We start from the raw sequence: 44,290 nt of genomic DNA, 5'->3' as shown, positions 1-44,290 counted from the left end.
AGCAAACGACGCGCGCCGCCCGCCCGCGTCGCCACCGCAATCGATAGCGCGCCCTTGATGGGCCGCACGCGGCCATCGAGCGACAGCTCGCCGACAATCACCGTATCATCCAGGCTTTCGCACTTGAGGTCGCCGTTGGCCCCGAGAATGCCGACGGCGATGGGCAGGTCAAAGCCAGAGCCTTCCTTCTTGATGTCGGCGGGCGCGAGGTTAACCGTGACGCGGTGAATGGGGAAGAAAAGGCCGCAGTTGTTGATGGCGGCGCGGATGCGCTCGCGGCTCTCGCGCACCGCCGCATCGGGCAAGCCGACCATCGTGAAGGATGGCGCAAGGCTATCGCCCGCCTTTGGCGACAGGTCAACTTCAACGTCCATCACATAGGCATCAATGCCATAGACGGCGGCGCTCAAAGTTTTAAATAGCATCGTTCGCCTCCCTGCGTTGCCCAGACGGCAAGCCCGGTTGATGATGTGGGGAAGCGATTCGGAGCGTTGAGTTACGATTAACCGCCGGTCATCCGGGAAGCATCACTGTTTTTATATTTTCTATCACCCGGCGGCGGATTCATTCTACATCAGTTATTCAAACAGGGCATGAAAAAGTTTAGCGAACTCGTCGAGCGATAACGTCTCGGCGCGGCGCATGGGCTCGATGCCGGCGCGCGCCAGCACCGCGTCGATCTCTTCGTTAATGCCGAGCGCCAGGCGAGCGGCCTTCAGGTTATTGGCGATGGTCTTGCGCCGCTGCGCAAACGCTGCGCGCACCAGCGCGAAAAATCCCGCGCGGTCTGCCACATCAACCGCGGGCTGCTGGCGAACCAGCAGGCGCAAGATGGCCGATTGCACTTTCGGGCGCGGGCGGAAGGCGGCAGGCGACACTTCAAACAGCTTTGTCGCCAGGCAATGATACTGCACCAGCACCGACAGGTAGCCATACTCGCGGCTGCCGGGCGGGCTGGCGATGCGCTCAACGACTTCGCTTTGCAGCATCAGCGTCATGTCAAAGAGGCGGCGGCCTGTGGCCATTAGCCGCTCGATGATTGGCGTCGAAATGTAATAAGGCAGATTCGCAACCACGCGGGCACGCGGCTCGCCTGTCATGCCGGTGGCGTTGCGCCAGGCGGTGCCTGCCCTATCGAGTACCTCGTTCCAGTCAACCGCGAGCGCGTCGGCTTCGATGATCGTCACGCGGTCGCCGGCAAAACGGCTTTGCAGTTCTTCGATCAGCCGCCGATCAATCTCGATGGCCACCAGGTAACCTCCGGCTTCGGCGAGCAGCGCAGTGAGCGCGCCGGTGCCGGGGCCGATTTCGAGGATCAAGTCATGCGGCTCGGGCGCGACGCGATCCACGATGCGGCGCGCAACCTGAGGGTCGGCGAGGAAGTTCTGACCGAGACTTTTCTTTGGAGTAATCAATCTATCAATTCGCTGCGAGCGGCTATTGAGCCTTGAAACTCGAAGAAGTCTTCGTTCAATTGCCGGGCTTCATCTTCGCACAGCCCGACCTCGACCTCGATCCCGGCGCGGCGCAGTTGTTCGAGGCCACGCCCGCGAACCCGCGGGTGCGGGTCGGCGACGGCAATCACCGCCCGCGCTACACCCGCCGCAATCAAGGCGTCCGTACAAGGCGGCGTGCGCCCCTGAAAACAGCAGGGCTCAAGGCTACAATAGAGCGTCGCGCCGCGCGCTTGCTCGCCTGCCTGCTCAAGCGCGTAGACTTCGGCGTGCTTCAAGTGCTCGTAGAGAAAATAGCCTTCGCCGACGACGCGGCCATCGCGAACCAGCACCGCGCCGACAGCCGGGTTCGGGCTGACCCGCCCCAGGCCACGCCGCGCCAGCTCAAGCGCGCGCTTCATGTATTTCATATCCGCTTCACTCATTCAATTCCAAAAGTGGCGCAAGCTGTTAGCTTGCGCGAGACATTGCGCAAGCTAACAGCTTGCGCCACTTTAAATCCTGTAGCGCGCTTTGGCGGGCACATCGTAGCCTTCGAGCTTCAGGTTATCTAGCTTAATCGACGTTGAAGCCGTGAACGCCAACCCGTGATCCTCGCCGCGCATGAGCTTCGGGTAACCGGCGGCGGCGATCATCGCCGCGTTGTCGGTCGTCAGAATCGGGCTCGGATAATAGACCGGCGCGTCAAAGCCCGCCGCTTTGAGCCGCTCCCGCAAGGCGCTATTGCAGGCGACGCCGCCGGCCAGAATGATCGTTCGCGGCTGATGACGCCGCACGGCCTCGCGAACGCGAGCGAGCAGCGAGCGGATCACCTTGTCCTGAAAGCTCGTCACCAGGTTGATGATGATCTCATTCGGCGCTTCGCCTTCGGGCAACGGCTCGATGCGCTGCTCGCGCACGTAACGCAGCACGGCGGTCTTCAGACCGCTGAAGCTGAAGTCGAGATTCATTGAATCCATGCGCGGGATCGTGAAGACCAGCTCAGCCGCGCTGGCGTCGCCCTGCCGCGCCAGCCGATCAATCACCGGCCCGCCCGGATAGCCGAGCCCCAGCAGCTTGGCCACTTTGTCATAAGCCTCGCCCGCCGCGTCATCGCGCGTCCGCCCGATGACAGCGTACTGCCCTTCTTCAGGAATCAGGAAGAGCGTCGTGTGGCCGCCCGACACCACCAGCGCCAGCGCCGGGTACTCGACCGGCGGGTTCTCGAAGACGACCGAATAGATGTGGCCTTCGATGTGATTGACGCCGACGATGGGCTTGCGCGCCACAAAGGCGAGCGACTTGGCGTAGCTGATGCCGACCAGCAGCGAGCCGATCAACCCCGGCCCCTGCGTCACGGCGATGCCGTCAATCTCCGCAAGCGTCACCTGCGCATCCGCGAGCGCCTGACTGACGACCGGGGCGATGCGGTTGAGGTGCTCGCGCGATGCCAGCTCAGGCACAACCCCGCCAAAGGGCGCGTGCGTTTGAATCTGCGAGGCGATGACGTTTGATAGAACCTTGCGCCCGTCTTCGATGACCGCCGCGGCGGTCTCGTCGCACGAGCTTTCAATGCCAAGTGTGAGCATGCACCTTTATTCTACAGTGACAAGAGTGAGGAGAGAAGTATTCAGGAGTCAGAAGTCAGAAGTCAGAATGAACAAGGAAGTCGGCTTACGCCGCCGCTTTTATTCTGACTTCTGACTCCTGACTTCTGACTCCCTTCCTCCCCTCCCTTGTCTCTTGTCCCTTCTGTCATTAATCTGGAGTCCATGAAAGCTGCCGTGATGCACGAGTTCAAACAACCGCTGGCTATCGAAACCGTCGAGCCGCCGACGCTCGCCGCCGACGAAGTGTTGATCCGTGTCGAAGCCTGTGGCGTCTGCCATTCCGATCTGCACATCGCCGAAGGCGACTGGCAACAGCTGCTGCGGCTCATCAAGAAGCCGCTCATCCCCGGCCACGAAGTCGTCGGGCGCGTCGAAGCCCGCGGCGATGCGGTGACCGAGCTTGAAGTCGGCGACCGCGCCGGCGTCGCCTGGGTCTACTGGACGTGCGGGGATTGCGATTTGTGCCGCGAAGGCCAGGAGAATCTTTGCCGCAATCAGATCATCACCGGCGCAATGGTAGACGGCGGCTACGCCGAATTCATCAAGGCGAAAGCCTCGCACGCCATCCGCGTGCCCGAGGCGCTCAATTCGGCAGAGGCGGCGCCGCTCTTCTGCGCCGGCGTCACGGTCTATCGCGCCGTCAAGCGCGCGCATATCTCTGAGGGCGAGCGGCTGGCGGTCTTCGGCATCGGGGGCCTCGGCCACCTGGCGGTGCAGATCGCCCGGCACTTTGGCGCTCAAATCATCGCCGTTGATGTCAGCGAAGAGAAGCTGGAGCTGGCCCGCGCGTTCGGGGCCGAGGTGACGATCAACGCGGCAGCCGAAGATGCGGTGAAGACTCTGCGCAAGCTCGGCGGCGTGCATGCGGCAGTAGTCACGTCGGGAGCAAAGGCCGCTTACGACGCGGCGTTTTATGCGGTGCGACCGGGCGGCAGGCTGGTGGTTGTCGGCATGCCTGCCGAGCCGCTGACGTTCCCGGCCATCATGATGCGCGAGATCACCATCACTTCGGCGGCGACCGGCACGCGCGAAGACCTCGCCGAAGTCCTGCAACTGGCGGCTGAAGGCAAGCTACGTTGTTTGATCGAAACCCGGCCGCTCGAAGCCATCAACGACATCTTTGACGCCATGCGCGCCGGCAAGATCGCGGGCCGCGTCGTGCTGACGTTTTAGCGCCGTTCAATGTGGCGCAAGCTGTTAGCTTGCGCGATGCGCCATCCGCAGATCACGCCGCGCAAGCTAACCGCCTTGCGCCACAGCCGAATGAAAACTATTGACTCTCGTCGCCCGCTCTCTTACCATCCCGACACGGTGAGTTCCCCAAACCGCTTGCTTGCCCCACTTTAGTAGTCGCGTCCGGTTCTGCCCCTGTGGTGTTGTGCGCCCCTGCTGAATCAACAAGCCGCAGCACATCAACGACCGGAGAGCGGTTTCGCCTCACACGCTCACCCGACCGGGGAATGTTTGCTGCCTGGGCACCCCGGAGCAAGCGATCATGGCTCGATTCAAACTCCACCTGACGATTCTTTCACTCTTCATTCTCGCATTGATTTTTGCGGGCCGGCTGCCGGCGCATTCCGATTCGTCCAAACCGCCAGCGCCGCGCCCGGTCTTCGATACGACCTACCGCAGCCGCGCCAGTATGCATAAAGTGATCGTCCAGGCCAACGACGCGGCGCTGCGCGATGCGATACTCGCTGCCGGCGGCGCGGTCGTTGAAGACTATGGCAGCTTTGCGCTGCTGAGCGCGCCCGAAGGCGCGGCTGAGGGCGTGGCGACGCAATCGCTCAACGGCTCGGCAGTGCGCGATGACATGAACGTGCTGATGCTGCGCGCCCATTCGTTCGACACCACGGCTGGCGACGAAGCCTACTCGGCCGCTTCGCTCGGCGCGCTTGAGCCGGCTGACGAGCAGCTCTACCTTGTGCAGATGGTCGGCCCGGTCAAGAAAGACTGGGTGCGCCAGCTTGCCGGCGAAGCCGAGATCGTCGCCTACGTTCCCAACAACGCCTACCTCGTGCGCGCCACCGCCGAGGCGTTCTCGCGCTTCAAGCAGATGCAGTCGGACAACCGCACCTTCGTGCAGTACGCCGGCTCGTATAAGCCCGAATATCGCATCGCGCCAGAGATCAACCTTGATGCCGATGCGCTGGTTGATGTCACCGTGCAGGTCGCCAACGGCGCGCGCGTCGGCAGAGACATCGAGGAGATCGCTGCCGCTTCGCAAGCGGTGATCGAGCCGCCGCAATCGGCGCTCAATTACACCAATCTGCGGCTACAGGTGAGCGCCCGGCGGCTGGCCGACATTGCCCGTAAGAGCAACGTCGTGTGGATCGAGCCGTGGGCAAAGCCCGAATTGCATGACGAAAAGCAGGGCATGATTGTCGCCGGCCTTTATAGCGGCAATAGCGTCAACCCTCACGGTTATCTGGCGTGGCTGGCCTCGAAAGGCATTACTTCCGCGCCCGACTTCAGCATTGATATTGCCGACACAGGCTTTGACAAAGGCAGCCTCGACCCCGCCGAGATGCACAAAGACTTTCTCGGCGCCGGCGGCGCGTCGCGCGTCGTCTATTCGCGCTATGCCGTGGGCGCAGACTTTACAGGGATAATCAACGACACGCTCGGACACGGGACGATCAACGCCGCAATCGCCGGCGGCTATAACGACCAGACCGGCGCGCCTTACGTGGACAACAACGGCTACAGCCTGGGGCTCGGCATACACCCCTTTGCCAAGCTCGGCATCTCGAAAATCTTCGACCCGGAATACCTGAACCCGTCGCTGACCTCGCTGGTAGACCAGATGTATGGAGCCGGCGCGCGCATCTCGAATAACAGTTGGGGCACCTACAACAACAGCTACACCATCGACAGCCAGAATTACGATGCGATGGTGCGCGACGCGCGCCGCTCAGACGCCGGCAACCAGGAGCTGACGATTATCTTCTCGTCGGGCAACAAAGGCGCGGGCGGCCATCTGACTTCGCCGGGCAATGCCAAGAACACCATCATGGTCGGGGCCAGCGAGAATCTGCGGCCGGGCATGGACGGCTGCGGCGTGGATTCAAGCGGCGGCGACGACATCAATTCGATCATCGATTTTTCGAGCGGCGGCCCGACAACCGACGGGCGCATCAAGCCCGACATCGTCGCGCCGGGCACGCACATTCAAGGGGCGCGCTCGCAGGATCGGAACTTCACCGCCGGCGGCGTCTGCGGGCCGGGCAACTACCCGACGGATCAAATCACTTACACATGGTCTTCGGGCACCAGCCATGCGGCGCCCGCCGTATCGGGCGCGGCGGCGCTGCTGCGCCAGTTCTTCCAGCAATCGGTCGGGCATCCGCCGAGCCCTGCGATGGTCAAAGCTTATTTGACCAACGCCGCCACGTACCTGACAGGCACGCGCGCCGGCGACACGCTGCCCAGTCCCAACCAGGGCTTCGGCCTGTTGAATCTTGGACGCGTGCTGGATCAGGTGCCGCGCCTGATGGTGGATCAGGATCAAGTGCTCGGCAACACCGGTCAGGTCTACACACTCAAAGGTCGCGTCGTTGATCCGACGAAACCGTTGCGCATTACGCTGGCGTGGACCGATGCGCCGGGATCGCCCGCGGCTAGCCCGACGGTCAATAATCTCGACTTGCAAGTTGATGTCGGCGGCAAGACCTATCTCGGCAATCACTTCAGCGGCGCTTTTTCGACTGAAGGCGGCAGCGCCGATTCCTTGAACAACCTCGAAGCCGTTTACGCGCCTGCCGGCGCATCGGGCGAATTCACCGTGCGCGTCGTCGCCGCCAACATCGCAGGCGACGGCATCCCCGGCAACAACGACAGCACCGATCAAGATTTCGCCCTCATCGTCTACAACGCGATTACTTCGGATGGCAGCGGTGGCGGCGGCGGCGGCGGCGGTGGTGGTGGTGGCGGTCCGGTGGATTCGCCGCCGACCGTCAACATCAAGTACCCGCTTGGCGGCGAACACATCACCGTCGGCAGCTTCCTGCGCGTGCTGTGGGATGCGTCGGACGACAAAGGCATTCAGAGCCAGCGCATCGAGTTTTCGGCTGACGGCTTGACCTACAACCTGCTCGGCGCGGTGGATGGCAAGGCGCGGCAATTCGACTGGCGCGTGCCGTCCATTCCGACGCCGCTGGCGCGCATCCGCGTCACGGCGGTTGACGGCGTCAATCTGCCGGTGTCGTCAATCAGCCCAGGGCCTTTCGAGATCGTCAACGGCCCGCCCGACAACGTGCCGCCGACGGTGCTGGTCGTTGCGCCGGACAAGCACACGGTTGTCGGCGGCGGCCAGGCGCTGACCATCCAGTGGCGCGAAACCGACAACGTCGGCGTCGTGCAGCGGCTGATCGAGCTGTCAACCGACAACGGCAGCTCCTGGACGCGCATCCTGGGAATCAGCGCGCCAAGCAGCGGCGTCGATCAGAAGTATGACTGGATTGTGCCGATTGACATGGCAACGCTCAAGGCGCAGGTGCGGGTGACGGTCTATGATGGCGCCGGCAACTCGGCGACCGCGGTGAGCGGCGGCAACTTCGACGTCTGGCCGCTACCGATCATCACCAGCGTCACCTATCATGACGAAACGCCGGCTTATCTTGAGGTCACCGGGCGAAACTTCAGAAATGATGAAACCGACATCATGGTGGACGGCAAGGCGCTCGGCAAGATTTTCTGGCAAGACCGCTACTACGAGGGCCAGGGCATGAGCCGCAAAGTCTTCAGCAAGGACAAGAAGCTCTTTAAGCGCATCCCGGCCAAAGCCGAGGTAGATATTGTCATCGCGCTGCCGAAGACCGGGCAGGAGTCGCCGGCCTTCACCTACAAGCGGCCAAAGACCTCGTAAGCGGACGATAGGCCGGTTAATACTAAAACGCGGATGGCCCGTTGCCATCCGCGTTTTTATTTTGTGAGACAGGGGGCTGACCTCAAACGCTTGCCGTGCAGCCGCAGAGCAACTCAAGCGCAACCTCGGATTGATGCACGGCGCTGCGGTCGCGCCGCGCGTGCAGGACTTCGAGCGTATAAGGGTTGAACACAATCACGTCCTTAACGCCTTGCCTGAGATAAAACTCTCGTCCGACCTCCAGGTCTTTGGCTTCAAATCCTCTGCTGATGACTTCGATGACGGCTTCGGGCACGAGGCGGATGGCTTCCTCTTCTTCTTCCGGCTCGCGGCAAAAGATCGATATATCAGGACGCTTCAACGAGCCGTCCGGGAAGCTGATGTAAACGTCGGCGGCATGAACACAGTCACACGGATTTTGCGAGCCTGCGGGTGACTTGCGAATGCTGGAGCGGATACGGTCAACCGCCTTTTGATGCTTGTAAAGCGGGCTGGGCTCCCAGATCGGAATGCCGCCGACGATCTCCAGCCTCAGACCAAGCTCATCTGCTCGCAAGAATCTTGAGTCCATCGCGGCTCCTTAGTTCAGACTTTGAATCAATCCCTTCACAGGCTAGGTGGATTTCGCCTTCATGCCTTTGCGGGCGCCGTCGTTGGCAACTTCGGCTTGCTCGATGGCGCGGCGCAAGGCGTCGCTCTCGCGTTCGTCTTTCTCCGAGGCGGTCAACGCCCGCAGCGTCTGCAAGTGGCGGTCGGTGGCTTCGCGCAGAATGTCGAGCGCCTTACCAAGCGCCTTGCTCTTGGGGTTGTGCTCGTAAGCGTCTTCGAGCTTGGCCATCCCCTCTTCGATGGCGCGGGCATAGTGTAGCAACAGCTCGGCCCGCGATAGCTTCGGCAGCTCGCCCCACTCTTTCTTCTCTTCTTCGGCTTTCTTTATTGCCTTCGGCTCAGTGGGCGGCGGCGCGGGGTTGAGCGCCGCGAGCCTGCGGTCAGCGATCCTCATAAAGACTTTGATGCGGTCGTCAGCCGCTTGCGCCTGGCGGACGTGGTCGTCTTCTTCTTCGGTCAGGTAATCGCCGGGCACCTGCCCGTCCCACCGGCGCAGGCCCGCCGTTGCCTTGCGGTCGTTGCGGCTGTCGAATGATGCCCGCCAGGCGGCCTGATAAAGCAGAGCGCCGCGCATTTCGAGCAACGGCGGACGCGACGCCTCATCGCGATTCTCGGTCTTCGGCGGCTTATCGGCGTCGGGGTCTTTCAAGACCTCGCCGCTGGCAATGGCAATGTTGAGCATCTGCACGCGGAAGCGCTTGGTGCGCTTGATGGCGGCTTCGGCAAACTGCACGCGCTCGACCGGGAACAGGCGCTCGACTGACTCCAACGTGCGCAGGTCTTTGTAAAGCGACTGCTCGACCTTTTTCGCGGCGCCGCGCTTGCCCTCTGTGAGCGACTCTGCCAGCTTCACGCATTCGGCCATCGCCTTCTGAAACACATCAAGCTCATGCTCGGCGCGGCGCGCATCATTGCTCTTGACCGCGGCGAGCGCCGCATCGATGTGCGCGTCGGCGATCTTCATGTAGGTCTCAATCGTTTTCTTAGGATTGTGCGCGTCGGCGAGCAGCAGCTTCTCCTGCGCCGTCAGCAGGTTTGCAAGCGGCGTCGGGTCAATCGGCAACGGCGGGTCGTCTTGTGCCCGAACGACTGGCGCGCAGCCGACCACCAGCCCCGCGAGCAAGCCCGCCGCGGCTCGCCTCAGCCAACGCCTTAGGCCAGCAGAGCGCCGGCCATCATCGCATCCGTGCTTCATAATCACTTCCCTTTGGCGGGTGATTTACACTTGCCGTCCTTGACCAGCCGGGCCAGCAGGCTCAAGCGCAGGTTCGCGTTATCAATCTCACTCTGATTCCGGGCTGCATCGGCACGTCGGGCAAATTCCTGATAAGCGCGTTGCGCCTGCGGACAATCGCCCAGCCGATCAAAAGCAATGCCGAGAAAGTAATAGCTCATCGCCACGTCGGGCTTCGCGCGAATTAGCCAGATGAACTCGCCCGTGGCCTGCGGATACTGCTTCAGCTCGAAGAGCGCCGTCGCCAAACTGGCATGCGCAGCATAGTTGTTGGCGTCGCGTTGCAAGGCCTCGGTGAGGATGGGCAGCGCCGGCTCGAACTGCTTCGAGCGCACCATCGCCGCGCCCAGTTGCACGCGGGCGTGGTTGTCTTTGGCGTCGAGCGCCAGCGCCCGGCGATAGTAATCTGCGGCTTCCGCCGGCTGCTCTTTAAACACCAGGTCGCCGGCCATCACCAGCAAGAGCGCATCGTTGGGGCGCAGCTTGATGAGACCGGCGATCTCTTTCATGGCCTCGGCGCTCTGGCCATTCTCGGCCATCAGGCGGGCAATCTCTGTGCGCAGCGCATAATCATTCGGGCGCGCGGTCAGCACCGCGCGATAGATTTGCAGCGCCGTCTGCGGCTGCCCTGTGCGCGCGTAGAGCGTCGCCAGCCGCAGCGCCGTCGCTTCCGACGGCTGGGTGCGATACGCGATGGCGTAATCGGCGATGGCTTTGGCGGCATCGCCGCGCGCTTCATAAATGCGAGCGCGGCCTTCGCGCGCCGTGGCGATGCTGGCATCCATCTCGATGGCCTTCGAGTAGTCGGCAAACGCGGCTTCGCTCTTGTCTGTGCGCTCCTCGGCAATGCCGAGCAGCGCGTAGATGAGCGCCGTCGCTTCACCTTGCTCGATGGCGGCGCGCAGGTGCTCGATGGCCTTCTGCGGCTCGTTGGTCTTAATCAGCGCGCTGGCATAGAGCAGGCGAACGCCGCTGAGCTTCGGGTCGAGCTCAAGCGCGCGAGCCAACACCGTCTTGGCTTCCTGAGTGGCGTCGCGATCCAGCAAGACCTGGCCCAGGGCGCGATAGGCGCGGGCGAAGCTCGGCTCCAGAGCGATGACTTTGCGCAGGTCGGCTTCGGCCTCTTTGTCACGGGCCAGAGCGATCAGGGCCGTGGCGCGTTGATAGTAAGGCTGATAAAGCGAAGGCGCGGCGTTGATGGCGTTGCTGTAATAGCGCACCGCCGCCGAATGGTCGCCGCGCTGCTGGGCGCTCTGCCCTTCTTCAAAGGCGGCAGCGGCGGCCTGCCGGTCTTCGTTGTGGCCGTTGGTCTGTGCGCGACAGACCGGCGCAGCGATGACCAGTAAAGTAAGCACGATGATGAAGCGGGAAAGGCACATACGGATGACAACCTCGAAAGCATCATAGCACCCGCTCATATCAAGGCAAAAGGCAAAAGGCAAAAGGCAAAAGTGGCAGAGCCGGATGAATAAGTAGCCTCAAGTTATCTATTTAATCTCCTGCCGACCTTTTGCCTTTTTACTTTTTATTTTTGCCTTCCCACCCTAGGTGGGCCGTTGACATCGCTCACCGCGCAGCCTAGCATTGCTTATTCGCCGCGGCTTCTGTTAATGCCGAATGACAGAGGCGGCGCACAAACCACCAGCCGGAGAGCAAGACATGGCAACCATTCGCCCCTTTCGCGCCGAACGCCCACAAAAAGACAAAGCCGCGGAAGTTTCCGCTGTCCCTTACGACGTGGTCAATACCGCGGAAGCGCGACAGCTTGCGGCTGACAACCCGCTCAGCTTCCTGCACGTCTCGCGGCCCGAAATCGATCTCCCCGATGGCACGGACGTTTACTCGGACGCGGTCTACGCCAAGGCGCGAGAGAATTACGACCGCCTGCGCCGCGCCGCGCCGCTCGAAGTCGAAGCGACGCCGAGCCTCTATGTCTACCGCCAGCAGATGGGCGGCCACGAACAGACGGGGCTCGCGGCTTGCTGTTCAATTGACGAATACGACACCGACATCATTCGCAAGCACGAACGAACCCGCAAAGATAAAGAAGACGACCGCACGCGCCACATGATTACCATTGGCGCGCAGACCGGCCCGGTCTTTCTCACCTATCGCGGGCGCGACGAGATCAACGCGATTATCGAGCGCGCCAAACAGGGCGACGCCATCGCCGACTTCACCGCTGCCGATGGTGTTAGCCATACCGTCTGGCGCGTCGCCGACACCGACGCGCAAGCATTGGTCGAAGCGTTCAACGCGGTGCCGCTGCTCTACATCGCCGACGGTCATCACCGCGCCGCCAGCGCCAGCCGGGCGCGCGCCGCTTTGCGCGACCAGAACGCGAATCACACGGGTAACGAAGAATACAATTACTTTCTCACGGTTCTCTTCCCTGCCGATCAGGTCCGTATCCTGTCCTACAACCGCGTGGTGAAAGATTTGAACGGCCAATCGAGCGCCAAATTCCTCAAAGCGCTCTCCAAGCAATTCAAACTCAGTGAAGAAGGGCCTGAGATGTGTATGCTGGCTGTCGATCCCCGCACGGGCCATAAATACAACGCCTTCGGGCGAACGGAAAAAGGGCTGATCCGCATGTACCTCGACGGCAAGTGGTACTTGCTCGGCATATCGAATGACTCCGGGCGGGCTGATGACCCGATTGCGTCGCTCGACGTGAGCATCCTGCAAGAGCGCGTGCTCGACCCGCTGCTCGGCATCAAGGACGTACGCACGGACAAGCGCATCGACTTCGTCGGCGGCGTGCGCGGCGCGGAGACGCTTGAGCAGGCCGTCAACGAGGGCCGCGCGGCGGTGGCCTTTGAGCTTTACCCGGTCGCCGTCGAAGAGTTGATCGCCATCTCTGACGCCAAAGAGATCATGCCGCCCAAGTCAACATGGTTCGAGCCAAAGCTGCGCGATGGCTTGCTTAGCCACCTGATCGGCTAAAGGTTCGTTATGAATGTCCTGGTTCTCAATTGCGGCAGCTCGACGGTCAAGTTCCAGCTCATCGCTACCGATCTTGACGAGATCAGCCGCAATGCCGACCGCAGGCTTGCGCGCGGCGGCGTCGAGCGCATCGGCGGCGAAGCCATCATCACTTTGAAAGTCGAAGGGCGCGCCCAGCAACGCTCGACCGCTGCCCTGCGCGACATGCGCGCCGCGGTTGATCACATCATCCGCTGGGCGTCATCTGAAGCCGCCGGCATCGAAGGCGTCCGCAGCGTCGCCGATATTCATGCCGTCGGCCACCGCGTCGTGCATGGCGGCGAACGCTTCACGCATTCTGTCCTCATCACCGACGAAGTGCTCGCCGGCATCGAGGAGATGATCGAGCTGGCGCCGCTGCACAACCCCGCCAACATCAAAGGCATTCAAGCCGCCCGCGACCTGTTCGGGCCGGGCCTGCCGCAGGTCGCCGTCTTCGACACGGCCTTTCATCAGACGCTACCCGAACGCGCTTACCTGTACGCGATCCCCTACCAGTTCTATCGCCGCTACAAGCTGCGCCGCTATGGCTTCCACGGCACCTCGCACCGTTACGTCGCCTATCGCTATCGCTTGCTGCGCAACATCAAGCGCGAAGAGACCAGCGTGATTACCCTGCACCTCGGCAACGGCTGCTCGGCGGCGGCGATCAAGAACGGCGATTCGATAGACACCTCGATGGGCATGACGCCGCTCGAAGGACTGGTGATGGGGACGCGCGCCGGCGACCTGGACCCGGCCATCATCGATTACCTGGCGGTCAAAGAAGGCTTATCGTTGCAACAGCTCGAAACCATGTTGAACAAGCAATCGGGGCTGATCGGCATATCAGGACTGACCAACGATATGCGCGAGCTGCTCGAAGAAGCGCGCGAGAACAACGACCGCCGGGCGCGGCTGGCGATTGAAATTTTCTGCTATCGAGCGCGCAAATACATTGGCAGCTACCTCGCGGCGATGGGCGGCGCGGACGCCATCGTCTTTACCGGCGGCATCGGCGAGAACGCGCCGGAGATTCGCGGGCTGATCTGCGATGGCTTGCAGTGGGCCGGGCTTGAGCTGGATGCCGAGCGCAACACGCAATGCGTAAGCGGCTGCGAAGGCTTGATCAGCACCGATGCGTCGCGGCTGGCGGCTTACACGATCCCGACCGACGAAGAGTTATTGATCGCGCGCGACACGGTGCGTTGCGTGCGCGGCGCGCCGCAACGGTATTAGAATGCGACTTCGCGCATTGGTCATCATCGAGGAGCGTTTAATGAAAATTCTGATCGCGGATAAATTCCCCGAAAGCGGCATCAACGAACTGCAAGCGGCAGGCTTCGAGGTCGCCTACGACGCCGAGCTAAAAGACGACTCGTTGACGCAAGCCGTCGCCTCGACAGGCGCGGACGTGCTGGTGGTGCGCGGCACCAAAGTTCCGGGCGCGACGCTTGAGGCGGGCCGCTTGAGCTTAGTCGTGCGCGCCGGCGCGGGCTATAACACGATTGACGTGAAGACGGCATCGGCGCGCGGCATCTATGTCGCCAACTGTCCCGGCAAGAATGCCGTTGCCGTCGCCGAGCTGGCCTTTGGCCTGATCCTGGCGCTCGACCGTCGCATCCCGGCCAACGCCGCTGACCTGCGCGCCGGCAAGTGGAACAAAAAGGAATATAGCAAAGCGCGCGGCCTGTTCGGACAGACGCTCGGCCTCATCGGGCTCGGGCAGATCGGCCAGGAGATGATTCCGCGCGCCCGCGCTTTCGGCATGCCGGTCGTCGCCTGGAGCCGCTCGCTCACCGCCGAGCGCGCCAGTGAGCTTGGCGTCGAGATGAAGTCATCGCCGCAAGAAGTGGCCGCGGCTTGCAACATCCTGAGCGTCCACGTGGCGCTCAAAGACGACACGCGCAACCTGATTAACGAAGAAGTGCTGGCGGCGCTCGCGCCCGGCTCCTACTTCGTCAACACCTCGCGCGCCGAAGTCATAGACCAGGCGGCGCTCGCCCGCGCCGTCACTGAGCGCGGACTGCGCGCCGGGTTGGATGTTTTCGCGGGCGAGCCAGGCGGCGGCACCGGCACTGTCGAAGACGACATCTTCAAGCTCGACGGCGTCATCGGCACGCACCACATCGGCGCGTCAACCGATCAAGCTCAACAGGCCATCGCCGACGAGACAGTGCGCATCATCCGCGAGTACAAAGACATGGGCCGCGCCCCGAACGTCGTCAACCTGGCGAAGAAGACGGCGGCGACGTATCTACTGGTCGTCCGCCACTTCGACCGCGTCGGGGTGCTCGCGGCAGTCTTCGACCAGTTGAAAGGCGCAGGCATCAACGTGCAGGAGACCGAAAACATCGTCTTTGAAGGCGCTGTCGCCGCCATCGCGCGCATCCACCTGGATCAAGCGCCTTCACCTGAAACGCTCGACGCCATGAAAGCGGCATCCGGCGACATCATCGAGTTGAGCTTGCTCAAGCTGTAGCTCTCAATACTGGAGGGATAATGACCGAACGAATCTATAACTTTTCCGCGGGCCCGGCGGTGCTGCCGCTGTCGGTGCTCGAACAAGTGCAGCGCGATATGGTGGCGCTGCCCGGCGTCGGCATGTCTATTGTCGAGATCAGTCACCGCTCGAAGGCGTTCGACGAAATCATTCAGGGCGCGCAAGCCGACATGCGCAAGCTCGCCGGCATCCCCGACAACTACCACATCCTGTTCTTGCAGGGCGGCGCGTCGTTGCAATTTTCGATGGTGCCGATGAACCTGCTGCCCGCTGGCGGCAAGGCCGATTATGTCGTCACCGGCTCGTGGTCGAAAAAAGCCATCAAGGAAGCGCAGCGCATCGGCACGGTCAACATCGCGGCGACAACCGAAGGCGACGGCTTCAAGCGCGTGCCGAAGCAAGAAGAGTTGAGGCTCGATCCCGAAGCCGCTTACGTTCACATCACCACCAACGAAACGATCCACGGCGTTGAATTCAAATATGATCCCGAAACCGGTGACGTGCCGATGGTGGCGGACGCTTCGTCGGACATCTTCAGCCACCCGCTGAACGTCAGCAAGTACGCGATGATCTATGCGGGCGCGCAAAAGAACCTCGCGCCGGCTGGCGTCACGCTCGTCATTATGCGAGATGACCTACTGGCGCGCAGCCCGGCCAGCCTGCACACGATGTTGAACTACAATACGCATGCCAAAGAAAACTCGCTCTACAACACGCCGCCGGTCTTTGCGATTTATGTCATGCGGCTGGTGCTCGCCTGGCTGCTCGAACAGGGCGGCCTCGAAGCCATCGGCAAGCAGAACAAAGAGAAGGCCGGCCTGTTGTACGACGCGATGGATGCGACCGAATTTTATCGCCCGCATGCGGCAGCGGATTGCCGCTCGCTGATGAATGTGACCTTCCGACTGCCGAGCGAAGAGTTGGAGAAGCAGTTTGTTGCCGAAGCCACAAAAGCCGGATTGAACGGCTTGAAGGGCCACCGCTCCGTGGGCGGCATCCGCGCCTCGATCTACAACGCCTTCCCGCGCCAGGGCGTCGAAGCGCTGGTTTCCTTCATGAAGGAATTCGAGCGCACGCACGGCTAAGGCCGTGACGCGGAGACGCGGGGACGCGGCGACGCGGCGAGGGAAAGACAGAGAGACTGACTGCTTGTCTTTCTTTCCCCGCGTCGCCGCGTCTCCGCGTCCCCGCGTCTTTTTCTTCTCGCCGTGTCGCCGTGTCGCTGTGTCGCCGCGTCACATTTTACTCGACGATGACGCGGTCGGTGGCGCTGCGTCCGAAGGTTTCCGGATGGTACATCTCTTCGGCCTTTGACGGCGGCACCACAAACGCGCCCGGCGTCGTCGCTCTCGCGACGTACGAATAGGTGTAGACGCCATCCCACAGCAGCGACGCGAAAGCTTCGACCCGCTCATCGCGCATGTTCTGGTGCTCGTACCAGACGCCCCACCACCAGGAGCGACGGGTTGATTCTTTCGGGTCTTGCGGAATACTGCCCGTCACCGCCAGCTCAGGGTTCATTGCCTCAAGCCCTGCCGGTATTGGATCAACCAGCGCCACGTGATAGCGGCGCGACACGGCTACCATCGTCAGCCGTACGCGCACTCGCGCGCCCGCTTTGATATGCCAGTTGCCATCGCTGTCGCGGCGCACGTCGTCGGCTTTGTCTATCGCTTCATAGACGCGCTCGACCGTGAAGCCATGCTCGGACGGCTCAAGCCTCAAGCTCGCCGGCGCGTACTGCATGCCGATGCGGTAATACAAGCGGCCCGCGCCGTCTTTGGCCAGCACGACATTCTGCGACGCCACGGTTTCCGCCAGGTAGCGCATCGGCACCGTGACGTTGAAGCGTTCCGTGGTGCGGCCTTTGAAATCATGCTCGCCGGCGTAACGGTCGCCGAGCCAGGCGCGCGCCGTGAAGTTCGGCGTCGTCTTCTCGTAAACCGCAAAGTACTTGTCGAGCGCCAGCAGCACGAACGAGTTCTCCTGCGTGTTCTCCCAGCGCCCCGCGACGCGATGGCCCAAGAGGCCGCGCACGAGCTTCGGAATCAAGTCGTTGGCCGGCTGGTCGCTGATCAGGGATTCAAGGATCACCGCGTCGGCGCGGCGGTCGGAATTCAGCAACAGGTAGTCGCTGTCCCTGTACGATGTCACGAAATGGGCTGTGGCAGCCTCTTCCGTGGCGCGGTTGTTCAGGTGGCGGCGAATCGCCGTGACTTCAGCGGTCGAGGCGGAGTCGCCGGTCAGCACCGATAGCAGCCAGCCGACGGCTTCGAGCGAAAGGCCATCCAAGCCCGCTTCGGCCATCAACCGCCGCGCCCGCGCCGTGTCGCGGTCGCCCATGCGATTGCGCACGTAGAGCGCGTAAGCGATCAGCGCGCGGCGCGCTTCGATGCCGTAGTAATCCGGGATGTGCTGCTCGACGTTGCGCAGGTAGTCGAGCGCGCGCTTCCGCATTTCTTCGGGAACGTCGAAGCCTTTCTCTTTGGCGCGCTGCAAGGCGTGGGCGACGTGAATGCTGATGTAGGGCCACGATTCCTCGCCGCGCCGCCAGAAGCCGAAACCGCCGTCGTCGTTCTGCAAGACGCGCAACCGCTTCACATCGCGGCTGACTGAATCAATCATCGCTTGCGGCGACGGCAAGCCTTGCGCCTTGAACGCCGCCAGCACGTCTTTCAACGCGGCAATCGCCATCACCCGCGACGACATCTGCTCGGCGCACTCGAACGGGTAACGCGTCAGGTACAGCACCGCGTCGGTCAGGGCTTGCAGCTCGGTTGATGACGTGGTGATCTCGATGCCGCCGAATTGCGTGACGGCGTCCGAAGGCGCTTTGACCGGCTGAAGGATTGCGCCCGCGTCGATCTCGCCGTAGGTGGCGAAGGCTTCGGTGGTCGCGGGCGTCCAGACCGGCAACGAGACTTCGGCGGCGTCGGCCCACTTGCCCGACGCGGCGGCGATCTGAAAGCGCGCCGTGCCTGCGCGCTCGGTGGTCGCCGGGAAACGCACTTCGACGCGGTCGTTGGCCGGCACGGTGACGCGGCGGCCCGCGCCGTCCGTGAGCGCGGCGTTAGTGGCGCGCACGCCGACGTTGACTTCCATCGGCGCGTCGGTCTGGTTTTGAATGACGACCGGCAGCTCGAACTTGTCGCCGAAGTTGAGGAAGCGCGGCGCTGAAGGTCGAGCCATGAGCGGCAAGCGCGCGGTGATGGTTGATTCGCCGCCGCCGAACTGACGGCCCCCGGCGACCGCTACCGCCATGATGCGATAGCGCGTCAGGTTGTCGGGCAGTTTGACTTTGACGCTGGCGCGGCCATCCGAATCGGTCGGCACCGCCGCGGCAAACGTCGCCAGCGCGTTGAAGTCTTCACGCGTCCGAATCGGCTCAGGCTCACTGCCCGAAGCTGATCCGCCGATGCCAGCCTTTTGGGCCTGCCTGGCCATCGGTGCGGCGGCGGGCATATTTGAGACCATCACGGATTCTGTCTGTACCAGCCCATCCGCTTGCAGGCGGTCAAAGCTCCGCCCATTGATCGGCAGGTTCTTCGTCTGAGCAATCAAGTCATCAGGATTGCCGAGCAGAACCTCACGGCGCAATTCATAATCGCTGGTGTCGGTGCCGCGCGGCGCGTAGAAGGTCGAGAGCGGGTCACCAATGCGATAGCCCGTCAGGCCAAGAATCGCTTCGTCAACCACAACCACGGCAAGCTCGCTCCCCGACACGGCGCGGCCCGCCGCATCTTTCACCGTCACGTCAACGACGGTTTCGCCGCCCGGCTCCAACGCCTTGTTGCGCGGCACGGCTTCGACCGCGAGCTTCCTGGCGAGCGGCGGCACGCTCAGGTTCAACGAGCCTTTTGCGAATGCCGGGCGCTTCGGCAGCTTGTCATTCGCCTTGCCAGCTTCGTCTGTGCGCGCCGATGCGCCGACCAGATCAACCTGCACCGTGACGTTCGGCGTGTAGCCCTCTTTGATCGGCACCTTGAGCGTCCTGGATGCGCTCTCCATCTTGAAGCGTTCGGTCGTCACGATGCCGGAACGGCGCAGCGTCATCACGCCTTCGGCCGGAGTGAATGGCGCTTGCACTAGAATCTCCGCCGTGTCGCCCGGCTGGTATTCTTTGCGGTCGGGAATCAGCCCGGCGTCTTCCTGCTCAAGATTGCGTTTGGGAACTACCTTGCCGCCCGCGACCCACAGCGTCAGCTCACTCTCGTTGCGCCGCTCGCGGTCGTCCATCACCGTCGCTGTGATGCGATAGGTGCCGCCCTCTTTCGTCTCGAAGCGACACTCGACCGGAGCCGTGGTTGATTTCACTTCGCATTCCTGCGGGTTCGCTTCCTTCTGCTTCCACTCGCCCTTTTCAAAAACCCAGTCGAGCAGCACTGCACGCATCTTGACCGAACGCCCGACAATCAATTTGCCGTCGAGGTCGCAGACGATGGACTGCACAATCAGCGGCTCGCCTTTCTGAACAAAGGTGCGCGGGCTGCGAATGCCGACATAGAGATCAGCCGGATGCACAAGCATGCTGGTCGTCGCCGTCCACTGCTGGCGATTGACATCCATGACGCTCGCTTCGGCGGTGACGGTCGAAGGGCGCGGCGGGTCTACGGAGAGAAAGTCAACGCGCAGTGAATGCTTGCCCGCGCCGTCCGTGCGGCCCGTGAAGGTCTCGACTTTTAGCTGCCGGTAGTCGGAATTGTTGATCCACCACGGAATCCATTTGCCGAAGGTGAAGTCATCGCGGTTGGGCGGCGTGAACTGCGCAGCATGCGCGATCACTTGCCAGGTGACTTCCGAATTGGCCAGGCCGCCGCCGGCGTAATACGCAGCGGTCGCCGTGACGTTGGCCGAGCCGCCGACAAAGTGCGGCCCTTCGCTGGCCTGCGCCGTCACCTCAAATTCGGGACGGCGAAACTCCTGCACCTGCACCTGGTGGTTGTAATTCAGATTGCTCAGCGCCACGCTGACGTCGCGCGCTTCGAGTTGCAGATTGGCATAGCCCAGGTTCATCGTCGCCGGCAGTTTCAGCACGGCATCGAAGCCGCCGAGCGCGTTGACCTGCGCCGCGCCTTTCATCACTTCATTGCCGCGCGAATCTTTCAGCGAATAGGTGACACTCTTCACATAACCGTCCAGGCCGTTGACGTCGCCATCAGTGCCTGTGCCGATGCGCCGCAGCCAGCCTTTGACGTGAACCTCTTCGCCGGGGCGATACATCTTGCGGTCGTCGAAGACAAACCACGAGAGCGCATCGGCTTCCGGGCGGCGAACCCAGGCGCTCTGCTCGCTCCACCAGTAAGCGTTTTCCGGCAGGAAAGCGACGTCTTTGTCCTTGCGCGCAATCAGCAGTTTCGAGCCACCGCCCTCGTTGTTCAGCGGCAGGCGCACCAGTCCGCTGGCATCCGTCGTCGTCGGCGATTCGCCGCGCAGGCCGCTCGTCTGCGCGACCGCAATCGTCAAGCGCGCGCCTTCAACCGGCTTGCCATCTTTCAATGAAGTGGCCCAGCCGACAAGCTCCTGTTTGTCAACGAACGCCGTCAGGCCGATCTGCGTTGCCGCCGCCCAGACGGCGATGCGCTGGCGGTCATAACGATTGCGCGGCGGTAGCGTGGATTCGATGATGGCGACGACGTGGCCGAAACGATTCTCAAGCGCGCGGCTCAAATCGATGCGAGTTTCAGCCATCTCGTCGGCTTCGGCTTTGACCGGCACGTTTTCATTGACGACGAGGCGACCGGGCGGCGTGGCGTTGGTATTGTCGTTCGTCGCTCGCAGGTATTGCAGGAACTGCGCCCAATTTTCGGGGCCGACGCGGTAGAGCCGCACGCGCAACGACGGCTGATTGATCGTGTAGATTGATAGTCGCGGCTGCGCCGACGGGTCGAGGACAAGGAATGTTTTATCCGGCCCCGCGAGCGCCGGCTCCGCCGCGCCGACGTTAAACGCCAGCGGCACGTCCGCGCCGAGCGTCTGCCCGAACTGATCGCGCACGGCGGCGGTGACAGTAACGTGATAGGTCGTGCGCCCGCGCTTGACGCCGGTGATCTGGAGCATGTTGCCATAGACGGCTGTCTTCATGCCGGCGATTTCGGGCGAAACGCGAATCTGTGATTGCTCAAAGGCCGCCGCATCGAGCGGGTTGCTGAACTGAATCTGCCATTGATCGAACGGCGTGCAGCGCTCTTGCCAGCCGCAACGCTGGTCGGTGACGCGCAACGGCCCATAGGTACGAAAGGTGAACGGTTGCGCGGCAGCGGTCGTGCGCGGGCCTTCGGCTGAAGGCGTGCCCGGCCCGACGCTCACATTGATGCCGGCGTCTGCCGGCAGCGGCAAACCGTCGCCGTTCACTGCTACGGCGCGGAATGCCAGCCAGCGCCCCTTCTCCGCCGCCTTCGCCAGACTGCTCACCATTTCATCGGCGGCCAGCTCATCGGCGGTGGCAAGCCGCAGGTTGATATCCTGGCGACTGCTGCGCAGGTGAATCGTCTTTAGCACGGCGGCGGGATCAATGCGCTGATCGAACTCGACGAACATCAGCGGGTCACGAACGGTCGGCCCGGCCTGCGGATAAAACTGCTTCACCTGCGGCGGCGGCGTGCTGAAGCGCCACGCGCGCGTTTCCGCCAGATTGGCTCCCGTAGCCGATTTCGTGCCTTTGACGACTTCGACCTGATAATCGGTCGCCATCGGCAAGTGGCCGTCGGTTTCAAACAACAAGGTCTTCGCGCCAACCCAGCGCCAGCGCCCCTGCGGCTGCGGCGTCAAGCGCACCGGCACGCCCTCGGCGACCGTGTCGGCGTGCGACGTGACCGCCACCATCGGCTGCGAGAAGGTGACGCTCAGTTGCGCCGCCAGCGGCACTTCGCCTTCGGGGGCATAGCGCAAGACTTCGAGCGGGCCGCTAACTGGCTGCGCCGTTGTATCGCGTGATGGCGCGGGTGGAAACTGGCCCTCAACGGTCTTGCCTGTGCGCGGCGGCGGCAACGATTTCTCCCTGAGCGCGAAATCCTGCTCGTCGCCGGCTTCCGCTCTGATCGCCGGCAAGCGCCGCAGCAGGCTTTCGGTTTCGTCGGCAGCAAGCCTTGTCGCTTCAGCGCGCGGGTTGGCGGCTTGCGATTCGACGACGGGTGAGCCTTCGCTCAATTTAATTTGTAAGCCTTGTTGCATGTTCGTCACCTGGGGGATAGGGCGCGGGCGGCGCGACACCTGGGCATTCGCCAGTTGCGCCAGCATCCCGGCAGTCTGCATGATGGTAAGGACCAGACAGAGAAATCGTTTGCAGCACATCGCTTTCGAACCTCGCTCGTTGAGAGTGGGACAGGTCAAAGCCTACAACCCGGTGGACGCAGAATCAATCGCGGAGCCGACATGAAGAGAACCGCGCCGGCGGTGACTTTTGCGGCCAATTCGCGCGCGCGAGTTTTTTGCATCCTACAAGTAATGGCTGACGTAATAGCCATTTCCGAAAAACGCACTTTATTGAATCAAGGAGAAATCTCAATGTCTCATCCGCGCAGGATTACTGCACTGGTTACCCAGGCGGCGCTGATCGCCGCTCTAGCCTTTGCACCCGCGCTCGCCAAGTCGAACGGCGGGCGTGACAATATAACCCCCGGTGAATTGAAAGAATGGCTGACCGTTCTCGCCTCGGACGAGTTCGAAGGACGCAACACCTTCAGCGAAGGGCTGGGGATGGCTGCCATGTACATCGCCGATCAGCTGAAAGCCTATGGCATCAAGCCCGGCGGCCCGAACGGCTCGTACTTCCAGCGCGTCGCCGTGCTCGGCGTCAAATCCGACAACAAATCGACCGTGACCGTCGAAGTCAACGGCCAGTCGCGCACTTTTAAGAACAAAGAAGGCATCAGCTTTCCGGCCTACGTCGGCGCGAAGCGCAGCTTCACCGGCGACCAGATCGAATTCCTCGGCTACGGCCTCAGCCTGCCCGACCGCAGCGACTACGCCGGCAAGAACGTCAAAGGCAAAGTGGTGGTCTATCTCGGCACACAGCCGCCCGCCGGCGTTGACGCGCGCGCGGCGTTTCGCGCCATGTTCGGTCGCGGGCGCAACGCCACCGATCAGGAAGGCGCCGTCGCCGCCATCGGCCCGGAAGTGAATCTACGCATGGCGATGGGCGGTCAGCAAGGCGGCGGCGCGGGCGCGGGCGGCGCGGGCGGCGCGCGCCCGAATGCGCCGCCCGAAGCCGATTTCACCACCGTGCAGCGCCTGGACACGCCGCAAGCGCCGAGCGTCGCGGCCAAAGACGAGTTCTTTGAGTTCCTCTTCAGCGGCTCGGACGTTAAGTACGCCGACCTGAAGCAGAAGGCCGATGCCAAAGAAGCGCTGCCGAGCTTCTCGCTCAAGAACGTGCGCATCACCTTCAACATCGATGCGGATTATCAAGTCGTGCGCACACAGTACACGCGCAACGTGGTCGGCATCATCGAAGGCACCGATCCGAAGTTGAAAGATACCTACGTCGCCTTTGGCGCGCACTATGATCACGTCGGCTATGCCGAGGGCGAAGTCGTCAACGGCAAGCGTCTGGGCGCGCGCGGCCGCGTCACCGAAGGCGCGGTCGAAGACCGCATCTGGAACGGCGCCGACGACGATGGCTCGGGGACGGTTTCGATTCTCGCCGTCGCCAAAGCCTTCGCGCAGGGGCCGAAGCCGAAGCGCTCGCTGCTCTTTGTCTGGCACGCCGGCGAAGAGCGTGGCCTCTACGGCTCGCGTTATTTTGCCGACTATCCGACTGTGCCGATGGAGAAGCTGGTCGCGCAGATCAACATCGATATGATCGGGCGCAACAACGGCGACAAGGAAGAAGAGAGCAACACGGTCTACCCGGTCGGCTCTGACCGCATCAGCACGGAGTTTCATAACCTCACGGTCGAAGCCAACAACGGGCTCACGACGCCGCTGAAGCTCAACTTCGAGATGAACGACCCGGCGGACCCCGAGCAGGTTTACTATCGCAGCGACCATTACAGCTATGCGGCGAAGGGCGTGCCGATCATCTTCCTGACGACGGGGATGCACCGTGACTATCACGCCAACACCGACAGCGCCGAAAAGATCAACTACGAGAAGATGGCGCGCATCGCACAGTACGCTTACGAGATCGGCCAGCGCACGGCCAACCTCGACCACGCGCCGGCGCGCGACAACCGCGGCCCGCGCGTCGGGCGCACGGTCGCCGGCAAGCTGGCGATGTAATGAAAACGATGAATGATGAATGATGAATGATGAGTTGCCGGTGGACAGGCGGTAGGCTTAAGCCTGCCGTAAGCCTACAACGTCATTGCAACAGGCTTGTCCACCTAATTCATCATTCATCGTTCATTATTTACTCGCTGCGGCCCAGCACATTGATGGCGAGGGGGATCGTACTGATTGCGCCGACCAGAAACAGCGTCCAGCCGACGGCTTTGCGCTGATCGTCGTTGAGTCTATCGGCAAGCAAGAGCGCAATCCCCGCGCCGAGTGCGCCGCGCGTGCCGGCGATTAAGCCGATCTCGGGCAGAGTCAACCTTCTTTCTTTCATAACCGCACCTCTAGCTTCATTCTACCCGCAAGCCATCGCGCGGGCGACCGTTCCTGGCAATCAAGTTGTTTGATTTGGGCTGCCGTTTGTGCTCAAATGTCAGCAATTCTCTATCAATGACGAAGCAAGGGAGCCGGGTCGCGGCAAAGGGAAAGGCGGCCCGGCTCTTCCATTTGTGCCAGTGTAAAATGCCGCCCGACCTCAGTTCAGAAACCAGCCGTTTTTGTCCTTTAGCCTATGCTCCTTCGAGAAGGCTAAGCACGTGTGCCAGTATCGCCTCGTCGGCCTTGAGACAGCCGTGCATGCCATCGATGCGCCGCGGCTCAGTCCCAATGATGGCGGCGCTAGCGACTTCCAGCCGCTTGCGGTACTGTTCGGGCGAAAAGCGATCTGCGGGCTGCGCCACCACCGCCAATGGCCATTCCTCGGCGGTGTTCTTCGGACTCAACTGTTGGTCTAGAAACAGCCGCAAGACTTCTGCCGGGTCGCCGCCGCCGGTCAGCGAGAAGCGCCGCTCGTAGAGTTCCAGCGACAGATGGTAAGTCTCCGAGCCTTTGAAGGTCTCTTCGAGCAGGCGGTGAAGTTCGCGGGAGACTTGTGACCAGCCTTCGCCGTGCTCGCCGAGATGCTCGCGCAACTGGATGAGCATGACGGCGAGCCATTCGCGCCGGTCGCTGGAAGTGTCGGCATTGAGGATGTCGCGGATGAGCAAGGGCCGCTCTTCATCGTTGAAGATGACTCGCCCTTGCGCGGAATCGTCATTTGATGTTGTCATGTAGCCGTCCTTTCGGCAGCGCGGGTGTAATTAGGCACACCAATCCTGACACGCCCGCGCGTGCAACTGGGCAAAGTGGGCCGTCACCGTTAATGGCGGCTCACTCGCAGATATTCATCTGGGTATTTGAGAGAACCAGTTCCGAATCAAGTTGTCGGGGCGCGGATGGGCGCACAGGTTAAAAGGCGCGCGGGGATGGGCGACGGCGGCGCAAGTGGCAGCCGGGCTGGGGTGAGCGGTTCGCTGAAGTTCAGCGGGCGCGGACGTTCCTCCGCTTCGTCCGGCGCATCTGGTGGTAGTGCAACAGCGATGATGGCTTTCGAGCTTTGCTGTTCGGCGATCTCCGCGGCAGTTTCTCTGTACTCCTTGATGGTTTGAGCAAGCGGCGAAACGAGGGCAGGGCGGATTGCTGCTTCCGCTTCTTGAATTCTTCCACATTCCGCGTATTCGACAGCAAGGCTGTTGAGAAGATCGAAGTACAGGCGCGGATTCACGCGCGCGAAGTGCCGGGCAATCGGGTAGAGAGATTCCAGTTGCTCGACGGCGCGGTGGTGATCCCCTTCAAGAGAGTGAATCAGCGCGACGCTGCGGCTGGCTTCAATTCGGGTGTAATGGTCAGCTTGCTCGATGCTTAGTGCGCGTACAAGATGCTGAAGCCTTGTACTTATGTCGCCTCTATACCCTTCAACAGCGCCGAGCGATAGGATTGCTCTAGCTCGATACCGCGCTGGAGCAAACTCTGCCGCCTGCTCAAGTAACCATTGTGCATGGTTGAAGTCGCCACTGCCTGATTTGAGCGCAGCCAGCCCACGATAATAAGCCCCGATGAACTTATACCGCTTCGTTAGTTCTAATAGCTGGCCTAATACCTGAAGCTCTTCGTCGCATCTCTGGGAATAGGCGACCTCGGCCATCGCGACCATGCGCTTGGCCAATAACTCATCTTGAAAGGAGTTTCTGATGTTAAGGAAAGTAAAGAAGTGGCTTGCAATGTCGGTGATGATTCTCTGTCTCTCAGGTGGCGCGCTTGCAGGGCATACTATGCCGGGAGGCCGAGGCGAGGAATGCACCTGTGGCTGCATCAGCTGTTTCTGCGATTCGGGTGAGTCGCCCATCTGCGGACGCACCAACAGCGCCGTCCAGGATGATCTCAATGGCGTGAGCGGCAACAAGTCGCCGGCGACGCCTGATTCATCCGGCGACGGCGGCATGCTGTTGTTCGGCTCGCTCGTCTTCATGGCGCTGGCTCGCTTCTTGTGGCGCTAAGAGTGCTGCTTGATGACCCATTTCACGCGCGAGGTACGAAGCGCGTGGAATCCCGATGACGAAGGCGTGACGACGGTAGTTTTAGCTACCACGTCGCGCTTTGTCAACGGGCGCGGGGAAGTCGAGAGTGGCGCTGGCCGCAAGCGGGTTCCGCAAATCTAAGGCTGGCGTCAGGTGTGTAGTGTCGTTTATTTTAGCCAGCAGCCGGAACCGCCTGTCGGCTCGATCTATTGCCGTGTGGCGCAATAGTTTTAGCTACGGCGTCCGGCGGTGTCAATGGTCAGAATGAAGCTAACACCGGCGGCGGGTGCGGACGCCGGCGCTTGTCAGGGCTTCGCTTTGTCTGCTTGAATAAAGTTGTGGGGCGCGGAAGGGAAAGTTAATGAGCAGCTCCAAAGCAACCCCGGCCACCGACGACTCACGCGTCCGGCGCATCTCGAAAAAAGACCAGATCATCTCGCTCTACACATCGGGCATCGGCGAGGTCGAAGACCTGGCGATGATTACAGGGGCGCGGCCCAGCTATGTCGCCAGCGTCCTGCAAGAGTCCGGGCTGATGACCGGCTACTTCGATCTCTACACCACCAGCGCCCATCCGATGAACGTCTACTCGAAGTTCTTCGCCGGGCGGCTGGGCTTCAAGGATGAAGAGACGGCGCGCGCCAGCGTCGAAGTCATTGACCGCCTCTATCGCCAGTTCGAGCTGGCCCGCGACCGCGCCGGCCAGCATCACGCGCTGGTCATGGCGCTGACCATGTTCGACCGCGCTCGCTGGACCAACAAGCCGACTGAAGCCGCCGTCTTTCGCGAATGGCTCATGGCGCGTTTGCACGAAGCCGAGTCACAGGACGCGGCTCCGCAAGCGGCTGAAATATGAGGCCCAATCTGCTATGCTTGAGTAGTAGATGAAGCAACTCGCGCCAGCCCGATTGATCGCCATACGTTCGCTGTTGATGACGGCGCTCTATGCCCACTTGCTTATCGCCGGCTTTGCTGCCGGGGGGCCGGCTCCGGTCATCAACTCATCCGCGCCGATTGGCTTCAACCGCCTCAAAGCGGCAACCACGCGCGATTGTCTAATCGCACCGAGGCCAGGCGTTACCCTGTCGTTGCGGCTGGGCTCGAATCGTTCGGATCATTTCATCGCGGCCCTTAGCCCGCCGCTCATCTGGGCATCGTTCGCGGAACAACCTGCGCCGTGTGCGAGGCGGTTGACCGCTAGAGCCGGCGGCTGTCTGTTGCCTACGGCCAGCCGCGCCCCGCCACCCTTGATCGCATAAGCCATCTCACCCACTCGGCGAGCCGCCCCTGTCCGGGGAAGGCTCGACAGGCTATCTTTCTGTTTATGCATCAAGGAGAATACATGGATTCTGAAGTCATTGTCGTTCTTGTCTTAATCGCTCTCGCGGTCGGTTTCATCATCTGGGTGCGACAGCACTCGCAGGCGCATGACGCGCAAACGCCGGGCGGCCAGCCGAATCAGGAAAGCCAGCCGACGGAAAAAAACTGAGCGCCGGACACAGGGGATGGGGAAGCGCGTTGGCCTCATCCCCCAACCATGACCTCGCCGGGCGCATCTCCGGTGAGTCTAAGCAAGAGGCTGAGCGGGACGATGAAAAAGTTAATCGGGGAATTTAAGAACGCGCTGTTGATCGGTGCGGGCGCGCTTTCCGCCGGGTTCGGCTTGAAAGGTTTCCTGCTCTCCAGCCAGTTCATTGACGGCGGGGTGACTGGCATCTCACTGCTTGTGGCGGACGTGCTGCACATGCCGCTGTCGGTTCTGATCCTGTTGATCAACCTGCCCTTCATCGCCATCGCCTATCGCCAGATTGGCTGGCGCTTCGCGGTCAAGAGCGCGCTGGCTATCGCCACGCTGGCGCTCTGTCTGGCCTTCATCAAGTACCCGGACGTGACCCCGGACAAGCTGTTGACGGCTGTATTCGGCGGCTTTTTTATCGGCGCGGGCATCGGCCTGACCATCCGCGGCGGCGCCGTGTTGGACGGCACAGAGGTGGCGGCGCTGCTGATCAGCAAGAGCAGTTCCCTGTTCAAGGTCGGCGATGTGATTCTGATACTCAACCTCTTCATCTTCCTGGCCGCCGCCTTCTTCCTCGGCGTCGAATCGGCGCTCTATTCCATCCTGACCTATGTCGCCGCCTCCAAGACCGTAGACTTTCTGGTCTACGGCATCGAGGAATTCCATGCGGTGACGATCATCTCTGAGCGGAGCGAGAGCATCCGCCAAGCCATCGTCGAAGGCTTGAATCGCGGCGTGACCGTCTATCAAGGGCGCGGCGGACGCACAGGCGTCAACCAGGAAATCCTGTTCTGCGTGGTCACGCGGCTTGAGGTTGGCCGCGTCAAGGGCATCGTCAAAGAACACGACGCGGCGGCGTTTCTCGTCGTCCATGCATTGGCCGATGCGGAAGGCGGCTTTGTCAAAAGACCGGCGCTGCATTGACTCTGCGATAGCGGGCCGCGCCGCAACCGCGGACCCGCTCTGCTATACTCGACCACATGAAGGCGGATGGGTTTGTCACTGCCGGCGGCAATAGCTCGCGGATGGGCCGCGACAAGGCATGGCTTGAGCTCGACGGCGTGACGATGATTGAGCGGGTGATTGCGGCGTTGCGGCCCGTGACCGCGAGCGTCACGGTCATCGCCAATCGCCCGGAGTATGCGCGACTCCGCCTGCCGGTCGTTGCCGACACGCATCCTGGCGTCGGTCCGCTCGAAGCCATACGGACCGCCCTGGCTCACTCCCGGCAGCCGCGTGTCGCACTGGTCGGCTGCGACCTGCCTTTTGTCACCTCCGATCTGTTCAGGTATCTGCTAGGGGTCGGCGGTGGCGCGCAGGCGGTCGTGCCGCTGGACGCAGCGGGGCAGGTCGAGCCGTTGTGCGCCGTCTATTCGACCGCCGCGCTCGCCCATGTGTCGGCGTTGATTGCCCAAGGCGAGCGCAAGGTGAGCCATCTGTTCGAGCGCATTCCGACCCGTTTTGTCGCCTTCGACGAGCTGCGCCGCCTCGAAGGGGCCGGGCTTTTTTTTGAAAACATTAACTCGCCGGCAGACTATCAAAGGGCGCTGCGACGCCTAAATCTGCCTCATTGAAGGCAAAAGGGCAAAAAAAAGCGGTTTCAGAAAGAAACTCTTGCTTTCACTGCGCCGAATTTCTTATACTGGCGGCTCATAGAAACTCCCCCTCAGACTAGATTGGTGATGAATTGATGATTGGATTGTGGCAAAGTCCGTAAATCGTCGCGCTTGCTGGAGCCCCCACAAAGCATGGTCTGAGAATGCATTATGCAACAGTAGAGGCTAAACATGACTCTGTTTTGTAGGCTCAGTCGAAAACATTATTGGTGTACGCCTCATCGCTCAGAGGACAAGCGGTTGGTGCAAGTCTGTTACGAGTGCGGCGCCGAGCGTCAGGCCCGCGAGCTGCACACCGAAAAACTGCCGGATGGTGTTCATCGCGCGATGGCGACGACGACGAATGACCTCACGCACACGGTTGCCCGGTCGGCGCGGGCAGAGAGACCGCAGCGCCCACCCATTGCCATCGGGCAGGCCGCATTAAGCCGGCTGACACTGGTTAAGTGATAGACGGCGGGGTGATGAATGATGAAGTAACCGGGAGGCTGGATTGTCTATAAGACAATGCTCAGCCGTTTCCTCCCCAGTTCATCATTCATCATTCCCTTTGGTCGGTTTCTTCAGGCCGAACTTTTCCAGGCGATATTGTAGGGTGCGGAACGACAGCCCCAGCAGCTTGGCGGCGCGGGTGATGTTCCAGTTGGTCTGCTCCATTGCCTGAGTGATCAAAGACTTTTCGACCTCATCAAACGAGATGCCTTCGGGCGGCAGCTTGAAGGTGAAGGCCCCGGCGCCGCTCGCCTCCTGGCGAATCTCCACCGGCATATCCTCAACGTCAATCGTATCGCCTTCGCATAACAGGATGGCGCGCTCAATGGCTGACTCGACCTGCCGCACATTGCCCGGCCAGGCATAGTTCATCATCAAGTTACGCGCCGCCGGCGTCAGGCCGCGAATCACCCGGTGCTCGGCGGCGCTGTGTTTGGCGATGAAGTAATCGATCAGCGGCGGCAAATCCGTGCGCCGGTTGCGCAACGGCGGGATGTTGATGGGGATAATGTTCAGGCGGTAATAGAGGTCTTCGCGGAACGTGCCCTCTTTGACCATCGCTTCAAGGTCGCGGTTGGTCGCGGCGATGACCCGCACGTCGACGCGCACGGGCCGCGTGCCGCCGACGCGCATGACCTCTTTCTCCTGCAAAGCCCGGAGCAGCTTGGCCTGCATGCTGATGTTGAGGTCGCCGATCTCGTCGAGAAAGAGCGTGCCTTTGTCAGCGACCTCGAACTGGCCTTTCTTCTGGGTGTGCGCCCCTGTGAACGAGCCCTTCTCGTGGCCGAATAGCTCGGATTCGAGCAGGTTCTCGTTGATGGCGGCGCAGTTGACGGCCTGAAAAATTTCGCCGGCGCGCGGGCTGGCCTTGTGGATGGCGCGGGCGACGCGCTCTTTGCCGACGCCCGATTCGCCGCGAATCAGCACGGTCGAAGACGACGCCGCGACCTTCAGGATCATCTTCTTGACGCGCTCGATCTCCTCGCTCTCGCCGATGATCTCGTCATCAATGCGATTCAAGCGCGACAGCGCGCTCTCGACCACTTTCAACAACTGCTCGCGGTCAATCGGCTTTTCGAGATAATCGTAAGCGCCGCTACGCAGCGCCTCCTTGACCGATTCGACCGACCCATGCGCCGTCATCATCACGACGAGCCGCGACGGGTCGTCACCGAGCAATTCTCTGAGCAGCGTCATCCCGTCCATGCCGGTCATCTTGTAATCCGTCAGCACGAGGTCGAAATTCTGCTCGCGCGCCAGCTTCAGCCCATGCTCGCCGCTCTGCCCCGTGGTCACCTGATAGCCATCGTCTTCGAGGATGACGGTATAGATTTCTCGCTGGTTGCGCTCGTCGTCTACAACCAGAATCTTGTTTCTTGGCATTCGCTATTCTCCCTTATTACTCTCTTCGGCTGCCGGCAGCGTGACGGTAAAGGTGGTGCCGCGATCCACCTGGCTGACGACGGCAATTTTCCCCTGATGCTCTTCGATGATCGTGCGGGTGACGGCCAGGCCGAGCCCGAAGCCCGACTGCTTGGTGGAAAAATAGGGCTCGAAGATTTTGCCGAGCGATTCTTCGCTGATGCCGACGCCGGTGTCGCTGATGCGCACCTCGACCTCGCCGTTCTGGCGGGCGACGCGCGCCGTCAGGTGGCCGCCCGTCGGCATCGCCTGCAAGGCATTGATGGCGAGGTTCGAGATAAAAGACTTCAAGCGCTCGCGGTCGCCGCGCACGCTGGCCGGGCCGCTCTGCTCGTCAATCGTCACCGACACGCCCTGGATGTCGGCTTGCTGGCGCAGCAAGGCCAGCGTTTCTTCGATCAGTTGTCGCAGGTCAACCGTCTCAATCGCGAAGCGCGCCGGCCGCCCGAAATTCAACAGGTCATTGACCAGACGCTTCAAGCGCTCGATCTCGTCTTTGATCGAAGAGAGCAGGTGCGTGAAACGCTCGCGCCGCGCCTCATCTTCCGGCGCGTAGCGTTTGTTGACGTGATCGATGGACAGGTTGATGACGTTGAGCGGGTTGCGAATCTCGTGCGCCACCGACTGGGTCAAGCGCCCGATGACCGCCGAGCGCTCGGATTGGTTCAGGCGCTCTTCAAGCTCGCGCTTCGATTTCAACCCGCTGATCATCTCGTTAAAAGTCGCGGCCAGTTGTCCGACTTCGTCATTGCGCTGCACCGGCACGCGAAAGTCGAGGTTGCCGGCGGCCACCACGCGCGCCGCGGCGGCCAGCTCCTGAATCGGGCGCGTGAAGCGCCAGCCGATCAACACGGCGATGCCGATGGCCAACAGCAACAGGCCGGCGGTCGTCATCAGCCGATAATTCGACAGCTCTTTATTCTTGTCGGAAAGCTTCTGCGAAGCGGCTTTGATCTGGTTAATCGTCGCCCGTTGCGACAGGACGATGACGATCCAGTGCAGCCCCTTGGTGGTCACTAGCGGCAGGTCGTAGGTCTTGGTCAGGCCGCCGTGAATATCAACCTCGCCCTCGACCGGGTCGCCCGGCGACTCCTTGGCGATGGCTTCGTTTGGCACCGCGATATACTCGTTGATCTTCTCGCGCAGCGTGCTGTCTTTGACCTTGCCTTCGCTGTCGGTGACCATGATGTGCTCGATGGCCTGCGGCATCTCGCCCGGCTTGATCGTCTGGTAGAGGTATTCTTCTTTATCGAGGTTCTGCTGCGCGAGGTTGACGGCTTGGTAAAAATCGCCGATCAGGTCGTTGACGGCGGCGGTGACTTGTTGATTCTGGCGCTCGATTTCGACATTGGCGCGCTTCGCCGCCCAGTTGTCGAGCAGGATGACCAGCGCGATAGTCAGTAACAAGAAAGACGCCAGCAGCAGGATCAGCCGCGCCCGAAAGCTCATCAGGAATCTTACTTTGTCACTCATAGGCGATGCCCTGTGGCTTGGATGCCCGAATGGCGGCACCCGTCAACTGCGCCCATCCTCTAGTCGAATCATAGCACACGGCGAAGGAAGGATTTAAGCAGCCCGCGCTCGCACTTGTCGGGGCGCGGCGCGAGCGTTTATAGTTGAGCCCTTCGGTTCGGCTTGTTGAATCCTATGACGAAAAAACTCAAACCCGCCATTCAGCGGCTGCTGGCGCTCTGTCTGTTCTTGCTTGCGGCCAACCCCGCGGCCTTCGCGCAAGCGAAGCCCATCACCGATCTAAAGCCGACCGTCATCCTGATCTCGATTGATGGTTTTCGCAGTGATTACCTGGAGAAATTCGCGCCGCCCAATTTGCGGCGGCTGGCGAAGGAAGGCGTGCGCGCCCGCTGGATGACGCCGTCGTTCCCGAGCAAGACCTTCCCCAACCACTATGCCATCGCCACAGGGCTCTACCCGCAGAATAACGGCATCGTCGAAAACAACATCTACGATCCGGCGACGCGCGTCACCTTCACGATGGACAACCGCCAGGAGGTGCGCAACAGCCGCTGGTGGCTGGGCGAGCCGATCTGGATCACCGCCGAAAGGCAAGGGCAGCACAGCGCGCCGCTCTTTTTTCCCGGCAGCGAAGCAGAAATCAATGGCTATCGCCCGACCTTCTGGAAGCCTTATGACGGCAAGATGCCGAACGAAGCGCGGGTTGATCTGGTGTTGTCATGGTTCGATCTGCCGGCGCGCGAGCGGCCGACGTTGATGACTTTATACTTCAGCGATGTCGATAGCGCCGGCCATGAGTTCAGCCCCGAAGCTCGTGAAACGAAACAAGCGGTCTTCAAGGTTGACCGCGCCATCGGCCACCTGATCGCCGGGCTCAAGGCGCGTGGAATTTTCGAGCGCGTCAACCTGTTGATCGTTTCGGATCACGGCATGGCGACCCAGCTACCCAATCAGATGATCGTCGTGGATAAGCTGTTCGACGCCAGCCTGGCGGAAAAGATTATCTGGACGGGAGAGATCGTCGGCATCTTTCCCAAGGCCGGCAAAGAAGAAGTGATCTACGACGCGCTGAAGGCCGGTTTGCCGCCGCAGGCCAGGGTTTATCACAAGCGCGAGGTGCCGGCGCGTTTCCACTATTCCGACAGCCCGCGCATCCCGCCCCTGCTGGTTTTGCCTGACGAAGGCTGGGTGTTGACCAGTCAACAACGCCTCGCCTCGATGAAGGAGAAGGGCGAGCCCTCACACGCGCGCGGCGGGCATGGATACGACAACCAGTTGCCGTCCATGCGCGCCCTCTTCATCGCGCATGGCGAAGCCATCAAGCGCGACAAAGTCATCCCGGCGTTTGAGAATGTCCAGGTCTACAACATTATGTGTGCCATCCTCGGACTGAAACCCGCGCCCAACGACGGCAATATGGATGCCGCCCGCGCGGTGCTGAACGACCGCCATAGCCCTGGCCGCTGAGCCATCACACCGAAGCTGTTGCATCTGGCACTGTGCTTGCAATTTTCACTGGTCTTGCTGGCAATGGGCTGAAATGTTGACTATTTTGTCCCGCTTTCAGACCAATCTGTAGCAAACGCGCGAGCAAGAAATCAACAGGGAGGAAGGGATTATGGCGACGAAAAAGCAAAGCAGTAAGCGAGAATTGATCGACACTGGCACTGATAAGCGCTACGTCCGACGCGATGAGAAAGGCCGGTTTGACGAGGTTGACAATGTGAGCCGCTCGCTCTCGCAAGATGTCAGGCAACACGCCAAGACCGAGTCAAAGCCCGGACAGGGAGACAAGGGCGACCGGCCTCGCAAAAGTAAATAAGACCGCGTGGCGTCACGTTTGAAGACGTGACGCCACGATTCCCTGCCCTTGCCAATTCCCGCCAAAGCTTCTACTTTAACGGCTATGCAAAAACGCATCGCCGCTCTCTTATCCCTGTTAGTTATGCTCTGTTCGTTTGCGCTGGTGCCGGCCCGCGTTTCGCCGGCGCGGCAGAACGGCCTCGGTGTCTTCGAGGGTCAGGGCGACATCGGCCACGTGCTAAAGCCCGGCCATGCCGTCTATGACGCGGCGAAGCAGGAATACACGATTACTGGCGGGGGCGCCAATATGTGGCTCGATAACGACGAGTTTCACATGGTGTGGAAGCGGATGAAGGGCGATTTCATTCTGACCTGCCGGGCGCGCTTCGAGGGCCGCGGCGTCGAGGCGCATCGCAAGCTAGGCTGGATCATCCGCGCCGGCATGGAATCGAATGCGCCGCATGTGAATGCCACGGTCCACGGCGACGGCCTGACCTCTTTGCAGTTCCGCCGCAGCAAGGGCGGTCCGACCGAAGAGATCAAGTCCGCTGCGCAAGCCGCCGACGTCATTCAGCTGGAGCGCAAAGGCGACGCCTACATCATGTCCGTGGCGCGCTTCGGCGAGCCGTTTGTGACCGCAGAGACAGTTAACCCGGCGCTCGGCGACGAGGTGATCGTCGGCCTCTACGTCTGCTCGCATAACAAGGATGTCGAAGAAACGGCAGTCTTCACGAACGTCCGCGTCACGGTTCCGGCGAGCGCCAGCTTTGTTCCGTACCGCGATTACATCGGCAGCGACCTGGAGATTCTCGACGTTCAGACGGGCGAGCGAAAAGTGATTTATCACACGCCCGACTCGATGCAAGCGCCGAACTGGACGCGCGACGGCAAGGCGTTGATCTTCAACCGCAATGGCCGCCTTTATCGCTTCGATCTGGCCGCGCAGACGCCGACTCTGATTAACACGGACTTCGCCACGCACAACAACAATGATCACGTCCTGTCGTTTGATGGCCGCCGCATCGGCATCAGCCATCACAGCGATAGCGATAACAGTAAATCGATCATCTACACGCTGCCTATCGCAGGCGGCAAGCCGAAGCGGGTTACGCCGCGGGGCCATTCATACCTGCACGGCTGGTCGCCGGACGGTAAGTATTTGATCTACACGGCGGAGCGCAATGGCGACTTCGACATCTACAAGATTCCCGCGGCGGGCGGCGAAGAAGTCAACCTCACACGCACCAGAGGGCTTGATGACGGCTCGGAGTTTTCACCCGACGGCAAGACCATCTACTTCAATTCAGCGCGCGGCGGTTCGATGCAACTCTGGCGCATGAAGCCTGACGGCAGCGGTCAGGAGCAAGTGACCGACGACGAGTACAACAACTGGTTCCCGCACCTCTCTCCCGACGGCAAGTGGATCGCCTTCCTCTCTTTCGGCAAAGACGTAGCGCCGACCGATCACCCATTTTATAAGCGCGTTTATCTGCGATTGATGCCCGTCAACGGCGGCAAGCCGCGGGTGATTGCTTACGTCTATGGCGGCCAGGGAACCATCAATGTGCCGTCGTGGTCGCCCGACGGCAAGCGCCTGGCTTTCGTCAGCAATAGCGATTTGAAATAGTCAGAACGTGGTAAGCGCCGCTGGCGCAACATTCGGATTACAAGGAGAGCTTATGTCAAGAACCTTTCGCCGGTGTCTGGTTGTCTCAAGCTGGCTGATTTCTTTGTCACTGCTGCAAGCCATCGCCCTGGGGCAAGAGGCTTCGGCGGTGATCGCAGGCAAAGAACTGGCGCGCATTGTGCCGACCAGCTTCTACTTTCAAGGCCAGAGCGGCCTGACGCAGATGCGCAATGCGGCGGCAGCGCGGCTCGGCGCGAATCGCCTGGTGATTGCCGGGATGGTCGACACGTCCGGTTATGCCAATGACGTGCGCGCCAGGTACGAAGGCTTTTTGATCACCGATTCGGCGGTCAGCGTCGGCGGCCAGTCGCTCGGCACCGGCGCATATGGCTTCGGCTTCTCATCGGATGGCAAGCTGACGGTCTTCGACATCAGCGGCAAAGAGTTGCTGTCGGTGGCTGCCGCCAGCGACAAGGGCTTGCGGCGTCCGCGCCCGTTGATGATGACCAAGGGGAGCGACGGCATCCGGCTCTATAGCGGTCGAAACTATGTCGTCATCGCGGCCCAGTAGAAGGCCCCACAGCCTGTCGCGGCAATCAGTCTTTGCCGCTCATGCGCGCGAGGCTGAGGATCACCGTCACCAGCTCGTTGGCCTCGACCGGCTTGGCCACATGCGCATCGAAGCCCGCGGTCAAAGCGCGCACGCGGTCTTCGACGCGGGCGTGCGCCGTCAGCGCGATGGCCGGCAGGCGCGAGCCGTGCGCACTGCCGCGTGAACGGATGTTGCGAATCAGCGAGTAGCCGTCTTCGCGCGGCATCTCGATGTCCGAGATCAACAGGTCGGGCTGCCACTCGGCAAGGATGGTCAAAGCCCGCGCCACGGAATCCGCCGCTTTCACATCGGCCTCGCACTGCTTCAGCATGGTCTGTAGCAGAATGCGGGCGTCCGGGTCGTCTTCGACAACCAGAAGTCGCAACCCTGTGAGCGGCGGCGGGCACTCAAGCAGCGGGCTCGGCGGCGGCTCAAACATCATCGCCCGTCTTTCCGCGGTTGAGCGCGCCGAATGGATGATCATCAATGGCAGGCTAATCTTGAAGGTCGCGCCGCGCCCTTCGCCGTCGCTGTAGGCCGCGACGCTGCCACCATGCTGCTCGATCAAGTGACGGACGATGGACAGCCCCAGGCCCAATCCGCCATGCGCCCGCGTGATGCCGGCATCGGCCTGGCGGAAACGATCAAACACGAAAGGCAAAAACTCCGGGCTGATCCCCTTGCCGTCGTCGCTCACGGTCAAGGTGGCCTGCGAATTCTGTCTCTCCAGACGAACCTGCACGCGGCCACCTTTGGGCGTGAATTTGATGGCGTTTGAAAGCAGGTTCCAGACGACCTGCTGCAAGCGCTCGGGATCGCCGGAGACCGGCCCGGCGTGCGGGTCGAGGATGACTTGCAGGCGAATCTCTTTGGCACCGGCAGCCGGGCGGATGACGTCGAGCGCCGCTTCAACGACCGTGGCCAGCTCGACCGGCTGAACGTTCAGCCGCAGCTTGCCGGTGATGATGCGCGAGATATCGAGCAGGTCTTCGATGAGCTTGGCCTGTGACTTGCCGTTGCGCTCAATGGTCTCAAGGGCGCGAGCCGCAAGCTCGGCGTCGAGCTTGCCGCCGCGCAGCATGCTGGCCCAGCCGAGAATGGCGTTAAGCGGCGTGCGCAATTCGTGTGAGATCGTCGCGAGAAATTCGTCCTTCAGACGATTCGCCTGCTCGGCTTCGATGCGTAGCGCCTGCTCGTGGGCGAGCATCTCAGCGCGCTCCTCTTCGGCGTGCTTGCGCTCGGTGATGTCGGTCGAGACCGCGAGAATGCAGGGCTCGCCGCCGACCTCAATGACTTCCGCCGACATGAGCGCCGTGCGAATCTCGCCGTGCCGTGTGCGGTAGACGGCTTCCAGGTTATGGAAGCCCCCTTGCGCTCTGAGCAGTTGCCCCCACTGCTCGGGGTGCTCGCTGGCGACAACGAGATTCAGCTCTGCGGCGGTGCGGCCCAACACTTCATCCCTTGAAAACCCGGTGACGCTCAAAAAACTGTCGTTGGCGGCAATGTAGCGGCCATCACTGATGCGATGGATAGTCATCGGGTCGGGGTTGGCGTTGAAGGCTTTGGCAAAGCGCTCTTCGGATTCTTGCAATCGCGCTTCGGCCTGCTTGCGGTCGGTGATGTCAAAGGCCGCGCCGGCGATGCCGACGATGTTGCCGTCGCTGTCGCGCTTCGGCTCGATGACCAGATCATACCAGCGCGCCGCGCCGGGCAGGGTGGCGCGAATCTCCTGGCGCAAGGGGACACCGCGCTCAATCACTTCGCGCTTCAGTCGCATCAGCACTTCTGCGTCTTCGGCGGGGATCAGGTCGGCGTCGCTTCGCCCCAGATTGCCTTCGGGAAATTCGATGCGATGGGGATAGACCCAGCGGTACTTGAGGTCGAGGTCTTGTTCGAAAAGGGTCAACGGCGCGCCGCTGACCGCGAGCTTGAAGCGCTCTTCGTTCTGCGCAAGCTCGGCATCGGCCTGCTTGTGCTCGGTGACGTCCTGCGCCGCGCCGTGAATGCGAATGAGGCGGCGCTGCTCGTCCAGCACAGGCCGCGAGTAGTTGCGCATCCAGCGCACCTCGCCGCCCTTGCGGATAAGGCGCAGCTCGGAAACCGAAGCCTCTCCCGCCCTGAGATGGTCAAGCTGTTGCTGAACTAGCGGCAAATCGTCAGGATGAATCAGCGTTTGCCAGCCGTGCTGGTTGATCTCGTCTGTCGTATAGCCGGTGACGCGCGCGAACGAATCGGTCGCCCACTCAATCAGCAGCGCGCCTTCCGGGGTCACGGCACAGGAAAAGGCGTAGTCAGCGACCAGCTCAGAAATGATTCTGAAGTGTTCCAGGATTTCAGCGGCTGGCCGGTTATCGTCAATCATTCCGCGCAGACCCATGCTGGCAACGGCGGGTGGGCGTCGCAACCGATATTGGCGAATGCTTTCACAAAGCGTCTCCGCATTTGTATAACGGCTTTGAAGCCAGGTCAAGCGTGAAAGCAAGGCATCAGATTTCTTCGAGCGGCCAGACATCGACGTCGACTGGCCCTCCCGCGTGTAGCAGCGGCTGACCGGCGGGCGTCGGCAAGCCATCCGCTTCGACTATTGAGGAGTGATAGGCCGACAGTTGCGGCTGCTGCAAAGGCCAGGGGCGATGGTGTATGCGGCAGCGGTAGAGTTTGCCGGCGCTTGAGGTATAGAGGCAATAACGCTCGACGAGAAAGAATTCGAGCGAGCCGGGCTCGGCCTGTGGCAGGTCAGGGCCAATCGTCCAGGTGGCGCGGAATTCGGCGGGCGCGGCGGCGTCTTTGCGTGACGCGACGTAGTCTATCGTCTGATCCTTCTGCTCAAGCTGAATCTCGGCCTCGTGGTACGGCAGACTAAAGAAGGCGCGCGCCCCCAGCACGGCCACCAGACTGTTGGCGTCCAACGAGAAGAACCAGACGCCGGGGACGCCATCGATGTAGACATAGGTGCGCACGTTGGTCTCGTGGAAGTCGCTCACCCACGGCAGCGGCGGCACGAAGACCGGGCGCGCGTCGCGCACGGTGAACGGTGTGATGGCGATCCACGCCTGGCCGTCGAACGTGTCGATGTGCAAGCGCTCAGGGATGTGGTGGCGGAGCGCGTCTGTGCGGATCGGCCAGTGCATAAACAGCAGCTTGTCCCAGGATTGGTACATGATCGGCATGCCATCGGGCCGTTCACGCACGGCCAGACGGGCGGCGACATCGGGAGGCGCAGTATCTTTCATGGCTCTGTTTAGGGAAGCGTCCTGGGGTGAAAAGGATTGGAGCGCGAGACGGGGATCGAACCCGCAACCACCGGCTTGGGAAGCCGATGCTCTACCATTGAGCTACTCGCGCTCTACTTTGGCGCAACCAAGTTTTACCACAGGAAATCTGGAGACGGCAAGCATCGGTGTCACCGGTCGCGATTGAGGAGATGTCACTCCTGACCATGCGGTTGGTTTTCGTGGGCGGTCAGCCGGCGGCTGGTGTTGAACGCCAATTCAGCCGCCCGGTTCGCCAGCTCGCGCGTCGCTTCGTTGGCAATGATGAGGTTGTTAATCGCGAACTGGGTTTCTTGACGTTGCGCCTCGATAGTTTCGGCAAGTCGCTCGGATTCCTGACGCTGTGCCTCACGCTGTGCCTCTATAGTTTCGGCGAGCTGCGCGACGACGCCCGCCAGCTTGTCTATGTTGCTGCCCTGTTGATCGATACGCGATTTCAACTCGACCATGTCGGAACTGAAAGTCGCTTGCTGGCTGAGGATGAAATCCATCTGGCGCTGTCGCTCGTCGTCGCTCATTGCCTACACCTCCATTGCCTACACCTCCAGTGTAAGAGAGTAAAGCACAACGATGAAGCGTTTTCAACGGGGGTGATTCTCTGGTTAATCAAATGCCACCTTCACCGCAAGCCCGGCACAGCGTACCGGATGACGAAGAGCGCGGCGAACAGGTAGATCAGCCAGTGCGCCTCGCGGGCGCGGCCCGTCGCCAGTTTCAAGAGCGCATACGAGATAAACCCGAAGGCCATGCCGTCCGTGATGCTGAAGGTCAGCGGCATCAGCACCAGCGTCAGGAATGCCGGCAGCGCTTCGGTGAAGTCATCCCACTCGATGTCGCGCACGGCACGAATCATCAGGCTGCCGACGACGATCAGCGCCGGCGAAGTCACCGGGTAGTAAACAAAGGTGCGGGCGATCTGCTGCCCATCAATCAACACCGTTTCGGGTACCGCATAGCCGCCGCTGATGGCGCGCACCAGTGGCGAAAAGAACATCGCCGCTACAAACAAGCCGGCGACAAAGACGCCAACCAGCCCCGTGCGCCCGCCGGCGGCCACACCCGAGGCGCTCTCGATATAACTCACCATCGTCGTATTGCCGACCATTGCCGAGCCGACTGTGCCGATGGCGTCCGCAAGCAGGGCGCGCCCGACCCGCGGCAGCTTGCCGTCCTCAATCAAGCCCGCCTGCCTGGCGATGCCGATCAGCGAGCCGACCGTATCGAACAGGTCGAGGAAGAAAAAAATGAAGATGATGGCGAACAGCCCTTGCTTGAGCGCGCCGAGCAAATCCAGTTTCAGAGCCGTGGGCGCAAGCGACGGCGGCAGGCTGACGATGGCCTCCGGTCGCGCGACGACGCCGAGCGGGATGCCGACAATCGCCGCGACGACGCCGCCGATGAGAATCGCTCCCTTGACGCCGCGCGCCATCAAAACCAGCGTCACCAGCAAGCCGGCGAAGGCGACCAGTGCCGGGCGGCTTTCGAGGTGGCCGAGCGTGACAAAGGTATTGGCGTCGAGGCGGACAATTCCCGCCCACTCCAGGCCGATCAGCGTGATGAGCAGGCCGATGCCTGCGGCGATGGCCGATTTCAAAGTCTCGGGCACAGCGGCTACAAGTTGCTCGCGCAGTCCGACGGAGGCGGTTGCTACGAAGATGAGGCCCGAAATGAAAACCGCGCCGAGCCCTACCTGCCAGGGCACTTTCATGGTCAGCACGACGACGAAGGCGAAAAAGAAGTTATGTCCCATCGCCGGCGCGACGGCAACCGGATAATTCGCCAGCAGCGCCATCAACAGAGTCGAAAAGGCCGTGATCAGGCAGGTCGAAGTGAAGACCGCTCCCGCATCCATCCCCGCCGCGCTCAGCACAACCGGCTGCACGAAGATGATGTAGGCCATGGTCGCAAAGGTGGTCAGCGCCGCCAGCGCCTCGCCGCGCAGGCTCGCGCCCTGCTCTTTCAGCTTGAAAAGTTTTTCGAGCATTGCGATTCGGGGCCAGGGGCCGGGGGCTAGGGGCGAACAAGGGGCCCGCCAGCATGCTGATTAGCGATTGCGTGCGGAACACTCTGCTCGCTAGTCGCTGGCCCCTATTTCTTCTTCTCTTCTTCGCGCAACCGGGTGATGTGCGGCGCGAGCTTGGCGTAACTGTCGAGGACTTCCTGCTTATGGTTGGGACTGGCAGCGTCGAGAATGACCCGGCGGACCATGACCATCAGCTTTTCGCGGCGGCCTCCGAAGCGGCCCGTCAGGGGGTTCTGCCCGGTCACATCAACCAGCCCTTCGCGCACCCACAGCCAGAATTGCTTCTGGGTCGTCCAGAATTCGTTGTCGTTGGTGCAAACAATCCGCGCTGTCTTTTTCGCCATCGCCTTATTGGGTTTTGGATTTTCATGGCTAGGCGCTTCGCGCCGGCGATTTTGGATTTTGGATTAAGGGAACGTGTATGCGGTTGAGCCGACGGCCTTCTGCTAATCCAAAATCGCCGGCGCGAAGCGCCTAGCCATGAAAATCCAAAATCTAAAATTTATCTGAGGACTTCGGCCACTTTCGCGCCGATATCAGCGGGACTCTTGACGACGTGGATGCCCGCCTCGGCCATGGCAGCCATCTTCTCGGATGCGGTGCCCTTGCCGCCGGCGATGATCGCTCCGGCGTGGCCCATGCGCCGGCCTGGCGGCGCCGTCTGACCGCAGATGAATCCGACCACAGGCTTCTTGACGGTTGCCCGCACGAAATCTGCTGCCGATTCCTCGGCGGTGCCGCCAATCTCGCCGATCATGACGATGGCATCGGTCTCCGGGTCGTCATTGAACAGGGCGAGCGCGTCCACGAAATTCGTGCCGATCACCGGGTCGCCGCCGATGCCGATGGCGGTTGACTGGCCGAGCCCGAGGTTGGTCAGTTGATGCACGGCTTCATAAGTCAGGGTGCCGCTGCGTGAGACGACGCCGACGCGGCCTTCGCGGTGGATGTGACCGGGCATAATGCCGATCTTGCATTTGCCCGGCGAGATGATGCCGGGGCAATTCGGGCCGATCAGCCGGGTGTGGCGGTCGCCCAGGTAATCAAAGGCGCGCACCATATCGACTGCCGGTATGCCTTCGGTGATGCAAACGGCCAGGGCGAGCCCGGCATCGGCAGCTTCCATGATGGCGTCGGCGGCAAACGGCGGCGGCACATAGATGACGCTGGCGTCGGCGCCGGTCTGCCGCACGGCTTCGGCGACGGTGTCAAAGACCGGCACGCCGTTATGTTCCGTTCCACCTTTGCCGGGCGTGACGCCGCCAACGATCTTCGTGCCATAGGCGATCATCTGCTGCGCGTGAAAGGAGCCTTCCTTGCCGGTGATTCCCTGAACGATGACGCGCGTGTCTTGGTTAACCAGTATGCTCAAGCTATTCTCCCGAATTGAATTTCCAGATGCGAGTTCACCGCATCCGAGGAGCTAAAAATATAGCACAGGGATACAGAAGTCAGAAGGCAGGAGTCAGAAGGCAGGAAGCAGTTTCCCAAGCTCCGTTAGGAGCGCGATGTTTATAGTTATCGAGTCGGCTGGTTCTTCAAGCTCCGTAGGAGCGGAATGTTGACATATCGCCCCTACGGGGCCTGGTTCTTTGTTATCCCCGGTGACTATAAACATGGCGTCC

37 protein-coding genes and 1 tRNA gene are annotated in these 44,290 nt (G+C 61.6%); 18 read left to right on the top strand and 20 right to left on the bottom strand.

All coding sequences use genetic code 11. The annotated features are described in order from the left end of the window. The 4 genes from VJ464_29315 to tsaD form a co-directional block, all read right to left on the bottom strand. Positions 1-425, bottom strand: a 425-nt coding sequence (locus VJ464_29315) for a magnesium chelatase domain-containing protein (GenBank protein ID HKQ09258.1), incomplete at its 3' end; no start/stop codon positions are given. 153 nt (positions 426-578) lie between these two features. Continuing rightward, the gene (gene rsmA / locus VJ464_29310; protein ID HKQ09257.1) at positions 579-1,415 is read right to left on the bottom strand and encodes a 16S rRNA (adenine(1518)-N(6)/adenine(1519)-N(6))-dimethyltransferase RsmA; all 837 of its coding nucleotides are present in this window, start codon (positions 1,413-1,415) and stop codon (positions 579-581) included. Then, entirely contained in the window at positions 1,412-1,864 is a 453-nt protein-coding gene (gene ribD / locus VJ464_29305) for a bifunctional diaminohydroxyphosphoribosylaminopyrimidine deaminase/5-amino-6-(5-phosphoribosylamino)uracil reductase RibD (protein ID HKQ09256.1), read from the bottom strand. Before ribD ends, rsmA begins: the two co-directional genes overlap by 4 nt. 84 nt (positions 1,865-1,948) lie before the next feature. Next, complete coding sequence (gene tsaD, locus VJ464_29300; GenBank protein ID HKQ09255.1) at positions 1,949-3,022, bottom strand: tRNA (adenosine(37)-N6)-threonylcarbamoyltransferase complex transferase subunit TsaD; 1,074 nt, start codon at positions 3,020-3,022, stop codon at positions 1,949-1,951. 183 nt (positions 3,023-3,205) lie between these two features. On the opposite strand from tsaD, the gene VJ464_29295 reads away from it, so the two are divergent. Both VJ464_29295 and VJ464_29290 read left to right on the top strand, forming a co-directional pair. Next, positions 3,206-4,216 carry an alcohol dehydrogenase catalytic domain-containing protein gene (locus VJ464_29295; protein HKQ09254.1) on the top strand — a complete coding sequence of 337 codons (1,011 nt, stop codon included), beginning with the start codon at positions 3,206-3,208 and terminating at the stop codon, positions 4,214-4,216. A 322-nt stretch (positions 4,217-4,538) separates the two neighbouring features. Further along, positions 4,539-7,910 (top strand): S8 family serine peptidase, encoded by a 3,372-nt coding sequence (locus VJ464_29290; GenBank protein ID HKQ09253.1) that lies wholly within the window; start codon positions 4,539-4,541, stop codon positions 7,908-7,910. Between the two features lie 82 nt (positions 7,911-7,992). On the opposite strand, the gene VJ464_29285 is transcribed toward VJ464_29290, so the two are convergent. Genes VJ464_29285 through VJ464_29275 form a run of 3 tightly spaced genes read right to left on the bottom strand, consistent with a single transcriptional unit; the run spans position 7,993 to position 11,132 of the window. Continuing rightward, on the bottom strand, positions 7,993-8,481 hold the full coding sequence (locus VJ464_29285) for a Uma2 family endonuclease (GenBank protein HKQ09252.1): 489 nt from the start codon (positions 8,479-8,481) through the stop codon (positions 7,993-7,995). A 42-nt stretch (positions 8,482-8,523) separates the two neighbouring features. Then, on the bottom strand, positions 8,524-9,714 hold the full coding sequence (locus VJ464_29280) for a hypothetical protein (protein HKQ09251.1): 1,191 nt from the start codon (positions 9,712-9,714) through the stop codon (positions 8,524-8,526). 2 nt (positions 9,715-9,716) lie between these two features. Next, on the bottom strand, positions 9,717-11,132 hold the full coding sequence (locus tag VJ464_29275) for a tetratricopeptide repeat protein (protein HKQ09250.1): 1,416 nt from the start codon (positions 11,130-11,132) through the stop codon (positions 9,717-9,719). Positions 11,133-11,412: 280 nt separating this feature from the next. Here VJ464_29275 and VJ464_29270 point away from each other — a divergent pair, with 280 nt between their 5' ends. Genes VJ464_29270 through serC form a run of 4 tightly spaced genes read left to right on the top strand, consistent with a single transcriptional unit; the run spans position 11,413 to position 16,305 of the window. Further along, positions 11,413-12,699, top strand: coding sequence for a DUF1015 family protein (locus VJ464_29270; protein ID HKQ09249.1), 1,287 nt, complete (start codon positions 11,413-11,415; stop codon positions 12,697-12,699). Positions 12,700-12,708: 9 nt separating this feature from the next. Next, entirely contained in the window at positions 12,709-13,956 is a 1,248-nt protein-coding gene (locus VJ464_29265) for an acetate kinase (GenBank protein ID HKQ09248.1), read from the top strand. Positions 13,957-13,996: 40 nt separating this feature from the next. Next, on the top strand, positions 13,997-15,199 hold the full coding sequence (locus VJ464_29260; protein HKQ09247.1) for a 3-phosphoglycerate dehydrogenase: 1,203 nt from the start codon (positions 13,997-13,999) through the stop codon (positions 15,197-15,199). Positions 15,200-15,219: 20 nt separating this feature from the next. Continuing rightward, positions 15,220-16,305 (top strand): 3-phosphoserine/phosphohydroxythreonine transaminase, encoded by a 1,086-nt coding sequence (serC, locus tag VJ464_29255; GenBank protein HKQ09246.1) that lies wholly within the window; start codon positions 15,220-15,222, stop codon positions 16,303-16,305. Between the two features lie 157 nt (positions 16,306-16,462). On the opposite strand, the gene VJ464_29250 is transcribed toward serC, so the two are convergent. Continuing rightward, the gene (locus tag VJ464_29250) at positions 16,463-22,510 is read right to left on the bottom strand and encodes an alpha-2-macroglobulin family protein (protein HKQ09245.1); all 6,048 of its coding nucleotides are present in this window, start codon (positions 22,508-22,510) and stop codon (positions 16,463-16,465) included. 213 nt (positions 22,511-22,723) lie between these two features. Between VJ464_29250 and VJ464_29245 the strand changes: the two genes are divergently transcribed. Continuing rightward, positions 22,724-24,439 carry a M28 family peptidase gene (locus VJ464_29245; GenBank protein HKQ09244.1) on the top strand — a complete coding sequence of 572 codons (1,716 nt, stop codon included), beginning with the start codon at positions 22,724-22,726 and terminating at the stop codon, positions 24,437-24,439. Positions 24,440-24,569: 130 nt separating this feature from the next. Here VJ464_29245 and VJ464_29240 read toward each other — a convergent pair whose 3' ends face one another. The 3 genes from VJ464_29240 to VJ464_29230 form a co-directional block, all read right to left on the bottom strand. Next, positions 24,570-24,767, bottom strand: a complete 198-nt coding sequence (locus tag VJ464_29240) for a hypothetical protein (protein ID HKQ09243.1) — start codon at positions 24,765-24,767, stop codon at positions 24,570-24,572. A gap of 235 nt (positions 24,768-25,002) precedes the next feature. Next, complete coding sequence (locus VJ464_29235) at positions 25,003-25,542, bottom strand: hypothetical protein (GenBank protein ID HKQ09242.1); 540 nt, start codon at positions 25,540-25,542, stop codon at positions 25,003-25,005. 146 nt (positions 25,543-25,688) lie between these two features. Then, positions 25,689-26,780, bottom strand: a complete 1,092-nt coding sequence (locus VJ464_29230) for a hypothetical protein (GenBank protein ID HKQ09241.1) — start codon at positions 26,778-26,780, stop codon at positions 25,689-25,691. Between the two features lie 40 nt (positions 26,781-26,820). Here VJ464_29230 and VJ464_29225 point away from each other — a divergent pair, with 40 nt between their 5' ends. From VJ464_29225 to VJ464_29195, 7 genes are all read left to right on the top strand, one after another. After that, positions 26,821-26,970 carry a hypothetical protein gene (locus tag VJ464_29225; protein ID HKQ09240.1) on the top strand — a complete coding sequence of 50 codons (150 nt, stop codon included), beginning with the start codon at positions 26,821-26,823 and terminating at the stop codon, positions 26,968-26,970. A gap of 220 nt (positions 26,971-27,190) precedes the next feature. Beyond that, the gene (locus VJ464_29220; GenBank protein ID HKQ09239.1) at positions 27,191-27,685 is read left to right on the top strand and encodes a hypothetical protein; all 495 of its coding nucleotides are present in this window, start codon (positions 27,191-27,193) and stop codon (positions 27,683-27,685) included. Between the two features lie 28 nt (positions 27,686-27,713). Further along, positions 27,714-28,088, top strand: a complete 375-nt coding sequence (locus VJ464_29215; protein ID HKQ09238.1) for a hypothetical protein — start codon at positions 27,714-27,716, stop codon at positions 28,086-28,088. A gap of 83 nt (positions 28,089-28,171) precedes the next feature. After that, on the top strand, positions 28,172-28,318 hold the full coding sequence (locus tag VJ464_29210) for a hypothetical protein (protein HKQ09237.1): 147 nt from the start codon (positions 28,172-28,174) through the stop codon (positions 28,316-28,318). Positions 28,319-28,420: 102 nt separating this feature from the next. Then, a complete protein-coding gene (locus VJ464_29205) occupies positions 28,421-29,269 on the top strand; it encodes a YitT family protein (GenBank protein ID HKQ09236.1) in 849 nt (282 codons plus the stop codon). Between the two features lie 56 nt (positions 29,270-29,325). After that, positions 29,326-29,919, top strand: coding sequence for a molybdenum cofactor guanylyltransferase (locus tag VJ464_29200; protein ID HKQ09235.1), 594 nt, complete (start codon positions 29,326-29,328; stop codon positions 29,917-29,919). A 282-nt stretch (positions 29,920-30,201) separates the two neighbouring features. Continuing rightward, positions 30,202-30,411 carry a hypothetical protein gene (locus tag VJ464_29195; GenBank protein HKQ09234.1) on the top strand — a complete coding sequence of 70 codons (210 nt, stop codon included), beginning with the start codon at positions 30,202-30,204 and terminating at the stop codon, positions 30,409-30,411. Positions 30,412-30,495: 84 nt separating this feature from the next. Here VJ464_29195 and VJ464_29190 read toward each other — a convergent pair whose 3' ends face one another. Both VJ464_29190 and VJ464_29185 read right to left on the bottom strand, forming a co-directional pair. Next, on the bottom strand, positions 30,496-31,836 hold the full coding sequence (locus VJ464_29190) for a sigma-54 dependent transcriptional regulator (protein ID HKQ09233.1): 1,341 nt from the start codon (positions 31,834-31,836) through the stop codon (positions 30,496-30,498). A gap of 3 nt (positions 31,837-31,839) precedes the next feature. Beyond that, positions 31,840-33,348, bottom strand: a complete 1,509-nt coding sequence (locus VJ464_29185) for an ATP-binding protein (GenBank protein HKQ09232.1) — start codon at positions 33,346-33,348, stop codon at positions 31,840-31,842. Between the two features lie 174 nt (positions 33,349-33,522). Here VJ464_29185 and VJ464_29180 point away from each other — a divergent pair, with 174 nt between their 5' ends. From VJ464_29180 to VJ464_29165, 4 genes are all read left to right on the top strand, one after another. Further along, positions 33,523-34,815 carry an ectonucleotide pyrophosphatase/phosphodiesterase gene (locus VJ464_29180; protein ID HKQ09231.1) on the top strand — a complete coding sequence of 431 codons (1,293 nt, stop codon included), beginning with the start codon at positions 33,523-33,525 and terminating at the stop codon, positions 34,813-34,815. Between the two features lie 151 nt (positions 34,816-34,966). After that, entirely contained in the window at positions 34,967-35,170 is a 204-nt protein-coding gene (locus VJ464_29175; GenBank protein HKQ09230.1) for a hypothetical protein, read from the top strand. Between the two features lie 123 nt (positions 35,171-35,293). Continuing rightward, a complete protein-coding gene (locus tag VJ464_29170; protein HKQ09229.1) occupies positions 35,294-36,778 on the top strand; it encodes a biopolymer transporter TolR in 1,485 nt (494 codons plus the stop codon). A 52-nt stretch (positions 36,779-36,830) separates the two neighbouring features. Beyond that, on the top strand, positions 36,831-37,349 hold the full coding sequence (locus tag VJ464_29165) for a hypothetical protein (GenBank protein HKQ09228.1): 519 nt from the start codon (positions 36,831-36,833) through the stop codon (positions 37,347-37,349). Between the two features lie 25 nt (positions 37,350-37,374). On the opposite strand, the gene VJ464_29160 is transcribed toward VJ464_29165, so the two are convergent. The 7 genes from VJ464_29160 to sucD form a co-directional block, all read right to left on the bottom strand. Beyond that, positions 37,375-39,732 carry a PAS domain S-box protein gene (locus VJ464_29160; protein ID HKQ09227.1) on the bottom strand — a complete coding sequence of 786 codons (2,358 nt, stop codon included), beginning with the start codon at positions 39,730-39,732 and terminating at the stop codon, positions 37,375-37,377. Positions 39,733-39,856: 124 nt separating this feature from the next. Beyond that, positions 39,857-40,603, bottom strand: a complete 747-nt coding sequence (locus VJ464_29155; GenBank protein HKQ09226.1) for a DUF2071 domain-containing protein — start codon at positions 40,601-40,603, stop codon at positions 39,857-39,859. A gap of 37 nt (positions 40,604-40,640) precedes the next feature. After that, positions 40,641-40,715, bottom strand: a tRNA-Gly gene (locus VJ464_29150). Between the two features lie 82 nt (positions 40,716-40,797). Further along, entirely contained in the window at positions 40,798-41,160 is a 363-nt protein-coding gene (locus tag VJ464_29145) for a hypothetical protein (GenBank protein ID HKQ09225.1), read from the bottom strand. Positions 41,161-41,261: 101 nt separating this feature from the next. Beyond that, positions 41,262-42,626 (bottom strand): NCS2 family permease, encoded by a 1,365-nt coding sequence (locus VJ464_29140; GenBank protein ID HKQ09224.1) that lies wholly within the window; start codon positions 42,624-42,626, stop codon positions 41,262-41,264. A gap of 104 nt (positions 42,627-42,730) precedes the next feature. Further along, positions 42,731-43,009 carry a hypothetical protein gene (locus tag VJ464_29135; protein ID HKQ09223.1) on the bottom strand — a complete coding sequence of 93 codons (279 nt, stop codon included), beginning with the start codon at positions 43,007-43,009 and terminating at the stop codon, positions 42,731-42,733. Positions 43,010-43,167: 158 nt separating this feature from the next. Continuing rightward, the gene (sucD, locus tag VJ464_29130) at positions 43,168-44,037 is read right to left on the bottom strand and encodes a succinate--CoA ligase subunit alpha (protein ID HKQ09222.1); all 870 of its coding nucleotides are present in this window, start codon (positions 44,035-44,037) and stop codon (positions 43,168-43,170) included. Between the last annotated feature and the right edge of the window lie 253 nt (positions 44,038-44,290).

This window comes from Blastocatellia bacterium, assembly GCA_035275065.1.
GTDB lineage: Bacteria > Acidobacteriota > Blastocatellia > UBA7656 > UBA7656 > DATENM01.
The sequence above is the reverse complement of the archived record's forward strand: the minus strand, read 5'-3'. Positions and strand labels throughout refer to the sequence as shown.

Coding starts and splice junctions, on each gene's coding strand:
- VJ464_29165 (HKQ09228.1), top strand. CDS start 36,831: ATGTCAAGAACCTTTCGCCGGTGTCTGGTTGTCTCAAGCTGGCTGATT.
- VJ464_29270 (HKQ09249.1), top strand. CDS start 11,413: ATGGCAACCATTCGCCCCTTTCGCGCCGAACGCCCACAAAAAGACAAA.
- VJ464_29260 (HKQ09247.1), top strand. CDS start 13,997: ATGAAAATTCTGATCGCGGATAAATTCCCCGAAAGCGGCATCAACGAA.
- VJ464_29290 (HKQ09253.1), top strand. CDS start 4,539: ATGGCTCGATTCAAACTCCACCTGACGATTCTTTCACTCTTCATTCTC.
- VJ464_29240 (HKQ09243.1), bottom strand. CDS start 24,767: ATGAAAGAAAGAAGGTTGACTCTGCCCGAGATCGGCTTAATCGCCGGC.
- VJ464_29275 (HKQ09250.1), bottom strand. CDS start 11,132: ATGTGCCTTTCCCGCTTCATCATCGTGCTTACTTTACTGGTCATCGCT.
- VJ464_29220 (HKQ09239.1), top strand. CDS start 27,191: ATGAGCAGCTCCAAAGCAACCCCGGCCACCGACGACTCACGCGTCCGG.
- VJ464_29170 (HKQ09229.1), top strand. CDS start 35,294: ATGCTCTGTTCGTTTGCGCTGGTGCCGGCCCGCGTTTCGCCGGCGCGG.
- VJ464_29200 (HKQ09235.1), top strand. CDS start 29,326: ATGAAGGCGGATGGGTTTGTCACTGCCGGCGGCAATAGCTCGCGGATG.
- VJ464_29250 (HKQ09245.1), bottom strand. CDS start 22,510: ATGTGCTGCAAACGATTTCTCTGTCTGGTCCTTACCATCATGCAGACT.
- VJ464_29175 (HKQ09230.1), top strand. CDS start 34,967: ATGGCGACGAAAAAGCAAAGCAGTAAGCGAGAATTGATCGACACTGGC.
- VJ464_29180 (HKQ09231.1), top strand. CDS start 33,523: ATGACGAAAAAACTCAAACCCGCCATTCAGCGGCTGCTGGCGCTCTGT.
- VJ464_29235 (HKQ09242.1), bottom strand. CDS start 25,542: ATGACAACATCAAATGACGATTCCGCGCAAGGGCGAGTCATCTTCAAC.
- VJ464_29135 (HKQ09223.1), bottom strand. CDS start 43,009: ATGGCGAAAAAGACAGCGCGGATTGTTTGCACCAACGACAACGAATTC.
- VJ464_29265 (HKQ09248.1), top strand. CDS start 12,709: ATGAATGTCCTGGTTCTCAATTGCGGCAGCTCGACGGTCAAGTTCCAG.
- VJ464_29225 (HKQ09240.1), top strand. CDS start 26,821: ATGACCCATTTCACGCGCGAGGTACGAAGCGCGTGGAATCCCGATGAC.
- VJ464_29230 (HKQ09241.1), bottom strand. CDS start 26,780: ATGAAGACGAGCGAGCCGAACAACAGCATGCCGCCGTCGCCGGATGAA.
- VJ464_29285 (HKQ09252.1), bottom strand. CDS start 8,481: ATGGACTCAAGATTCTTGCGAGCAGATGAGCTTGGTCTGAGGCTGGAG.
- VJ464_29140 (HKQ09224.1), bottom strand. CDS start 42,626: ATGCTCGAAAAACTTTTCAAGCTGAAAGAGCAGGGCGCGAGCCTGCGC.
- VJ464_29190 (HKQ09233.1), bottom strand. CDS start 31,836: ATGCCAAGAAACAAGATTCTGGTTGTAGACGACGAGCGCAACCAGCGA.
- VJ464_29205 (HKQ09236.1), top strand. CDS start 28,421: ATGAAAAAGTTAATCGGGGAATTTAAGAACGCGCTGTTGATCGGTGCG.
- tsaD (HKQ09255.1), bottom strand. CDS start 3,022: ATGCTCACACTTGGCATTGAAAGCTCGTGCGACGAGACCGCCGCGGCG.
- VJ464_29295 (HKQ09254.1), top strand. CDS start 3,206: ATGAAAGCTGCCGTGATGCACGAGTTCAAACAACCGCTGGCTATCGAA.
- ribD (HKQ09256.1), bottom strand. CDS start 1,864: ATGAAATACATGAAGCGCGCGCTTGAGCTGGCGCGGCGTGGCCTGGGG.
- VJ464_29245 (HKQ09244.1), top strand. CDS start 22,724: ATGTCTCATCCGCGCAGGATTACTGCACTGGTTACCCAGGCGGCGCTG.
- VJ464_29280 (HKQ09251.1), bottom strand. CDS start 9,714: ATGAAGCACGGATGCGATGATGGCCGGCGCTCTGCTGGCCTAAGGCGT.
- VJ464_29185 (HKQ09232.1), bottom strand. CDS start 33,348: ATGAGTGACAAAGTAAGATTCCTGATGAGCTTTCGGGCGCGGCTGATC.
- VJ464_29160 (HKQ09227.1), bottom strand. CDS start 39,732: ATGATTGACGATAACCGGCCAGCCGCTGAAATCCTGGAACACTTCAGA.
- VJ464_29145 (HKQ09225.1), bottom strand. CDS start 41,160: ATGAGCGACGACGAGCGACAGCGCCAGATGGATTTCATCCTCAGCCAG.
- VJ464_29215 (HKQ09238.1), top strand. CDS start 27,714: ATGAAGCAACTCGCGCCAGCCCGATTGATCGCCATACGTTCGCTGTTG.
- VJ464_29155 (HKQ09226.1), bottom strand. CDS start 40,603: ATGAAAGATACTGCGCCTCCCGATGTCGCCGCCCGTCTGGCCGTGCGT.
- serC (HKQ09246.1), top strand. CDS start 15,220: ATGACCGAACGAATCTATAACTTTTCCGCGGGCCCGGCGGTGCTGCCG.
- VJ464_29210 (HKQ09237.1), top strand. CDS start 28,172: ATGGATTCTGAAGTCATTGTCGTTCTTGTCTTAATCGCTCTCGCGGTC.